This is a genomic window from Sinorhizobium kostiense, from assembly GCF_017874595.1.
GTDB classification, from domain to species: domain Bacteria; phylum Pseudomonadota; class Alphaproteobacteria; order Rhizobiales; family Rhizobiaceae; genus Sinorhizobium; species Sinorhizobium kostiense.
This window is the reverse complement of record NZ_JAGILA010000001.1, coordinates 792,389-848,857: the sequence shown is the minus strand read 5'-3', so window position 1 is coordinate 848,857 and position 56,469 is coordinate 792,389. Positions and strand designations below refer to the sequence as shown.

General features: G+C 62.2%; 55 protein-coding genes (2 of these 55 only partly in view). 17 read left to right on the top strand and 38 right to left on the bottom strand.

The window, feature by feature from the left end:
- The 3 genes from J2Z31_RS03790 to J2Z31_RS03780 all read right to left on the bottom strand — a co-directional run.
- Positions 1-130 carry the 5' portion of a hypothetical protein gene (locus J2Z31_RS03790; RefSeq protein ID WP_209600535.1) on the bottom strand. Its footprint begins 308 nt before the window's first position, so only the first 130 of its 438 coding nucleotides appear in the window; it begins with the start codon at positions 128-130; the stop codon falls past the left edge of the window.
- Positions 131-345: 215 nt separating this feature from the next.
- On the bottom strand, positions 346-1,662 hold the full coding sequence (locus J2Z31_RS03785; RefSeq protein ID WP_209600534.1) for an HlyD family type I secretion periplasmic adaptor subunit: 1,317 nt from the start codon (positions 1,660-1,662) through the stop codon (positions 346-348).
- The gene (locus J2Z31_RS03780) at positions 1,659-3,416 is read right to left on the bottom strand and encodes a type I secretion system permease/ATPase (protein ID WP_328243163.1); all 1,758 of its coding nucleotides are present in this window, start codon (positions 3,414-3,416) and stop codon (positions 1,659-1,661) included. Before J2Z31_RS03780 ends, J2Z31_RS03785 begins: the two co-directional genes overlap by 4 nt.
- A 387-nt stretch (positions 3,417-3,803) precedes the next feature.
- Here J2Z31_RS03780 and J2Z31_RS03775 point away from each other — a divergent pair, with 387 nt between their 5' ends.
- Positions 3,804-4,553, top strand: a complete 750-nt coding sequence (locus tag J2Z31_RS03775) for a YoaK family protein (protein ID WP_209600532.1) — start codon at positions 3,804-3,806, stop codon at positions 4,551-4,553.
- A 97-nt stretch (positions 4,554-4,650) separates the two neighbouring features.
- On the opposite strand, the gene J2Z31_RS03770 is transcribed toward J2Z31_RS03775, so the two are convergent.
- The 3 genes from J2Z31_RS03770 to J2Z31_RS03760 form a co-directional block, all read right to left on the bottom strand.
- Positions 4,651-4,980, bottom strand: coding sequence for a hypothetical protein (locus tag J2Z31_RS03770; RefSeq protein ID WP_234939236.1), 330 nt, complete (start codon positions 4,978-4,980; stop codon positions 4,651-4,653).
- A 212-nt stretch (positions 4,981-5,192) separates the two neighbouring features.
- Positions 5,193-5,636 carry a universal stress protein gene (locus J2Z31_RS03765; RefSeq protein ID WP_209600531.1) on the bottom strand — a complete coding sequence of 148 codons (444 nt, stop codon included), beginning with the start codon at positions 5,634-5,636 and terminating at the stop codon, positions 5,193-5,195.
- A 146-nt stretch (positions 5,637-5,782) separates the two neighbouring features.
- Entirely contained in the window at positions 5,783-6,886 is a 1,104-nt protein-coding gene (locus J2Z31_RS03760) for a DUF475 domain-containing protein (protein WP_209600530.1), read from the bottom strand.
- 381 nt (positions 6,887-7,267) lie between these two features.
- Between J2Z31_RS03760 and J2Z31_RS03755 the strand changes: the two genes are divergently transcribed.
- The 3 genes from J2Z31_RS03755 to J2Z31_RS03745 all read left to right on the top strand — a co-directional run bounded on the left by J2Z31_RS03755 (position 7,268) and on the right by J2Z31_RS03745 (position 8,522).
- Positions 7,268-7,519 (top strand): DUF982 domain-containing protein, encoded by a 252-nt coding sequence (locus tag J2Z31_RS03755; protein WP_209600529.1) that lies wholly within the window; start codon positions 7,268-7,270, stop codon positions 7,517-7,519.
- Between the two features lie 45 nt (positions 7,520-7,564).
- Positions 7,565-7,852 carry a DUF982 domain-containing protein gene (locus J2Z31_RS03750; protein ID WP_209600528.1) on the top strand — a complete coding sequence of 96 codons (288 nt, stop codon included), beginning with the start codon at positions 7,565-7,567 and terminating at the stop codon, positions 7,850-7,852.
- Between the two features lie 361 nt (positions 7,853-8,213).
- Positions 8,214-8,522, top strand: a complete 309-nt coding sequence (locus J2Z31_RS03745; RefSeq protein ID WP_209600527.1) for a DUF6074 family protein — start codon at positions 8,214-8,216, stop codon at positions 8,520-8,522.
- A 21-nt stretch (positions 8,523-8,543) separates the two neighbouring features.
- Here J2Z31_RS03745 and J2Z31_RS03740 read toward each other — a convergent pair whose 3' ends face one another.
- The 5 genes from J2Z31_RS03740 to J2Z31_RS03720 all read right to left on the bottom strand — a co-directional run bounded on the left by J2Z31_RS03740 (position 8,544) and on the right by J2Z31_RS03720 (position 11,230).
- A complete protein-coding gene (locus tag J2Z31_RS03740) occupies positions 8,544-8,810 on the bottom strand; it encodes a hypothetical protein (RefSeq protein ID WP_209600526.1) in 267 nt (88 codons plus the stop codon).
- Positions 8,811-8,963: 153 nt separating this feature from the next.
- Positions 8,964-9,242, bottom strand: coding sequence for a DUF1236 domain-containing protein (locus J2Z31_RS03735; protein ID WP_209600525.1), 279 nt, complete (start codon positions 9,240-9,242; stop codon positions 8,964-8,966).
- Between the two features lie 144 nt (positions 9,243-9,386).
- The gene (locus J2Z31_RS03730) at positions 9,387-9,917 is read right to left on the bottom strand and encodes a DUF992 domain-containing protein (protein WP_209600524.1); all 531 of its coding nucleotides are present in this window, start codon (positions 9,915-9,917) and stop codon (positions 9,387-9,389) included.
- A gap of 216 nt (positions 9,918-10,133) precedes the next feature.
- Positions 10,134-10,724, bottom strand: a complete 591-nt coding sequence (locus J2Z31_RS03725) for a DUF922 domain-containing Zn-dependent protease (RefSeq protein ID WP_234939235.1) — start codon at positions 10,722-10,724, stop codon at positions 10,134-10,136.
- Positions 10,725-10,795: 71 nt separating this feature from the next.
- On the bottom strand, positions 10,796-11,230 hold the full coding sequence (locus J2Z31_RS03720) for an Lrp/AsnC family transcriptional regulator (protein WP_209600523.1): 435 nt from the start codon (positions 11,228-11,230) through the stop codon (positions 10,796-10,798).
- 147 nt (positions 11,231-11,377) lie between these two features.
- Between J2Z31_RS03720 and J2Z31_RS03715 the strand changes: the two genes are divergently transcribed.
- The 4 genes from J2Z31_RS03715 to J2Z31_RS03700 all read left to right on the top strand — a co-directional run bounded on the left by J2Z31_RS03715 (position 11,378) and on the right by J2Z31_RS03700 (position 17,795).
- Positions 11,378-12,427, top strand: a complete 1,050-nt coding sequence (locus J2Z31_RS03715; RefSeq protein WP_209600522.1) for an ornithine cyclodeaminase — start codon at positions 11,378-11,380, stop codon at positions 12,425-12,427.
- Between the two features lie 327 nt (positions 12,428-12,754).
- Entirely contained in the window at positions 12,755-13,339 is a 585-nt protein-coding gene (locus tag J2Z31_RS03710) for a TetR family transcriptional regulator (protein ID WP_209600521.1), read from the top strand.
- A 38-nt stretch (positions 13,340-13,377) separates the two neighbouring features.
- The gene (locus J2Z31_RS03705) at positions 13,378-14,529 is read left to right on the top strand and encodes an efflux RND transporter periplasmic adaptor subunit (RefSeq protein ID WP_209600520.1); all 1,152 of its coding nucleotides are present in this window, start codon (positions 13,378-13,380) and stop codon (positions 14,527-14,529) included.
- 119 nt (positions 14,530-14,648) lie between these two features.
- Positions 14,649-17,795: an efflux RND transporter permease subunit gene (locus tag J2Z31_RS03700; protein WP_209600519.1), complete on the top strand. Its 3,147-nt coding sequence runs from the start codon at positions 14,649-14,651 to the stop codon at positions 17,793-17,795.
- Between the two features lie 218 nt (positions 17,796-18,013).
- On the opposite strand, the gene J2Z31_RS03695 is transcribed toward J2Z31_RS03700, so the two are convergent.
- Entirely contained in the window at positions 18,014-18,451 is a 438-nt protein-coding gene (locus J2Z31_RS03695; RefSeq protein ID WP_209601054.1) for a helix-turn-helix domain-containing protein, read from the bottom strand.
- Between the two features lie 551 nt (positions 18,452-19,002).
- Here J2Z31_RS03695 and J2Z31_RS03690 point away from each other — a divergent pair.
- Positions 19,003-20,016, top strand: a complete 1,014-nt coding sequence (locus J2Z31_RS03690) for an AraC family transcriptional regulator (RefSeq protein WP_209600518.1) — start codon at positions 19,003-19,005, stop codon at positions 20,014-20,016.
- Positions 20,017-20,519: 503 nt separating this feature from the next.
- Here J2Z31_RS03690 and J2Z31_RS03685 read toward each other — a convergent pair.
- From J2Z31_RS03685 to J2Z31_RS03630, 12 genes are all read right to left on the bottom strand, one after another.
- Positions 20,520-22,334, bottom strand: coding sequence for a methyl-accepting chemotaxis protein (locus J2Z31_RS03685; protein ID WP_209600517.1), 1,815 nt, complete (start codon positions 22,332-22,334; stop codon positions 20,520-20,522).
- 280 nt (positions 22,335-22,614) lie between these two features.
- Positions 22,615-23,637 (bottom strand): capsular polysaccharide export protein, LipB/KpsS family, encoded by a 1,023-nt coding sequence (locus tag J2Z31_RS03680; protein ID WP_209601053.1) that lies wholly within the window; start codon positions 23,635-23,637, stop codon positions 22,615-22,617.
- Between the two features lie 136 nt (positions 23,638-23,773).
- Positions 23,774-25,939 carry a glycoside hydrolase family 5 protein gene (locus J2Z31_RS03675; protein WP_209600516.1) on the bottom strand — a complete coding sequence of 722 codons (2,166 nt, stop codon included), beginning with the start codon at positions 25,937-25,939 and terminating at the stop codon, positions 23,774-23,776.
- Positions 25,936-26,934: a glycosyltransferase family 2 protein gene (locus tag J2Z31_RS03670; protein ID WP_209600515.1), complete on the bottom strand. Its 999-nt coding sequence runs from the start codon at positions 26,932-26,934 to the stop codon at positions 25,936-25,938. The genes J2Z31_RS03675 and J2Z31_RS03670 overlap by 4 nt, the downstream gene beginning before the upstream one ends.
- A 105-nt stretch (positions 26,935-27,039) precedes the next feature.
- Positions 27,040-27,402, bottom strand: a complete 363-nt coding sequence (locus tag J2Z31_RS03665; RefSeq protein WP_209600514.1) for a VanZ family protein — start codon at positions 27,400-27,402, stop codon at positions 27,040-27,042.
- A gap of 40 nt (positions 27,403-27,442) precedes the next feature.
- On the bottom strand, positions 27,443-28,537 hold the full coding sequence (locus tag J2Z31_RS03660; RefSeq protein WP_209601052.1) for a glycosyltransferase family 4 protein: 1,095 nt from the start codon (positions 28,535-28,537) through the stop codon (positions 27,443-27,445).
- Between the two features lie 303 nt (positions 28,538-28,840).
- Positions 28,841-30,100: a glycosyltransferase family 4 protein gene (locus J2Z31_RS03655; RefSeq protein WP_234939234.1), complete on the bottom strand. Its 1,260-nt coding sequence runs from the start codon at positions 30,098-30,100 to the stop codon at positions 28,841-28,843.
- Positions 30,094-30,849 carry a polysaccharide deacetylase family protein gene (locus J2Z31_RS03650; RefSeq protein WP_209600513.1) on the bottom strand — a complete coding sequence of 252 codons (756 nt, stop codon included), beginning with the start codon at positions 30,847-30,849 and terminating at the stop codon, positions 30,094-30,096. Before J2Z31_RS03650 ends, J2Z31_RS03655 begins: the two co-directional genes overlap by 7 nt.
- Positions 30,842-32,167: an O-antigen ligase family protein gene (locus J2Z31_RS03645; RefSeq protein WP_209600512.1), complete on the bottom strand. Its 1,326-nt coding sequence runs from the start codon at positions 32,165-32,167 to the stop codon at positions 30,842-30,844. Before J2Z31_RS03645 ends, J2Z31_RS03650 begins: the two co-directional genes overlap by 8 nt.
- A gap of 13 nt (positions 32,168-32,180) precedes the next feature.
- On the bottom strand, positions 32,181-33,752 hold the full coding sequence (locus J2Z31_RS03640; RefSeq protein WP_209600511.1) for a GumC family protein: 1,572 nt from the start codon (positions 33,750-33,752) through the stop codon (positions 32,181-32,183).
- Positions 33,753-33,951: 199 nt separating this feature from the next.
- The gene (locus J2Z31_RS03635; RefSeq protein WP_209600510.1) at positions 33,952-35,100 is read right to left on the bottom strand and encodes a GNAT family N-acetyltransferase; all 1,149 of its coding nucleotides are present in this window, start codon (positions 35,098-35,100) and stop codon (positions 33,952-33,954) included.
- A complete protein-coding gene (locus tag J2Z31_RS03630) occupies positions 35,097-36,419 on the bottom strand; it encodes a lipopolysaccharide biosynthesis protein (protein WP_209600509.1) in 1,323 nt (440 codons plus the stop codon). The genes J2Z31_RS03635 and J2Z31_RS03630 overlap by 4 nt, the downstream gene beginning before the upstream one ends.
- A gap of 200 nt (positions 36,420-36,619) precedes the next feature.
- On the opposite strand from J2Z31_RS03630, the gene J2Z31_RS03625 reads away from it, so the two are divergent.
- From J2Z31_RS03625 to J2Z31_RS03610, 4 genes are all read left to right on the top strand, one after another.
- Positions 36,620-37,336 (top strand): N5-glutamine methyltransferase family protein, encoded by a 717-nt coding sequence (locus J2Z31_RS03625; protein ID WP_328243162.1) that lies wholly within the window; start codon positions 36,620-36,622, stop codon positions 37,334-37,336.
- Positions 37,333-38,451 carry a hypothetical protein gene (locus tag J2Z31_RS03620; protein WP_209600507.1) on the top strand — a complete coding sequence of 373 codons (1,119 nt, stop codon included), beginning with the start codon at positions 37,333-37,335 and terminating at the stop codon, positions 38,449-38,451. Before J2Z31_RS03625 ends, J2Z31_RS03620 begins: the two co-directional genes overlap by 4 nt.
- A gap of 101 nt (positions 38,452-38,552) precedes the next feature.
- Positions 38,553-39,575: an LLM class flavin-dependent oxidoreductase gene (locus J2Z31_RS03615; RefSeq protein WP_209600506.1), complete on the top strand. Its 1,023-nt coding sequence runs from the start codon at positions 38,553-38,555 to the stop codon at positions 39,573-39,575.
- Between the two features lie 59 nt (positions 39,576-39,634).
- Positions 39,635-40,309, top strand: coding sequence for a hypothetical protein (locus J2Z31_RS03610; protein ID WP_209600505.1), 675 nt, complete (start codon positions 39,635-39,637; stop codon positions 40,307-40,309).
- A gap of 147 nt (positions 40,310-40,456) precedes the next feature.
- Here the strand turns inward: J2Z31_RS03610 and minE are convergent, their stop codons facing one another.
- From minE to asnB, 7 genes are all read right to left on the bottom strand, one after another.
- Positions 40,457-40,717: a cell division topological specificity factor MinE gene (gene minE / locus J2Z31_RS03605; RefSeq protein WP_209600504.1), complete on the bottom strand. Its 261-nt coding sequence runs from the start codon at positions 40,715-40,717 to the stop codon at positions 40,457-40,459.
- A complete protein-coding gene (gene minD / locus J2Z31_RS03600; protein ID WP_209600503.1) occupies positions 40,714-41,529 on the bottom strand; it encodes a septum site-determining protein MinD in 816 nt (271 codons plus the stop codon). Before minD ends, minE begins: the two co-directional genes overlap by 4 nt.
- 33 nt (positions 41,530-41,562) lie before the next feature.
- The gene (gene minC, locus J2Z31_RS03595; RefSeq protein WP_209600502.1) at positions 41,563-42,312 is read right to left on the bottom strand and encodes a septum site-determining protein MinC; all 750 of its coding nucleotides are present in this window, start codon (positions 42,310-42,312) and stop codon (positions 41,563-41,565) included.
- Between the two features lie 232 nt (positions 42,313-42,544).
- On the bottom strand, positions 42,545-43,552 hold the full coding sequence (gene nadE / locus J2Z31_RS03590; RefSeq protein WP_209600501.1) for an NAD(+) synthase: 1,008 nt from the start codon (positions 43,550-43,552) through the stop codon (positions 42,545-42,547).
- Positions 43,549-45,096 carry a class I adenylate-forming enzyme family protein gene (locus tag J2Z31_RS03585; protein ID WP_209600500.1) on the bottom strand — a complete coding sequence of 516 codons (1,548 nt, stop codon included), beginning with the start codon at positions 45,094-45,096 and terminating at the stop codon, positions 43,549-43,551. The genes nadE and J2Z31_RS03585 overlap by 4 nt, the downstream gene beginning before the upstream one ends.
- Before the next feature lie 25 nt (positions 45,097-45,121).
- Entirely contained in the window at positions 45,122-45,388 is a 267-nt protein-coding gene (locus J2Z31_RS03580) for an acyl carrier protein (RefSeq protein ID WP_209600499.1), read from the bottom strand.
- 24 nt (positions 45,389-45,412) lie between these two features.
- Positions 45,413-47,347 carry an asparagine synthase (glutamine-hydrolyzing) gene (gene asnB, locus J2Z31_RS03575; protein ID WP_209600498.1) on the bottom strand — a complete coding sequence of 645 codons (1,935 nt, stop codon included), beginning with the start codon at positions 47,345-47,347 and terminating at the stop codon, positions 45,413-45,415.
- A gap of 327 nt (positions 47,348-47,674) precedes the next feature.
- Here asnB and J2Z31_RS29585 point away from each other — a divergent pair, with 327 nt between their 5' ends.
- A complete protein-coding gene (locus tag J2Z31_RS29585) occupies positions 47,675-47,797 on the top strand; it encodes a hypothetical protein (protein ID WP_268828414.1) in 123 nt (40 codons plus the stop codon).
- A 421-nt stretch (positions 47,798-48,218) separates the two neighbouring features.
- On the top strand, positions 48,219-48,386 hold the full coding sequence (locus tag J2Z31_RS03570) for a hypothetical protein (protein WP_209601097.1): 168 nt from the start codon (positions 48,219-48,221) through the stop codon (positions 48,384-48,386).
- A gap of 104 nt (positions 48,387-48,490) precedes the next feature.
- Here the strand turns inward: J2Z31_RS03570 and J2Z31_RS03565 are convergent, their stop codons facing one another.
- Positions 48,491-49,090 carry a YdeI/OmpD-associated family protein gene (locus tag J2Z31_RS03565; RefSeq protein ID WP_209600497.1) on the bottom strand — a complete coding sequence of 200 codons (600 nt, stop codon included), beginning with the start codon at positions 49,088-49,090 and terminating at the stop codon, positions 48,491-48,493.
- A gap of 119 nt (positions 49,091-49,209) precedes the next feature.
- Between J2Z31_RS03565 and J2Z31_RS03560 the strand changes: the two genes are divergently transcribed.
- Both J2Z31_RS03560 and J2Z31_RS03555 read left to right on the top strand, forming a co-directional pair.
- A complete protein-coding gene (locus tag J2Z31_RS03560; RefSeq protein WP_209600496.1) occupies positions 49,210-50,127 on the top strand; it encodes an aldo/keto reductase in 918 nt (305 codons plus the stop codon).
- Positions 50,128-50,135: 8 nt separating this feature from the next.
- Complete coding sequence (locus tag J2Z31_RS03555) at positions 50,136-50,780, top strand: DUF6064 family protein (protein ID WP_209600495.1); 645 nt, start codon at positions 50,136-50,138, stop codon at positions 50,778-50,780.
- Positions 50,781-50,783: 3 nt separating this feature from the next.
- Here J2Z31_RS03555 and J2Z31_RS03550 read toward each other — a convergent pair whose 3' ends face one another.
- From J2Z31_RS03550 to denD, 6 genes are all read right to left on the bottom strand, one after another.
- Positions 50,784-51,686, bottom strand: a complete 903-nt coding sequence (locus tag J2Z31_RS03550; protein WP_209600494.1) for a carbohydrate ABC transporter permease — start codon at positions 51,684-51,686, stop codon at positions 50,784-50,786.
- 14 nt (positions 51,687-51,700) lie between these two features.
- Complete coding sequence (locus tag J2Z31_RS03545) at positions 51,701-52,633, bottom strand: carbohydrate ABC transporter permease (RefSeq protein WP_209600493.1); 933 nt, start codon at positions 52,631-52,633, stop codon at positions 51,701-51,703.
- A 92-nt stretch (positions 52,634-52,725) separates the two neighbouring features.
- The gene (locus tag J2Z31_RS03540; RefSeq protein WP_209600492.1) at positions 52,726-54,036 is read right to left on the bottom strand and encodes an ABC transporter substrate-binding protein; all 1,311 of its coding nucleotides are present in this window, start codon (positions 54,034-54,036) and stop codon (positions 52,726-52,728) included.
- A gap of 253 nt (positions 54,037-54,289) precedes the next feature.
- On the bottom strand, positions 54,290-55,357 hold the full coding sequence (locus J2Z31_RS03535) for an ABC transporter ATP-binding protein (protein ID WP_209600491.1): 1,068 nt from the start codon (positions 55,355-55,357) through the stop codon (positions 54,290-54,292).
- Between the two features lie 83 nt (positions 55,358-55,440).
- Positions 55,441-56,217 (bottom strand): SDR family oxidoreductase, encoded by a 777-nt coding sequence (locus tag J2Z31_RS03530; protein ID WP_209600490.1) that lies wholly within the window; start codon positions 56,215-56,217, stop codon positions 55,441-55,443.
- Between the two features lies 1 nt (position 56,218).
- Positions 56,219-56,469 carry the 3' end of a D-erythronate dehydrogenase gene (gene denD, locus J2Z31_RS03525; RefSeq protein WP_209600489.1) on the bottom strand. The gene runs 730 nt beyond the window's last position, so only the last 251 of its 981 coding nucleotides appear in the window; its start codon lies beyond the right edge, outside the window; the stop codon is at positions 56,219-56,221.

The following is a 56,469-nucleotide window of genomic DNA, read 5'->3' as shown; positions in this document are numbered from 1 at the left end:
GCCTCTGAGGATTCCGTTCCAGGAGCTCCGCCCACCGTTCCAGGCGCTCGCTGCGCGTCAAAGCGCGGCGCGGAAAGTCCTGTTTTACCTCAGCGACGATCTGCAGTTCGTCGATTGCATGGTGCTTCATTGTGACCTCCTACACTGACGATAGTTGGTCCCCCTTCTGCCTCATAGGCCTACCAAGCGTGACTCCAACTGGCCTCGAAGTCCAATCACGAAAGTGGCTCGGCACCCCAAATCTGGCAGGATTCTGCGCGTAACGGCATCAAGACGCCTCCGAACAGGAGCTTCCGGCAGCGGCGATCGCGGCCCGGAGTGCCAGAGTGGCGGCGAACCAGGGTCTCAGTCTTCCCGAAACGCGTGGCGCATCTGATCGGTCAGCGGCTTCGCCAGATAGGAAATGACCGTACGGTCAGCGATCTTGATGAAAACCTCCGCGGGCATCCCTGGATAGAGCGAGAGGCCGGTAAGCTTGGCAAGGCTTTCCGGCTTCGGTCGGATGCGCAACGGATAATAGCTGGTGCCGCTGCGTTCATCGGTGACGAGGTCGGGCGCAACGGTCACCACCTCCGCCTCGACTTCGGGCGTGGTGCGCTGGTTGAAAGCGCTAAAACGGATCTCGACGGGCTGGCCGACATGGATCTGGTCGATGTCGTGTGGGGCAACCCTCGCTTCCACGGTCAGGTCATCCGCCTCAGGAACGACCAGCATCAAGGTCTCGCCGGGATTGATGACGCCGTTCACCGTATGGATAGCGAGCTGGTAGACGCGGCCGGACAATGGCGCGGTGATGTCGAGCCGGCGCAATTGGTCGGTCGTGGCGGTGCGACGCTCCTCATATTCGGCGATCTTCGCCTCGACATCGGTGAGCTCCTTGGAGACCTCGGAGCGCCGGTCTTCGTCGAGCTGCAGGATTTGCAGATCGATTTCGCTGGATTTGCCGCGCGCCTGTGCACGGGCGGCAATATGCCTTCCGCGATCGCCCTCGAGTTCCGCCCGCTGCCGTTTCAAGGTCGTTAGGCGCTGCATCGGAACCAGGCCCCGCCCATAGAGGGAATTGACGCCCGCCAGTTCCTGATCGATCAGCGTCAGCGCATCCTTGATCGCCTTCAACTGCACCGTAAGACCTTCGATCTCGTCGGCAAGCTGGGCCTTTCTCGATGCGAGCTGGCTCTTCATCCCGGTGAGCGCGGAGCGGCGGTTCGCAAAAAGCTTCTTTTCACCGTCAATGAGTTTCGCCGCGGCGGTGCCGGAAACAAAACTCGCGAGATTTTCATCGATCTCCAAGGCGGGCGCGCCGATCCGCTCTGCTTGAAGCCGCGCCCTTCGGGCATAAAGCTGGGCCAGCGTGCTTTCGACGATCGCGAGGTTGGCACGGACGGTGGTGCCGTCGAGCCGGATCAGAACCTGGCCTGCTTCGACCCGGTCACCCTCCTTGACCTTGAGTTCGCCGACGATGCCGCCGGTCAGGTGCTGGACCTTCTTGACGTTGTCATCCACCACGACGACTCCGCCGGCGACGATCGCGCTCGACAGCTCCGTCGTCGCGGCCCAACCGCCGACTCCGGCCACGAGGGCCAAGGCGAGCACTGAGACGCCCATCATGTGGCGGCCGAGCGAACGCCGAGCGCTTGGCTCTTGTTTGCTGCTCTCGGTCATTGTGCCGCCTCCTGCCCCTCCGCTCCGATCGTCAGAGCCGGCGCTCTCACGGGCTGCGGCCGAAGCACTTTGTTCAACACCTCTTCCTTCGGGCCGAAAGCCTGCATGCGTCCCTCATTCATCATCAAGACGAGGTCGGCACTGGCGAGCGCACTCGGCCTATGGGCAATAACGACGACGATGCCGCCGCGAGCGCGCACATTCATGATCGCTTCGCTCAAGGCCTGCTCGCCTTCGGCGTCGAGGTTCGAGTTCGGCTCGTCCAGGACAACGAGGAATGGATCGCCGTAAAGGGCTCGCGCAAGTGCGACACGCTGGCGCTGGCCAGCCGAGAGGGCAGCACCACCCTCTCCGATCTCTGTGTCGTAGCCGCTCGGGAGGCGGAGGATCAGATCGTTGACTTGAGCCGCCTTGGCGGCAGCGACGACCGCTTCCGGCGTCGCGTCCCCGGCAAAGCGGGAGATATTCTGCGCCACCGTTCCGGCGAAAAGCTCGACATCCTGCGGCAGGTAGCCGATATGACTGCCGAGCGCGTCGCTGTCCCATTGGTCGAGCGCCGCGCCATCAAGGCGCACCGAACCGCGATAGGCAGGCCAGACACCGATGAGCGCGCGCGCCAGCGACGACTTGCCGGAACCGCTTGGGCCAATGACGCCGAGCGCGCTCCCGGCTCTCACGGTGAAACTGATGTCCGCGAAGATCAGCCGCTGCGCTGCCGGCGGCCCGCTCGCCAGTCCTTCGACGCTTAAACTTTCGCGGGGACTCGGCAGCGCCAGAGGCGACTCGGCTTCCGGGAGAACCTTGAGCAGCTCCTTGAGGCGCTGCCAGCTCTGACGCGCCGAAACGAAGCCGCGCCAATTGCCGATCGCGAGTTCGACCGGGGCAAGCGCCCGCGCCGTCAGGATTGAACCGGCGATGATGATCCCCGGCGAAGCCTCGCCTTCGATGACGAGGACTGCGCCTGCCGCAAGCACGCCGGATTGCAAAGCCATGCGAAAGACCTTCGATAGGGCACCGTAGCCATTGCCGATGTCTGACGTGCGCCTGTTCTGATCACGAAACTCCGCATTGCGGCTTTCCCAAAGGCGCGTCAGGCGTCCGGTCATGCCCATTGCCTGGACCACCTCCGCATTGCGCTGTGAGGCCTGGGCGAAGGCATTGCGCTGGCCTCCCGCTTCCGATGCCTTCCTGGCAGGCGCCTGGGTGTTGCGATTGGTGAGATAGGTCAGGAGCGACAGCACCAGTCCGCCGCCGATCGCGACGAAGCCGATGACCGGGTGGAACAGAAAGCAGATGGCCACGTAGAATGGCAGCCAGGGCAGATCGAACAGCGCCGTCGGCCCGGCACCCGACAGGAATGACCGAACCTGATCGAAATCGCGGAGCGCCTGAAGGCCGTCGCCCTGCATCCGCAGCTTCAGCGGTGCCTTCACGAGCGCCCGGTAGATGCGTCCGCTGAGGCTCTCGTCGAGCGCGCCGGCAATGCGCACCAGCATGCGGCCGCGGATCAGTTCGAAAGCCCCCTGGAAGGCATAGAGCAGCAAGGCAAGCAGGCTCAGCGCAACCAGCGACGGAATGCTGCGGCTCGGCAGGACCCGGTCGTAAACCTCCAGCATGAAGAACGAGCCGGTGAGATAGAGAATATTGACGAGCGCGCTGGCGATCCCCACGCCGATGAAGGCGGTCCGGCAATCGCGCAGCGCGGAAGCGGGGTCGATGTTCCGCCCGTTCGATGTTCTCGAAAGTTCAGGCACAGGTTGACGTCTCCCCGTCGACATGCATGGCGCTTGCGGGAGGGCTTCGGTACCGGGGCGACTGAGAGTAGGAGTGTTCTTCCATGTTTTCGTGTCTCACTGCTCGAATCTTCACCGCTTATCCTTTTCAAGCGCCGCAAGGAAGAGTTGTTCCCCGGGAAACATTGGTCAATTTGAAATTTCAGCCGTTACCTACCGGAAGCCGCTTCAACTCCCACCTTGACTGTCCCCTCCGTCAGGCCCGCAGTTTTTTCGCAGAGCTTTGCCGTCGGCGGTTGCGAAATTATTACAATCATGCCGAATACACGGTGAACAGCGGGGCGCCCTTTGACCCGTACAATATTTTCCCTTGCCACTCTGTTACTTCCGGACGTCACCGATCGCCCCATGAAACAATATCTGACGAATCTCACATCGAAGGAGCGCAGCGAAGCGACCGACCGGCACCTTGCCTTTTATCTCACATTTGTCGCGGGTGCTGCGAATGCTGGGGGGTTCATGGCCGTCCATCAGTATACGTCGCACATGTCGGGCATCGTCTCAGCGATCGCCGACAACATCGCGCTCGGCAATGTCGCGCTGGTTGCCGCCTGCCTTGGCGCACTTTTCTCTTTTGTTGCCGGCGCGGCCACGTCGGCTATCCTCATCAATTGGGGGCGGCGCCTTGAATTGCTGGCGGAATACGCGCTCCCCCTGCTGGTCGAAGCGCTACTGCTCGCTGGCTTCGCGGCAATCGGCGCCCTCATCGAATTGCGCGAAGAGGTCGCGGTGCCGGCGACCGTGATGCTGCTCTGCTTCATCATGGGTCTCCAGAACGCCATCATCACGAAACTCTCCGGAGCCCGGATCCGAACGACACACGTAACCGGCCTCGTCACCGATGCCGGCATCGAAATCGGCAAACTTCTCTACTGGAACCGCAGCCAAACGGGTAACGACAGGGTGCCCGTGCGCGCCGATCGCAACAAGCTGCGGCTTTTGGCGTCGCTGATTGCGCTCTTTCTCGTGGGTGGGGTTTGTGGCGCGATCGTCTTCGACGCATGTGGCGTCGCCGCGGCACTCTTCCTCGCGGTTCCACTGGTGGCCATCGCCAGCTTGCCGGTGGTCGAGGACGTTCGGGCAGCCTTGCGCCGGTGACTCTTTCGGGAACTACAGCGCCGTGTGTCCGTCAGGACGCATGGCGGAGGCGTGAGCCGTCGATTCTGCGCGGGCTCTCCGAAATCGGTGCGATGCGCTAGTCAGCCGCGGCGTGGGTCCCAAGGAAACCAACCGCGTCGACCGCGGCGACATCCGCGACGTCCGCGACGTCCTCAATATTGCCGCCCCTGCCCCAGCGTGTGGCGAGGCTCATCAACTCATCCATCTCCTTGCGGAGCCGGTGCCACTCGAGGATATCTTCGGCGTGAAGGGCATTCCTTCGTGGGTCGTAGAAGCGGCCGATCTCGTCACCGGCCTCCTTTCGGGCGGCTTCCAGGCGCTCCTTCAGAGCGTTCGCCACGTCCTTCGCCTCGAAATAGCGACGCATGACTGTAATCAACGCAAAGTCGTTTCGGCTGGCGTCCAAAGGCCTTCCTCCGCTTTTTTCCGGTCGGTAAGCATCGATGCTTCCTTCAAGTCGATCTCGGAATCGCGCGAAACTTTGGCCCTTTTCCGGCGGCGGCATGACAATCCTCCCCGGCAGCAGCACCGGTCGCCCGAGGCTCTTTCAGGAAAGGACGAAGCGGTATCCCCATTAGACATGCCGATACCGCAAACCGCTCTTCTGCCCGGCGTCTATTATTTCTTGCGGTAGATGAGCACGGGGATCGTCGAATGCGTCAGAACCTTTGCGGCAACACTGCCGACGACCAGCGCGCCGACGCCGCCGCGCCCGTGCGAAGCCATGACGATGAGATCGGCGTCGATATCGTCTGCCTTCCTGATGATGGCGCGATAGACGTCATGGGTGCGGGCCTGGTCGGTGTCACAGGAAACGCCGGCCGCTTGGGCCTTGCCGTGCGCAGCTGCCAGAACCTCGGAGGCATGTACCTCCGAAAGCGCCTCGTATTGTTCGCGCGTGCTTGCCAGTTGCTCGGCGTCGATCGACAGGAGATGGAATGGCTCCATGACGGTAAACACGGTGATCTTCGCACCGGTTTCCTTGGCGAACGTAATACCGGCGTCCACGGCAAGCGTGGCAAGCGGCGAGCCGTCGGTGGGGATGAGAATGTTGCGGAACATGAAAGCCTCCCGGTTGAACCGTATTCGAGGCTAGCCGCACCGCGCCGACCAGCATTGACGCAGATCAAATAAGATTTAGGAAGTCCAAACAGAGACAAAGAGCCCGGCGGAGTTCGCCGGGCTCATTTGCTGGGGTAGGGTTGGCATCATGCCTTGGCATGCAGATGCTCGTGGGCACCTCGGCTACTATTCTCCTGTTGCGCATGCCGCCTGTTGTAGCGGATCGAGGACCAGAGTGAGAGCCCGATGAGGCCGGCGCCGCCGAGGCCTGTGAAGACTTCCGGAATGTGCACCAGGGTTTGGAAGTACATCACCACAGACAGGACCAGGATCGCATAGAATGCGCCGTGCTCGAGGTAGCGATACGCACTGAGCGTGCCCTTTTCGACCAGCATGATCGTCATGGAGCGGACATACATCGCCCCGATACCGAGACCGATGGCGATGATGAACAGGTTCTGCGTCAACGCAAACGCGCCGATGACGCCGTCGAAGGAGAAGCTGGCATCCAGCACTTCCAGATAAAGGAATGCACCGAAGCCGCCCTTGGCCGCAGCACTCATGGTCTGCTGCGACGCGTCGAGCAGACCGCCGACGATCTCTACCAGCAGGAATGTCAGCAGACCGTAAATCGCCGCATGGACGAAGACGGTCGCCTGCTCGCCTTCGAGCAGAGACGAAAATCCGAGGATAAGGCTCAGCGCGAAGGCAATTTCTATTCCCTTGACCGTCGCAAACCGCGCCATCTTCCGCTCGAGCCAGACGATCCAGTGAACATCCTTTTCGTGGTTGAAGAAGTAGCCGAGCCCGACCATCATCAGGAACGTCCCGCCAAAGGCCGCGATCGGCAGATGCGCCTCGTGCATGATCCGGGCGTATTCCTCGGGCCGCACTGCCGCCAGGACGATCGCCTCGATCGGCCCGATATTTGCCGCGATGACGACGATGAGCAGCGGGAAGATGATACGCATGCCAAAAACGGCAATGATGATGCCCCAGGTCAGGAACCGGTGCTGCCACTCCGGCCTCATGTCCTTGAGCTTGTTGGCGTTGACTATCGCGTTGTCGAAAGAGAGTGAAATTTCGAGAACCGCAAGCACGGCACAGATGAAGAAAACTGTTGCCATGCCGCTGAGAGTACCGGTCGATTGCCAACCGAGCCAGGCGCCCAGGAGAAGGCCGATGGCCGTAACGATGAAGGCCCACTTGAAATAATAAAGCGTACCCTTTTTCGCGTGAGTCTCAAACATGGCGAACCTCCCCTGCGCGCGCGGTTGCTGCAGCGGACGAGAGATTCGTTGCACAGAAAAAACGCACAGCCGAAAGGGCACATGCGTCGAGCATGAGGTTGATTTTCATGGTAGCTATTCCGCCGGCTTGATTGCTGGCGGTACCGACATCACGAGAGCGCCGTAAAACTCTCGCCAGAGGGGCCCGGCACCAAAGTTCCTCCCGCGGTCTGATGTCTGGAGGGCGGGAGCGCCCCCTTTAATTAGCGAAGTCTCGCTCCGCGTCAAGAGGCGGCAGCCCTGCCGCCTAACCGAAGGCCTCCACCGGGGGCGCTCGCACTGGAACCAAAGTAGTTATCGGCGGGTTTTGCCAGCAATTACACAGGGTATGAGGCTAAAACCATGCATTGTTTCTGGTGGGATAAAACGGTCGAGTTGGAACTCGGAGAAGCAGGCGGATACCGCGCCGTGAAGAGCACACGTGAGGCCGTCGAATTTCTGATGCTACGCTGGCCGCAAAAGGACGGGCGTGCTTTTGCCGCCGCCAAGCGGACATGCATCCAGGCCCTGGACGGCAAGGTCAAGACCGAGAAGGCGCGGCGCGCTTTTATCAAGGCGGCCGAAGAGGCGCACATCTCGATCCGCAGCCAGTGAAAGCTTGCTTGACAGCCAACTGGGGAATCATGCGGACCGAATGCGATGGACGAGCTTCCGTGGAGCGAGCCGGTGATCGTCACCCTGCTGAACGGCAGGCGCAGGTGTGTTGTCGGTCCGCTTGACGCCAGAACGTGCTTGCAACGCGAATGGCCTCTACGGCAGGGTGAGTATTACAGCTCCGCATTACGAGCCTGCAATGCCGCACTGAAACACCAGAAGAAGCCTGAGGAGGCACGCGCCGCCTTCCTCGCAGCGGCTCGAGAGGCCTTCCTGGCGATTGCGAGCGAAACGAAGAATCCACAGGGACACATTCTACGCACACCCCGCTGAGGGCCAGAAGCCAAATTCTACCGGTATGGGGTGAGACATGCAGCGACTGAAGGGCGCTGGCGAGGGCCTCGCGCGTTTGCTTGCCCGAGGCGTGGCGCTACCCACAAATGACGATGGGCCCCGCCAGGCTGGCGGAGCCCATCATGTGCACCAGGAGCCGCACGGATCCGTAGGGCTTGCGGAGAGGGAACTGTTCCCGCGCGGGTCCGCTTCTTAAACTTTTATGCTGACCATTTGTTCCCGGTCGGATGAGCCTGAACCGTCACGCCTCGCCACAGGAGGATGCGTCCCGTCAGCCGACGAAGGAATCGTTAACCATCTTGCCCATAGACCTGACTCCAGGCGAATGAGGAGTGATTCGATGGCGATCGACTTGGACGAACGAACGACTGGGCGCGAGGTCGGCGAGATTTTCGCGTTTCCCCTCGCCGCGCGACTCGGCGACGTCGTTCGCTGCGCGCGCGAACTCGACCGTGTCCATGGAAGTGCCGCCGTCCAGTACTGGAAAAGCGAATGCCGCAAGCTTGCCCAGCAACTTTCGACCCTCGGACTCTCGGACGACGAAATCCGTCAGCAGATCCTCGGGTTCCAGTCCGAGGTACAAGCGGCAATCGCACGCCGCTACGAGGTACCCGCCGTCTGCCGCAATCGCTCCGACGGCGGAGCATAACCACTCGGCGCTGAGCGAGCCTCAGCGAGCCTGCATCCCTTCCGGGTCAAGTGCCGCCCGCAAGGCCGCATCCTGTAATATCGACGTTATCTCTGAGGTCATGGCGTTCTGTCTGGAAAAAGCCTCGGATGGGACGATTCCCGGATCTTCTTCATGGTCCTGGACGATTCTCGCCTCATCGAGTGTGCGCTTGATTTCCTCCCAGACGTCCGGGCGGCGGGATAGGGCCGAGAGGATGCCGACGAGGATTTCCCGGTGGGCGGCCAGTCGAAATTCCAGATCTTCCATCTTCGCCTCCAGTTCTCCACGGGGTAGGCGGTAGAGGTCGGCGACGCCCCCTCAGCATGCGAATGGAGGGGGCGAGGCCACCGGGCAAGCTTGGAGCGGTCGCGTTCACACGAGTTCACGCAACCGTCTTCTGCCCTTCTCGTTGACTTTGCGTCATTCCAGCACTTCTACGACCACCCGGGTGGAGGGATTCACGACGACCCGCCGCTCGTTCACGACCGCATATGCAAAGTCAGGCTGATCCGGGATCGTGTGGATCTCTACGGTTTCGGGCAAAGGTTGTCCGACGACGATCTCGCCTTCTACGGCGACGGACGGGGACTTCTGCTCAAGGACATAAGTCCTCACTTCGCCTGGCAGCACGACCGTCGCTTGCGCCATTACCGATGCCGGGAAAAGCAGGGTGGCACAGATCAAAGCTAATCTCTTCATGTGTTTCTCCTTTCCAACGCCCTCCAAACCGAGGTCGGGCGATTTTGGTTCCCGCGCAAGGGTGGCAGAGCAACCGAAACGAGTGAGGAGTTGCGCGGGCGCAATAGGTGGCTTTGCCCGGAACGATGGTGCTGAAGAGCAGTCTCAATTGACGGAATTGAGCGTCATCGACGTGCCGGTGGCGGCGACATTGAGACCAAGCTGGCCGGTCACGCTGACCGTCTGGAGATGGATCGATCCGGACGTGCCGCCGACGAGCACATTGGCGCCGACGCCCGCGCCGACCGTGGCTTCAGCGGTCGCGCCCTTGTAGATGCCGCTCAACGAGCCGTGGTGATAGCCGGCAGTCGGAGCGAACACTGCCCAGAGGAGACGGCTGCGCATGGTGAAACCCACATCGATGCCCAGCTTGCGGATCTCGCCGGTGTAGCGGTCCTCGATCTCATCGCCGCCGAGCGAGCGGAAAACGCAGTCGATTTCCTTGGAAGAGCCAAGCACATAACCGGCACCGCCACCGATGTCGCATTCGAGGTAGCCGATCTTCACGCCATTTTGCTCATCCTGGATCGCCGGCGGAGCGGGCTCCCGATAGACCGTGACATCCGCCGCGTGAGCGGCGGCGGCCGCGAAAATGCTCAAGGCGATGGAAAGCGCGATGGCAGGATTGGTCGTCATTGAGTTTCTCCTTCTCGCATCGTGCCGGCAAAAAAGGAACGCAGCCAAGCGGAAACCGGACACAGCCGAGAGGCGCGCAACAGATTTCCGGCGGTTGTGCCGGCCAAGCGCGCGCACAATTCGAGCGTATTGAGACATTTCGGAGGCGTGGCCTGTGACACGATCTTTTTTTGCGACCGCGTGTTGCTGATCCGTCAAATGCGAGCGGAGCGCGTGTCAGCCGCCATTCACCAGCTGCAGTATGAGCTGATGGACATTCCCGCCATCGCTGAGCTCGGCCCGGTCGAAGGCACGGCTTTGCTGGCGATGAGCATCCGAAATCGCGCCCAGACGCTTGGTCATCTCGCGCTTGATCTTCCGGCATTGAGGGTCCGCCGGGACGGTGAGACCCACGGTGGCCGCCTCGATGTTCTTCACCAGCTCCTTGATGAATTCGCCATGCACCAGTTCGTGCTTGCGTACGCCTTCGATGAAGGTTTCCCAGTGCTCGCTTGTGGTGGCAGGCAGCGGCCCCGCGGGTTTCGGCAGCGTGTAAGTGATTGCAAGCTTCGGCACCGCCGATACCAGCACGCAGGCGTCACCCTGCGTCTCGTATTCTCGCGTCCAGGTGAGCTTGAAGCTCGTATGGGCGATGACGCGCGCAAGGCCGCCGACCTTTGGTCCCCGCTCGCCGATGGAGGCATAGAGTTCGGGCCCCGACTGACCGGTGATGGAGTAGGTTTGGACCGTCTCCCGGGCCTGCCATTCGGCCAGCGCGGCGGCCGGTGCCACAAAGAAACAGACAAGTAGCAGGCGTTGTGCCTTCAAGTTTTGGACCTTCGGTTGGATCGGAGCGGAAAACTAGCGGTGGGTCGCCGCGCATTCAATGCCCCGGCTCATCACACGCTGCTCAGCAACAGGCTGGTCTCGCTATTGGCGACGCCGTCGACCATACGGACTTCCCGCAGTACGCGATCAAACTCCGAGAGATTGGCGGCGCGAATATTGGCGACGAGGTCCCAATTCCCGTTGGTCGTATGCAGCGAATGGATTTCAGGAATGCTCCGCAGCTTGCGGATGACCTGCGTCGTCGATTTCCCGATCACCTCGATCATCATCACCGCATTGACGGTGTTGAGGTCGTAGTCTTCCCTCAGTCGCACGGTGAAGCCGAGAAGCGTGCCGCTCTCAATCAGGCGGTCGAGCCGGTTCTGCACGGTGCCGCGCGCGACACCGAGCGCGTCCGAGAGCTTGGACAGGGAGGCACGCCCATCTGCGCGCAGATGGGCGATGATCCGGCGGTCCAGGTCGTCCGGCGTATATTTGGCGATCATCTGGCTTCTCGAAGCCTTTCTGACAAAAATGTACAATATTCATGAGCAAACTGCCAAATTCGGTGTCGAAAGTAGCACAGCTTTGCACTTTCGACCAGCGGCGCCGACCGCTAGTCTATTCGGTGTCGATCACATGGAGAAAGCCCGATGCTCTCACCGCTTCCGTCCGCAAAGGCCATGGTGCCGTTCGTCAGTGTCGAGAACATGATGCGTCTCGTTCATCACCTTGGCGTGGAGACGGTACTGGCGGAACTTGCGGATGCCGTCGAGGCGGACTTCCGCCGCTGGGAGAGCTTCGACAAGACCCCCCGCGTCGCCAGCCACTCGCGCGACGGCGTCATCGAGCTGATGCCGACCTCCGACGGCAACGTCTACAGCTTCAAATATGTGAACGGCCACCCGAAGAATATCGTTGACGGGCTGCAGACCGTGACCGCCTTCGGCCTACTCGCCGAGGTTTCGACCGGCTACCCGGTACTGCTCACGGAAATGACGCTGTTGACGGCGCTCCGGACGGCTGCCACCTCCGCGATGGCCGCACGCCACCTCGCCCCCAGGGGCGCGCGCACCATGGCCATGATCGGCAACGGTGCCCAGGCCGAATTCCAGGCGCTGGCGATGAAGGCCGTCTGCGGCATCGACACGGTTCGCCTCTACGACATCGATCCGCGCGCGACCGAAAAAACCGTGTTCAACCTCGCCGGTTCCGGCCTCAGGACCGTCGCCTGCACAACCGCGCAGCAGGCGATCGAGAGCGCCGAGATCATCACCACCTGTACGGCCGACAAGCAGTTCGCGACGATCCTCACCGACAACATGGTTGGAGCGGGCGTGCATATCAACGCGATCGGCGGCGACTGTCCCGGCAAGACGGAACTCCACCGCGACATCCTCAAGCGTTCGGAGGTGTTCGTCGAATATCCACCGCAGACCCGTATCGAGGGCGAGATCCAGCAGATGGGGCCGGATTTTCCGGTGACCGAACTCTGGAAAGTGGTAACCGGGGTGGCTCCGGGGCGGCGCGACGCACGCCAGATCACGCTGTTCGACAGCGTCGGCTTCGCGATCGAGGACTTTTCGGCGCTGCGCTACGTACGAGACCGGCTTTCCGGTACGGATTTCTACCACAATCTCGACATGATCGCCGATCCGGACGATCCACGCGATCTCTACGGCATGCTGCAGCGCGCGAAATGACGCGCGCCGGCTAAGCCTTGAGGACGCTCTTCTAGACGAGATCAACGCCGCATTTGGAAGTGCTGCAGCGACAGCTGCGCGTCAAATGATCCGCGCGGGCATCGAGGCTTCATCCACGCCGATCTTGCTGCCGGCGGTGCCGCGGCCTTTGCTACGGCAGTGTGGCGCCCGCCGCATCGTGATGGCCGATGTCGCCGTTCTTCAGGAAAATTCAATCCCAAAGTTGCAATCCGCTTCACATCCATGTTGACACCACCTCGGCTAAACGTTTATGACTGACAAAATTCGCAAAACGTCATTCATCACTTGACAAGGTCAGAGACGAACATGGACGCATCGAGGCAGGAGAACATCACGCGGATTCTCGATGCCGCGGAGCGGCTTTTCCGGCACTACGGCTACACCAAGACGAATGTCGCTGATATCGCGCGCGACCTCGGCATGTCGCCGGCCAACATTTATCGCTTCTTCAGCTCCAAGACGGAAATCCATCAGGCGCTTTGCGCGCGCATGCTGGAGGCGAGCTATCAGCAGGTCTACGAGATTTCCCGCCTCCCCTTGAGCGCTACCGAGCGCTTGCGCCGCTATGTGCTTGCCCAGCACAAGATGACGGTGGAAACCATGCTCGACGAGCAGAAGGTGCACGAGATGGTCATCGTGGCGATCGAGCGGGAATGGCACGTCATCGAAAAACATATCGACCGCATCGACCAGCTTCTTGCCGAGATCATCCGCGACGGCATCGAGGCGGGCGAATTCGCCGACCAAGATCCGGAGATCGCCGCCCGGTGCTTCGACTCGAGTGTCGTGACCCTCTGTCACCCGCAGATGGCCGCCCAGTGTCTCGCGAAAGAAAATCGCCCGACGCCTGGCGAACTGATCGATTTCGCCCTCAGGGCGCTGAAGAAATAGCGACGGCGTTGCCGCGATAGCGAGACGAGGAGTGCCAAATGTCTTCAACTGGAGCTTTCAACCGGCCGTTCATTGCCCGTTTCGTGGGCCTAATCGCCTTGGGCGCGGTGCTGTCCGGCTGCTCGGAGGAGAAAGTAGAAACGAAGGAGATCGTGCGGCCGGTCAAGGTGGTCGAGATCACTGGGAGGGGTGAGGCGCGCCGGCTCGATTATGCCGGCGCCGTCAGGGCTCGCATCGAAATGAATCTTGGTTTCCGCGTCACGGGCAAGATCACCGAGCGTCCCGTCAATATCGGGGACCGCGTTAAGCCCGGCGATCTCCTCGCCCGCATCGATCCGACCGACTACCAACTTGCGGTGAAGAGCGCCGAGGCGAACCTCTTTGCCGCCGAAAAGCAGGTGCAGACGACATCGCTGACGAAGGAGCGGGCTGAACAGCTGTTCAACAGATCGTTCTCCTCGAAGGCCGAGCTCGATCAGGCCAATCTCCTCTACGATCAGGCGGTTTCCTCGCGCGATGCCGCTGCCTCTGCACTGAGCCAGGCGAAGAATCAGGTCGCCTACACGGATTTGAAGTCCGACCAGAGCGGAATCGTGACCGCTATCAATGCCGATATCGGCCAGGTCGTCGGCACCGGCACGCCGGTCGTGACGGTCGCGGTCGACGGCGAGAAGGAGATCGAAGTCGCCGTTCCGGAGCTGGACATTGCCGAATTCAAGCCAGGTAACCCCGTGAAGGCGCACTTCTGGTCCAAGGACATGCTCATCCTCGACGGCCATGTTCGGGAAGTTTCCGGCAGCGCTGACCGGCAATCCCGGACCTTCTCCGTGCGCATCAGCCTCCCAAACGACCCGCGCGTCCTGCTCGGCATGACCGCGTCGGTCGAGACTGTTGCCGCCAGCTCCGAGCCCCTCACCTCCATTCCCCTCAGCGCGCTTGCGCAGGTGGACGGAAAGGACATCGTCTGGGTGGTTGATCGAGGAACCTCGACCGTTCACGCCCGCCCGGTCAGGCTCGCCGACTTCGCCGGCGATAAGGTGCGGGTTGTCGAGGGCCTGCAACCGGGCGACCTCGTCGTTGCTGCCGGCACCCAGTTCATGGCCGAAGCCCTGAAGGTGAAGCTGCTGGCTGCCGAGCAGCAGTCCGCTACAGCGCCGCGCGTCTTATCAGACGCGCAAAGGTCGCTGTAGCACTTTAATTTGCTGCATGTCTTTGTCCTTACATCGAGGTCGATTTAACGAGACATGCAGTAGCGCCGAACCGCGCGAAATCGTCCGCTGATCTCCATCCCAACCACGGAACGAAGCCCATGCACGCCTCCAACGAGGAGAAGAAGTCGTTCAACCTTTCGCGTTGGGCGATCGGTCACCCGAGCATCGCGCGCTTCCTGTTCGCGCTGATCATCATCACCGGCGCGCTCGGGCTCGTGCGTATGGGGCAGCGCGAAGATCCGGAATTCACCTTCCGAACGATGGTCGTCCAGGCAGTTTGGCCCGGCGCATCGATTAAGGAAATGCAGGATCAGGTCGTCAACAAGATCGAGCGCAAGCTGCAGGAAACGCCGCATCTCGACTTCGTCCGCTCCTATACCCGCGCCGGCAGCACCATCATCACCGTGCAGATCGAGGGCGATACCGACGCGGACGACGTCGCCGACGCCTTCTACCAGGTGCGCAAGAAGGTCGGCGACATTGCCAGTGAACTGCCCGAGGGCGTGCTTGGCCCCTACTTCAACGACGAGTTCGGCGACACTTTCATCACCCTTCATGCGATCAGCGGCAAGGGTTACAGCTATCCTGAACTGAAGCGCTTCGCGATCGAAGGTCGCGACATGCTCCTGACGACACCCGGCGTCGATAAGGTCGTCGTCCTCGGGGACCAGCCGCAGAAGATCTATATTGACGTCTCGTCGAAGCTGCTCGCCGCCCGCGGACTGACCTTGAATGATCTTCGCAACGCCATTGCCGGGCAGAATAATGTCGATCCCGCAGGTACTGTCGAGACCGGCACGCGATCAGTGCGCATCTCCGTCGACGGCGACCTTACGCGTGTCGAGGACATCCGGAACCTGAGAGTGCGCGGAGGCAGCGAGACGATCAGGCTCGGCGACATCGCCACCGTAAGCGCGGGGCTTGAGGATCCCTACTCGCGCAAGTTCCGCTTCAATGGGTATGACAGCGTCCAGATCGGCGTGGTGATGGCGAGCGGCCACAAGGTCACCGATGTCGGCAAGGCGGTGGAAGCAACCTATGAGCGCTTCGAATCCTCCCTGCCCTATGGCGTGTCGGTCGAACAGATCTCCAATCAGCCGGAGGTCGTGACCGAGGCGATCAGCGAATTCAGCCACGCGCTCATCGAGGCGTTGGTCATCGTGCTGATCGTCTCGCTACTTTCGATCGGCTGGCGTTCCGGTCTGGTGATTGCAATCGCGATTCCGCTGGTACTCGCCGCCACCTTCGCCATCATGTACGAGCTCGGCATCGACCTGCAGCGCATTTCGCTCGGCGCGCTGATTATCGCGCTCGGTCTGCTCGTCGACGACGCGATGATCGTCGTGGAACTGATGGAGCGGAAGCTCGAGGAGGGGCTGGCGAAGATCGATGCGGCGAGCTTCGCCTACTCCTCGACCGCCTTCCCGATGCTGACCGGTACGCTGATCACCACCGCCGGCTTCATCCCCGTAGGCTTCGCGGACTCGACGGCGGGCGAATATGTCCGCTCCCTCTTTTATGTCGTCGGCATCGCGCTCGTCGTTTCGTGGTTCGTGGCGGTCTATTTCACGCCCTGGCTCGGCTACATGATCCTGAAGCAACGCCACCATGCCGGTACGCATCATGATGCCTTCGACACGCGCTTCTACCGGCGCCTGAGGACAACCGTCGGCTGGGCAGTGCGTCACCGGATCATCGTGCTCGTAATGACGCTCGTCGCCTTCATGACCAGCCTCTGGGCCTTTCAGTTCATTCCGAAGAACTTCTTCCCGCAGTCCTCGCGACCTGAGATTCTCGTTGATCTCTGGCTGCCCGAGGGAACCAGCATCACGGAAGTCGAGAAGCAGGCCAAGGCACTCGAAGCCCGCATGATGGATGACGAGGACAAGCGCTTCATCGCCACCTATATCGGCGAGGGCATACCGCGCTTCTTCCTGCCGCTCGACCAGCAGCTTCGCAATCCGAACTTCGCGCAGCTCCTCGTCATGGCGAAGGACGAACCGGCCCGCGAGCGTCTGATCGTCAAAATGCGCACGATCCTGGCTGAAGACTTCCCATCGGTCCGCGCCAAAGTTGATCGCCTCTTCCTCGGACCGCCGACCGGCTGGCCGGTCCAGATCCGGGTGATGGGGCCGGACCGGGAGGAAGTCCGCCGCATCGCCGATCAAGTGAAGAAGAAGTTCCAGGAAAACCCGTTGCTCGGCGCGATTCATGACGATTGGCTCGAACCAGTGCCGGCGATGAAGCTGGTGATCGATCAGGATCGCGCCCGTGCGCTGGGCGTGACCTCGCAACGCGTCCGCCAGATGCTGCAAGCGGCGATGGCTGGCGTGCCGCTCAATGATTTCCGCGACGGTGAGGAGACGATCTCGATCGTCGCGCGCGAACCGGACGGCAACCGCCAGCTGCTCTCGGCCGTCAACTCGGTCTATGTGCCAACAGATTTCGGCGGTTTCGTTCCGGTCTCCCAGGTTGCCAAGGTCGTGCCGACCATGGAACAGGGGATCGAGTGGCGGCGCGACCGGCTGCCGACGATCACGGTGCGCGCGACCTTGCCGGACGGCGTGCAATCGAACGATATGACGATGCGGATCTATAACGAGCTCCAGGCGCTCCGCGACGGGCTTGCGCCTGGCTACAAGGTGCAGATCCAGGGTGGCGCGGAGGACAGCGCCGAAAGCCAGGCTTCGATTGCCGCCAAGGCGCCGATCATGCTGCTCATGATCGTCATCCTGCTGATGGCGCAGCTGCAGCACTTCGGCAAGTCGATGCTGGTGCTCGCCACCGGTCCGCTTGGCATCATCGGCGCCGCGGCGGCCCTGCTCATCAGCGGCGCCCCCTTCGGCTTCGTCGCGATCCTCGGCGTCATCGCACTGCTCGGCATCATCATTCGCAACTCTATCATCCTGATCGACCAGATCGACCAGGACATCGCGGCTGGCATGGTGCGTTCGGAGGCGATCATCGGCGCGGCGGTGCGTCGATTTCGGCCAATCGTGCTGACGGCGCTAACCGCCGTGCTTGCCCTGATCCCGATCTCGCGCGGCGTATTCTGGGGTCCGCTCGCCTATGCGATGATGGGCGGCATTCTGGTTGCGACCGTCCTGACGATCCTCGTCCTGCCGGCGGGTTATGCCCTCTTCTTCGGCAAGGAGCCAAATGCAGATCGGGGAGAATCGGCGCCTGCGCTTGCGGACTCACAAGGGCAGGATGAGCACTATCCGACGCCGGTCGCGGCTGAGTGACATTAGTCAGGCGATGTGCCGCAGCGTTCTCGGCGTCACGCGGGAACGCGAATGCGCGTCCGGGGGAAGGATGCACTCGAAAACTTCGACTAGCTCGAGCGGCGCTGGCGAAACCGTCGTTGCGTTCTCGCCGTCCAAAGCCAAGTGCTAACGCGACCCTGACGCGTCCGAGAGACGCGCCGTCGCTGTATTCCTACGATGCAGCACGTACCTCAGCGCTACTCCGCTGCTTCGCTGAGGATCGGCTCAGCTGGGGCGAGTGCCTTTACCAGCGCCACTATTCGGCGACGCACCTGCGCGTCCGTCAGCCGCGCAAAAGCGCGATTGAGCGCGACACCTTCTTCCGTCGTCAGGAACTGCAGCAGCTCGTCGCTGGAAACGACTGCCGGATCCTGTTGCGTGTCCTTCGACCCTTCCGCGCCGCCCTCGAAGAAGTAGGACACCGTAACGCCCAAGACCTCGGCCGCTCGCTGCAAACGGCTTGCCCCGACACGGTTAAGCCCCTTCTCGTACTTCTGCACCTGCTGAAAGCTCACATCAAGCGCGTCGCCGAGCCTTGTCTGGCTCCAGTCCAGTGCCAGCCGACGCAAGCGGATGCGGTTGCCGACGTGTATGTCGATAGCGCGCGGTTCTTTCTTGTTGGGTCGCCCCTGCATTATTCCCTCACTCTGGGTTTCAACTTCGATCTGTTCTGCCATTCACGCGCCAGGCCGCGACGATGGAGTAGGGTCGGCCGAGGCAAGACGCGTAAGCGGTTTAATTCGCGCTTTCCTTGAATAAGCAGGTCCGGATCGAAAAGACATACGAAAACAACCAGTAGGTTATCCGATAAGCGCATGGCCTATCCCATCGACGATGCTTTTCCGCCGGCGCCGTCGGGATAAGGCCGTTACCCGTGTTCGAACACTTGCATCGACTCCGCCCGAGGTGTCGGCAGAAGTGTGGTCCGCCGCTGTCAGCGCCAAACTTGAAGAACCCTGAAATGGGGTTGGAAGTCGGCGGCCATTGCCTGGCTTCGGCAGTCCCATTGCCGGCTCAGGCAAGGAGAGGCAGGCCCTCCCGGTTACACCTATGTATAGTTTACCACAACGCTAATACACGCTTATTTATATGACAATTGGGGGGTGACGGATTCAGACCGAGGAGGTGGCGTGACGTTTTTGCTCATACCGGCATCCGGCCTTCCGAAGCGGTTGGCGATACCCGCATGAGGTACGCTCAGATCGGGTTCCAGGTCGTCGAGGCCGATGCCGACGAGATGACTGAACACTATGCAAGAACCCTTTCGCCCGCCAAGGTTGAGCCGTTAAGACCGAATGAGCGCATAGTGGTCGAAGACCGGCACTATGACGCCGGCCCTTTCAGCATCTGGTCCGGCCGATGCCATTCGGGAATGAGCGTCACGTTCTCGCAGCCCGCCGACGTCTTCGTACTTTATATCCCCACCACAAACGCGATGGACGTCGATATCGGCAGACGACGCCTGGTGTCTGTCCCGGGCACTGCGCTGGTCGGCAATATGGGCTGTTTCGACAGACTTACGCTTTACGAGAACCGCGCTCATTTGGGGATTGCCTTCGAGAAAGCGGCGATGGTGAGCCAACTCAGTAGCTTGCTCGATGCCCCCATTCTCAATGACATCGACATATGCGCGACACTGGACACGACGTCGCCCGCCGGATCACGCCTGACATCTCTTAGCAATCTCATCTGGAATTGCTTCGACATCGACAGCGACGATGGTGTTAATGCGACTGCCACCTCTCACCTCTTTCAGGCAGCCATGGTCATGATCCTGGAATCGGTTCCGCACAACTACAGCGAGCGTTTACAAAGGCCAGTCTCGCCGGCCATGCCCCGCAACCTGAAAAAAGCGATCGAATATATGGTCGCCAACATATCGCAGCCCTTGAGTGTCGCCGAAATCGCGCGTGAAGCCGGCACGAGCGTGCGGGCGCTGCAGGCGGGCTTCCAGCAGTTCAAGGATACGACACCCTTGAGCTATTTGCGTCGTATTCGGCTTGAAGGCGTGCGCAAATCCCTTTGCGACGAAGCCAACACGCTCTCGATCGCGCAGATCGCTCGGGCCTGGGGCTTTACCCACATGGGCCGGTTCGCCGCAATCTACTATGATGCGTTCGGCCAAACGCCCTCCGAGACGGTCCGCCTGAATGGCGGGCGCGCCCTTGGCGCCGCTTCGCCGAGATCCCTAAAGGGCTGATCGTCAGCATGGTTCTGCGCCAGCAGCGCCAGCGAGGGTCTGCGGCATCTTACCTCGAAGCCCACATCGACAAGTCGCCCTCGCTCCCCGACCCGCCTTGTGTTTGCTCCTGCCGCATTCGCGGATCCTCCTCACGGCGAATGCTCCATCGCCGCTCCGGCCGAGCACGGGAGAGGTGCTTTCGCAATTATGCGCTTACCGTATATGAACTGCGCAGAGCGGATATGGGTTTGTTCGTCAGGCGCTAGCCCGCGGCCCTCCGAGCAGCTTACAGTCTCATCCGTGGGTGCAGGCAGCCTTGGGCATGATGCCCCGGGCTCAAAGTGCCAGCGGCAGGCGTGCCGCTGGCACTTGCCGCTTCCGGCAACACTCGAATTCGACGCCCGCAGGTGGCGACCAGACGGTCTTTCCCAACCCTGGAATATAGGCTCCCTCCTTAGCGGAGGTCACCGGCAGCCTTGGCAATCGCGCTGGGTGACACCCGACGCTACCTAGAAGGCATGTCACGCCACCAGGCGCTCGCGCGCCGATGTGCTCCGCTTTGTCTGGAACCGTTCGGCGACCTTGCCGAGGTCGAGCACTTCCTCGCTCAAGGTGCGGCAGGCTGCGTTCGTTTCTTCAACCATTGCCGCATTCTGCTGGGTGAAATGATCCATTTGCTGCAGCGCTGCATTGATGTCTGCCAGCGCTGAGGATTGCTCGTCGGCCGCAACCACGATGTCTCCGATCAGCCCGCTGACCCTCACCATATGGTCCTCGATGCCGGTCAGCGCAGTGCCGGTCTGATTGACGAGTTGCACCCCTTCCGCCACTTCTCGCGTCGAGGTTTCGATCAAGGTCTTGATTTCTCTTGCAGCGTTGGCCGAACGGCCAGCGAGTTCGCGAACCTCCTGCGCGACCACGGCGAAGCCCTTGCCCGCGTCGCCCGCGCGCGCTGCCTCGACGCCCGCGTTCAAGGCGAGCAGGTTGGTCTGGAAGGCGATCTGGTCGATGACATCGATGATCTGCTGGATCCGTTCCGACGATCCGGCGATGCGCTCCATCGCAGCTACCGCGTTGCGCACCACATCCGCGGAATGCTGCGCCCCGTCCTTCGCGGTGGTCATGACGAGGCTTGCCTCGCGTGCCCTTTCAAGGGAATTGCGCACTGTCGCGGTGATCTCATCGCAGGCGGAGGCTGTCTGCTCCAGGGAAGCGGCTTGTTGCTCCGTACGCCTTGCGAGATCATCGGTGGCGTCGGCGATCTCTTTCGAACTTGAGCGCAGGCGGGCCGTGGACTGGAGCACGGTGGAAATCGTCTCCGCGAGCCGCTCGACGCTGCCGTTGAATTCCGTTCTGAGCTGGTCGAATTCCTTGGTGAAGGCCGCGTCGATGCGGGTCGAAACGTCCCCGGTCGACAAACGCCCGAGCGCCTGGCTGAGCTGTTCTATAACCTGCACCCGGTTATTTTCCTCGACGGCCTTCTGCTGCCGCAGAACCTCCTCATGATCGTCGCGCCGACGGCGCTCTTCCTCTGTCCGCTCGCGCATGTTGCGGCGCTCTATAGCGGCCTCACGGAAAACGCCGACCGACTTCGCCACCGCCCCGATTTCATCCGTTCGATGCGAGTAGGGCACCGACCGGCTATAATCTCCGGCGGCGAGCGTTTCCATGTAGGACGACATTGCGGCCAATGGCTGGACGGCCCGGCGGCGGAGGTACCAGAGGCCTGCGACGAGAAGCGCAACAGAGATCGCCGAGCTTATCATGGCGGCGGCGGAGAGCTGGCTCGTCTCCTTAGCCGCGCCCGCTTCCTCCTGCCCCTGGAACTGAACAGCCATCGCCACCAGTTCGTTTACGGCGACCTCATGGTGATGGAAGCTCGTCCGCAATTCGCCAAGTGCCTGCTGCGCCGCTGTCACATCGCCCTTACGCATCGATGCGAGGAACTTCCCCTCCATGACCGCCCAATAGAGATTCGCCCTCGCGAGTACCTCGTTCGCGAGCTTGTCCATCAGGAATTCAGGCGCCGTGGAAGCCCTCCAATAATCCCGGCGCTCGTCGTAGGCACCCTTCAACGCGACGATCTTGTCCATGTTTTTGGCGGCGAGTGTCGAATCCGCGATTGCTTCCATCGCCAGCATGTAGGATTCGACCGTGTAGAGGGGCGGCGGAAGGATATCGGCGACGAGATCCTTGCCATAAACGATCTGCGTGTAGACCGGTCCATTCACCCGCAACTTGTTGAAGGCATGTGTCTTGATGCCGATCGAGACCAGGAGGCCTAAGGTGATGATGCCTCCGAACACAATCATGCCGCGCGCAATGTTGAGTTTCATCAGTCGCCTCGATCCATTCTGCCCCGCAGGGTGCTCACGATGAAAAAACTTGGGAAAACAGGATGGTGCCCCGGCTCGTAAATCGAGCTTATGCACCTTTCTCGTGCACCATGCATCGGCGCCTGCAGACAGTACCATTTCTGCTAAATCTATTAGTGCATCCCATGGTTGCTGAATGGTAAAGAAGCCAGGAGATCGCGTGGTGTTTTTTGCGCAACCGGCTAAGCGCCCCGCTTCCTGTCAGGCGCGGCACGTTACTTTTCAGGAAAGGGTAACCGGATCAGCGCTTGTCGAGTGTAGAGACCAGTAGATCCATCGCCGCAAAAACGTCGATCGCGTTCCAGGTTTGCGGATCACGGTAGCACGGATACAGTCCGAGCGCCGCTGCGGTCAGCGCATCGATGGACGGTCGGGCGACCCCACGGCGCGTCAATGCGGCCTGCCCGGCCGGATCGACGCGATCCTCCGTCAGGCCCCATCCCGCATAGAAGGGCACCGCATGACAGCGGACGGGAATTCCCCGCAGAAGCGCATCGAAACCGAGCTGGCTCGATACGGTCCAGACCTCGTCAACAACGTCGAGGATCGAGGCGGCCGAAACCTTGTCGGCAAGGAGGATGACGTCGGGCATCCGTGCGGCGCGCTCGGTCATGTAGCCCTTGCGATAGCCGGCCATCACATCCGGATGCGTCCGCACCACGCATTGGGCGCCGCTTGCGAGCGCGCCATCGAGCATCCGATCGAAGGAGCGGCGGCTGCCGAGCGCGCGCTCGACCGAAACGTCGCCCAGCACCTGGTCGACCAGCAGAATGCGCCGGCGGCGGGTCCGCTCAATCGACGGTTGCCGATGCGGCAGGTTGTTGTATTTCGAAAGCCGGTGGTAAACCATCCGCTCGCGGATATGCCTGCCAAGGTCATCGTGCGTGCCTGCCGCCGCCGCGGCGATCAACCGCTCGAGACGCGAGGCCCGGTCACCGTCGACGGGCAGCGCCAAATCGTCCGCGATGATCGAAACCGGGGCGGCACCATCTTTCCCGAGTCCGACCGAGCGCAGGAAGCCGTCCTCCAGATGCCAGTGCGGCAGCGCTCGCGCCCGGGCAATCGCCATTGCCGTACGCGCGGGGAGGCGCCCTCCCCAGGAGACGACTCCTTCTAACCTCGGCGAGAGCGTCGAGGCGAGATCGCCGTCGCCGAAATAGCGGCCAAGCCACGGAAAGGCGTTTCGCACGAAGAAGGTCGCGCCAAGCCTGCTGCCCTGCCTTGGCCACCAAGCCTTATCGACTACCCCCGGCAAATTGTCCATCGACTGCAATACACCCGTGCATCCCATGGCCGAACTTCTCCATGGATTCCGGCCGACGCCGCTCAGAAATCAGGTTGGGCGGACAAATGCAATCACCATCTGACGAGCGTGGACTTGCAGCCGTGCGCGAAGACCATCAGCGCTCGTCGAACTCGACCAGAAAATAGGTCGTCGGCCCATAGGGCGTATCATTGGAGAGACGGAAGGCGACGCGACCCACGCCCGTCCTCACAGGCGGATAGACCGTGCCATCGAGACCGATCGGCGAGACTTGCCACTTGCCGACTGTCCGGGAGATCGTGAGATCGACATGGCCCTTACGGATCAGGACCGGAAGTGTCCCGAAATCCTCGATGATCCTCTCCTCACTGTCGCGGAATACCATGCCCGAATTCTGGGCGTCCGTCGCAAAGACCAGCAACATTCGCCGGCTTTGCACCAATGACCCCCTTTCCTCGAGCGCCGAAATCGAAACGAGCCCGTTTCCGTCCGCCACCTCGATGCGCAAGACACCGAGATCGATCGGTTCGCGCAGGGAAGCGAATGCCGCCGCCTCGGTCGCTGGCGTCGAGACCCGAAATTGCCCGGTCCTGCGATCAAGCAGGATTTGCCCCGTATCGCTCTGGTAGAGCCCGCTAGCGACGTCAGTGCGGTTGGCTTTGGAAAGGCGGCCGCTGTCACGCAGTGCAGCCAGAATCGCTCGCGCATCCTGAATGCGCGGTTGCTCGACGCCGATCTCGTCGGCAACACGGTCCGTCAGTCCTATACCGCCGACGAGCGCAAGATCGGTCAGGTGCTCCGGCTCCCGTGCCTGCATGTCCTGCGACAGGTCCTCCTCACCGCGAACGAAAAAGGGGATTCTCATGGCTGACACGGCGACATCTCCCCGGCGGTAGAGGAGTGCGGCGACCGTCTCGCCGGCGCGGGCAACCGGATCGAGTGCGATCGCGTATGGCAGCATCGCCCGCTTGTGCGGATAGGGTTCGCCATAGGAAAGCGCGATGGGTCCATGGCCATGGCGGCAAAGCACGTCCCAGCCCTGAAGCGCGGCATAGGCCGGCATAACGAGGCCCGCTTCGTAGCGATACCGGTTCCAGAAGAGGTGATCGTATTCGGTCACGACGAAGGGTTTTCCGAGCCAGCGAGCAGCGGCAATCATCCGCACATAGCTGGCGCTGTCGGCGATGGAACTCACCTGAGTGAGCGCGCTGCCCGGCGCATAGCCGCCGACCCAATCGTGATAGCTGTTCATGCTGATCGCTTCGAGAACGCGTCTGCTGAGACCCGTCTGCACCGTCGGCCAATTATTGTAGCTGCTGATCAGGCCCCTGTAGCCGAAATCGCGCAGCACCTTGCCCATCCGTGCGACCGTCGCCTGCTCCATCTCGACGAAGAAAGCCTGGAGATCGCGCATGCGCGCACTGTCCGCATAGCGGTTGCCAGGAGGCCGGACCTTCCCTGCCTCCAACCGCTCGTCATTGGCGAGGTCCCCCCACGCCTGCGACAGCGCGTCCGTCGATCCGTAGCGCTTCTCAAGCCATCGGTTGAAGGGTGCGGCGAGCGCTTCGTCGTAGTGAGGCTTGCCGGTGCGCTCGTGCACGACACTATCGAATTCGATGCCATTTTCATTGGCGAGCACTATCAGCGCCAGGGCGTCGTCATGGATCGGCGCAATTCCCGTATAGGGATTGACCCGGGCAAGGAACGTCTCCTGGAGCATGCTCCAGTGGGCGAATGCCTCCTCATCCAGGTGCAGCCGGAGCTTGAGGTCGCCATTCGCCTCCCAGCGGTCGTCATACCCCCCATAGGCGCCGCGCGAGGATGTGAGCCCGTCAATGATCCAGTAAATTCCGTTACGCTTGAGCGCTGCGAGCAGGTAATGCACGCGGTCGAGCGTTTCCGGATCGAAATCGAAGTCCTTCTGCCGGCCGGCCATCAGGCTCGCGTCGGTAAAGTGCAATCGAGCGATATTGTAGCCGTGGCGCGCCAATTGCCGTGCATAACGGTCGGCGCCGTCATGATCCGGAAATCCGCCGGATGCCGGGCTCCAGGCAAGCGAAGCGCAAAACATGCGGACCGGCTTCTCCGGCGAGGCCGCCTGGGCCAGTTGTCCCTCCGGTCCGGCGACGAGGCGATGCCCGGCATCGATTGTGCCGTTCGGGAGCAGGGAAGAAAAATCGAGCGGGCTCCCGGCAGCCACTTCGAGCGAGATGTCGCGAACCGGCACCCATTGGTCCAAGGCGCCCGCCTTCAGTGCAGAAAAGCCGAAGGCGATCGCCGCGACGATAACGCCGACTCTCATGCGGGCCTTCCCAAGATGCGGCTCTCGATCGGCGCATCCGGCTTCAGGCGGCTTCGGAGAAATCCGACGGGAAGAGCGGCCGCATGGAAGAACCAGGCGACGACCGTATAAAGGCCCATGGCGAGGCTACGCTTCTTGACGCATGCGAGCAGGACCACACCGGAAAGCATGGCGAGGACCGCTCCGATTGCCAGGACCTTGTCTGGCAGGAACAGGAGAAGACTAAGACAGAACACCCACCAGAGAAGGACGAGAGTCCAGAGCCTGAGTTCCGGCAGTTCCCTCAAAAGCTGGAGGAAATAGGGTCTGCCGAGCGAGGCGCGCAGGAGTTCGCCGATACCATAAAGATATTTGCTCTTCCACCGGCGAACCAGCAGCCGGTAGGAGTTGGCCGTGTGGCCGAAGTGCTGGACGAAACGGCGATCGAGGCGATGAAGCCGCCAACCGGCGCTCCGCAAGCGGATGCCAAGGTCGAATTCCTCGTAGCCGTGCAGGTTGCGGTCGGAGAGATAGCCGACATCCTCGATGGCGCGCCGCCGATAGAGGCCGCCGCCGTTCATGCGATCGATCGCCCCCGTGCGGTTCTCCGGCGCGTTCCGGTTGACCCGTCTGGCGAATTCCAGATTTGCGACGTGCATCTCCTCGACGTGGCCGGTTACCCCGCCGACCGCCGGGTTCTCGGCAAGGAAACGGACGGCGTCGTCGAGGAACCCGGCATCCAGCAGCATGTCCCCGTCGATAAGGCAGATATGATCGCCTCGGGAGTATTGAAAGCCAAGCTGGGGGCCTATCCCGCAGCTTGGTCGTGCGGGCGGCGCGATCTGCGCGATGGTGACGCGATAGCGGGCGGCGATCTCGATCGTGCGGTCGGACGAGCCGCTGTCGGCGACAATCACCTCCCCGTCCTTGCCTTCAAGCGCCGTAAGCGCGCTCTCGATGGTGGCGGCGATGCGCTTTTCTTCGTTCAAGGTCTTGATAATAATCGATATCGTCAAGAAAGCCCCCAGGGTCGACCCGAAATCATTTGCGCCGAGGCATGCAGATGCCGCCGAGGCGTCCGGGCGCGCACCAGTTCTAACCGCGATAATTTGCGTTTTGGTTTATTCGCACCCTTTCGTGGCAAAGCGCCGCGAGAATCGGGCGAAGAACCATGCGGCGCCGATGCCGCATGCCGTGCCCGCCATCTTGACCGCCACGTCGCTGGGCCGGGCATGCCGGTCTGCCGATGGCGCCTGCAGCAGTTCGAGCCCGATCGCGGCCGCCAACAACAGCGACAGTACGAGCCATGGCCGCTTCGGATAGGCGACTGCGTAAAGGAATCCCAGAAGTCCGTAGGCGCCGAACCTCTCGAGCTGTACCCAGTTGCCGATCTGCGGACGCATCCCGATCGGAGAGAGAGTCGAATAGGCGATGAAACCGAACAGGAGCCATGCGAGGATGGAAACAGCACGCCTAAAATTCATCGCCCAACTACATCCCTTCACTGTCGCTGTGCGGAGAAGGCTATCGCACCAGTGCTCCATAAACCGAAAGCGTCTTTTGCGCGACACTCGTCCAGCTATAAGTCGCTTCGGCATGAAGCATACGGGCGAGAATTTCCTCCTCGCTGAGCGGACTTGTTAGCTTTCCGGCGATCGCCGCCGCAAGCGCATCAATATCGCCCAGGGGAAAATAGTCCTGGGCCGGAAGTCCGAGCTCGCGATTGGCGACGATATCGCTCGCGAGCACCGGAAGCCCGTAGGCCATCGCCTCCAGCAGTGCGATCGGCATACCTTCATGGCTGGACGGCAACACGAAGAGCGCGGCATTGGCAAAGAGGTCGGCGAGCCTCTCGCCGGTCTGGAAGCCCGTGAGAACGACACCCGGCACCTTGCTCGCCATTGCCCTCACGTCTTGCGCATAAGGCGTTTCAAACTCCGCACCGCCCGCGAGCACGAGCTTGAACCCGACCCCTTCGAGTCGCGCGAAGGCCTGGATCAGATCGGTCTGGCGCTTTTCCGGCACGAGCCGCGCGGCAACCAAAACATAGCGCCGCCGCTCAAGCCCGAATTCCCGCAATATGCCGCTGTCGCCGCGCCATCTCGTTACCGCAACCCCATTCGGGATCAAGGCGACCGGCACGCGATAAAGCGCTCCCATCGTCTCGACGATGTCCCTCGAGATCGCGATGGCTCGATTTGAGAGCTTCATGCCCAAGCGTTCGCCGAGCTTCAGCATACGCCTGGCGAAGCTGCCCCATTTCTGCCGATCGTAGTCATAGCCGTGGTGGGTGACGACAACCTTCAGACCGAACAGCCGCGCAAGCGGCACGAGAAGGGCCGGACCCACCGCATGGATATGCAGGATGTCCGGACGCCGCAGAGCGGCGAAGCACACGCCGACGAAGGTGTGCACGATCGCTTCAAGCGCCATGATCCGCGGCGCCCAGAGGGGGAAGACACGAATGCCGCCCCAGGAATAGGGTGAGGATTGCGCAAGATAGCGTCGCCGCCCAATGACGTCGACATTCCAGCCCTCTGCCACGAGGCGAGTGGCGAGCATCTCAACATGCTTCTCGACTCCGCCCTGGACGTTCGGAATGCCGCGCAACCCGAGCATCGTCACCCGCCGCCGCGCCCCGGCAGCCGAGCGCCGGCACGGGAACGTGTCGAGGTCTTCGGTATGAAGCACCTTGCCGATCGAATCCGGCACAACCGATGCCGGTTGCAGGTCGTCATCGCGCGAGACTGCAGTCTTACCGCTCATGGTTGTTCCGCCCCGAGGAGATTCGCTGGGCATGCTTTACGTGCGGAACACTTACGATCGCTGCAAAAACCTCGCTAAACTTTTAGCGAACTGACCGGAAATCGGACGTGTCGTCTGATGGCTGTGAGACTCGGCGCCTAAAGAGCGAGTTGCGTTTCAGGCGACACCCAGCGCTTCATAAAGCTCCAGCGTCCTCGCCCGGTAGGCGGCAGCGGAGTATTCGCGGCCAATCCAGGATCGGCCCTCCGCCCCCATCCGCGCGCGCCCCGCCGGCGAAAGTGCCGCCATCTCCTTAAGTGCCCGGGCAAGATCTTCCACGTCAGCCGAAGCCGCCAAGACGCCGGTCTCGCCTTCCCGCACCATCTCCGGAATGCCACCGATCGCTGCACCGATGACCGGCCGCCCGAGCGCATAGGTCTCCAGAACGCTGATCGGCGCATTCTCGTACCACTCCGACGGGAGCACGAGTGCGCGGGACTGACCGATCAGCCGATGCAGCTTCTCACCCGAGAGGTAACCGGCGAAGATGACGTCCGCCCCAAGCTCGGCCGTCAGTTGTCGGAGGCTCGCCTCTTCCGGGCCGGTTCCGGCAATAATCAACCGCTCTCCCGAAAGGGCGATTGCCCTGATCAGGGTCGAAAGTCCTTTTTCGGGAGCGAGCCGGCCGGCAAAGACGAAATAGTTGCCCTCTTGCCAATCGGCACGGAAAACAGAAACGTCCACGAAGTTCGGAATGTGGACCATCCTTTCCCGCGGCCAACCCCATTCGGCGAGCTTCTCAAGGTAGAAGCTGCTCGGCACCACCAGCCGGTCCACCTTATCGCGATAGAGCCCGAGCAGGCGGTGCAGCATGGTTTCCGCGAAGACAACGGCACTGAGCGGCAGCGAGCCCTTGATGCAGCGATGGCGAAGGACGTTGTAGATCCTGCCGCCGCGACAGTCCTCGCAGACCCTGCCGTCGCGCAGCATCTTGTAAGATGGGCAGGCGAGCTTGAGGTCATGCACCGTCATGACCACCGGGATCCTCCAGGACTTCAGGGTCGAGAAGATTGCCGGCGACAGATGGTGGTAGACGTTGTGGGCATGCGCGATCGATGGCTGCACCCGCTCAACGAGCCGGCGGATGTTGCGTTGTGCTTCGAGCGAGTAGATGACGCTGGCGGCCTGCCTCATTTTGCGCATCGTGCCCGCCTGCCGGCCATACTCGATCTCGGAAACGAAGTAGTCCGACCAGGGCGAGGCCTCGTTCAAGTCGTGTTGCATGGCAAAGGGCACGACGTCCCAACCGATCTCGCCGAACATGTGCATATGGTCGAAGAAGACCGCCTCCGCGCCGCCGCGGCGATAGAAGTAATTGTTGATCGCCAGCAGGCGCTTTCCGGTGTTGTCGAGCGCGGGCACGGTGTTCCCTACCAATTGATCTCGTCCAGCGCTCGATCGACTGGAAGCACCCTGCACCCCTTGTCGACCGCGTAGCGGACGAGATGATCGAAGGTCTCCGGCGTGCAGCCATAGGCTGTGGGCCGAGGGGCGATATCGTGGGTGAAGAAGATGAGCCAGCCGGGCCGGTCGACCACGTCATCGACCCAGCGGGTCAAATCCCGTGCATGCCGCTCCGGCTGGCGGATCTCCACGGCCTTGAGCATCAGCGGATCTACCAAACCACGGTTGATCGCCTCGCCGGCCGCGCGGCAGGTTCGGTAGCGACGGGCGAGTTCTGTGCGCGCACGCGGCCATGCGGCGTTGTAGGGAAATGCGAAATTTCGAACCCGCTTTGCAGCGCCGGCACTCTTGAGATATTCCGCGTTGCGGTCGAGATCTTCAGCGAGGCGGCGCATGTCGCGTACTCTGCGATGCGCGAAGGTGTGGCAGCCGACTTCATGGCCGCGCGCCAGCAACTCGCCGCATCCTTCGGGCGTGATCAAGGTCCGCTCGGGCTCGACCCGTCCGCCGAGTCCGCCAGCAATATAGAAGGTGCCGCTAAGACCGTGCCGCTCCAGGATGGTCGCGCCCTCGGTGAGCGCACTGTCCGGCACGTCGTCGAAGGTGAAGGAGACGATTGGCACGTCCGTCTCGACCGCTCGCCGGCCGCTCGCCAACTGCCAGATCAGTCGATTTGCCACCCTGTCGACGAGCGCGCCGACCCGTCCTTGCCAGTCAAGCATGGGCAATGTGCCTCCTTCTTGAGGGCGCGGGCGCGGTGCTGAGCACGGCGTTCGACTGCAGATGCAATCCGTAGAGGGCAAACATGAAGGTGAACCAGAGAAGACTGCCGCCCTCGAAAAAGAGGCTCTCGAGGCCGGCGTGGAAGATCGTATAGAGCCAAATACGGATGAAAAGCCGCGTCAGATGCGCGTGTTCGCGATCAGGGCCGATGCGGGAGATGTTGCGCAGCGGCAGGACGATCAGCCAGAGCAGCGTGAGGAGCAGACCCGGAAAACCGGTCGTCAGGGCAATGTCCAGGTAAGAATTGTGCCCATTGGCGGCTGCGACCGCCCAAGTCTCGACCGTGCCGCCGCTATAGACGAGTTCCTCGGTCTGCCAGAATGCCTTGAAGCCATGACCGGTCAACGGCCGCTCCGCCAGCGCGGAAAAGGCGAAACGCCAGATGTCGGAGCGATTGGTGAAGGTCGCATCGATGCCAAGCCCGGCGATGAACTCTCCGAACGGTCTGATGACAGCGGAGCCGACGGCGAACAGATTGAAGAGCCCGACGCCGCCGATCACGATCGGAACCCGGAGAAAGCGGAACTTTTCAAAGATCCAGGCGAGCATCAGGATCGCCGGCAGCATGGCCGTCGACGTCTTGCCCCCCGTATTGACGAGGAAAAGGAATGAGAGGACCACGATCGAAAGGCCCACCAGACGCGACCAGCCGTTCATGACGAAGAGCCCGAAAAAGGCTGCGAGCACCATCGCCGCCGCCGCGCTGTTCTTGTGGGGAAAGTGGCCGCGCCACAGGCCGGCATTCATCGGCTCGCGCAATTCCGCCGCTTGGTGGATGGCGAGCGTCGGCTTGAACAATACCCCATAATAGGCAAAGCCAAGCATGATCAGCGTGCCGATGCCGAGCATCTTGGCAAAGTGACGCTCCGTTGCCGGCAGCAGCAGGTAGATGCTGGCATTGAGCGTCATCATCGTCGAAAGAATGATGCCCTTGATACCGAGCGTCGGATGGGCGGAGATCACCGAGACGAAGAAGAACCATGAATAAAGCAGCGCCATCAGCACGCGCGGCTGCAGAATGATGCCGCGCATCGGATGCAAGAGACCATAGCCGAGCATGCTCGCCGTCAGCAGCAGCGCCAGGATCTGGTTCAGCCGGTTGGAATTCCCTGCGGAAGGGTCCAGCACCGCCTCGCCCGTGAGATCAACGAAGGGGTCGATCGACACCCACAGGAACAGGAAGAGCGCCATGAACAGGAAGGTGCCGACGCGCAGCCTCGAATTAGGCTCACTCGTCTCCTGAAACCCCGTGCCCATCCGGCCGCCACTCCTATCCGGCCGCAGGCTGATGGCCGCGGACATATCTCCACAGGCCAAGGGCAAGCGCCATCGAGACGCCCCCGACGAGGCCGAAGACGGCGCCGGCGATCAACAGGATGATCGTTCGGGGCGGCCAACTCCGGGATTCCGGCGGCATGGCGCTGGAGATGACGCGGATATTGCTCGTATCGATCTGCTGGCGTTCGGTGATCTGCTGGGCGCGCGCCAGATGCGTCTCGTAGACCGCGGCCTTTGTGCGCGCCTCTCGCTCAAGATCGCGAAGGTGCACCTGCGCTTCATTGTCGGTGAAGACATTCGATTTCTCGTCGCTCGCCTTCGCTCGCAGGGCATTGAGGGCCGACCGCTCGCGATCGAAATCGCCCTTGGCGCGTTCGGCTATGCGTTGGGCCTCCCCTCTGATGGCCGCCTCCAGCGTCGTCCGTTCCGAACGGGCTGCCGCCAGGCGCGGGTGCCTTTCGCCATAGGTGAGCTGCATCGAGCCGATCTGCTGCTGCAGGGCGTTGTACTGCTGGCGAAGGTTGGTCATGTCTGCCGACTCGAAGATCGAGGCGCTGGCGGTCTGTCCTTGCGCAATCGCCGCGCTCATCTGCTTGTAGCGCGTCTCGGCCTGGATGAACCGTTGCTGTGCTTGAAGCACCTGCGTATTGAGTTCGCTCGACAATTGATTGCTGACGAGTTCGCCGTTTGCCGAGAGCAGGCCATTAGCGCGCCTGAACTCCTCCACCTTCTTTTCGGCCTCGGTCACGCTCTGGCGCAGTTCGTCCAGCCGGCCGTTCAGGTTCTGCGCGACCCGGCCGGCACTTTCGGCAGCCGATTGGAAGAGCTCCGCCTCGAAGGCACTGACGATGGCGTCCGCAAGCATGACCGCTTTTGCCGGCTCCTCGCTCCAGACCTTTAGGACCACGACGAATGAGCGTTCCTCGCGCCGAGCCTCAACCCTTTCGGAGAGCGCCCGCATCGCTGCAAGCTCTTTCCCGGCCTTCGCGTCCTCGGAGGAAAACAGCGCGAAGAGCGCCGAGAGCGGCGTCGGTTTGACGAATTCCGCGTCCTCGGTCAGCCGCAGCTTGTCGATGACGCGCTTCAGCACGTTGCGCGAGGTGAGCGTTCTGAGCCTGCTTTCGACCTCCAGCAATTGCGCGTCGCGCTGGGGGTTGCTCATGAACACGTCGTCGCTGACGACGTTCAGGTTGGCGGGGTCGACGACGATGTCGGTATAAACCGTATATCGCGGCGTCGCCATCATCGCGTAGCCGAGTGCGCCGCCGATGCAAAGGACGAGCGCCATGACGATCCAGCGCCGGCCGTCACGCAGCCAGGCAACGATATCGTCGACGCCGAGATCGCCAAGCAATGAAAGGCCAGGGAAATACTCGCTGAGCCGCAATCGGCCGGGTTCCACGGGAGCGACTGGAGCCGGCGATGCGGCCGAGGGTTTCTCGGGATCCGTTTCCGGCTCTGCTGCGGGCAGGAAGTCGAGCAGCGACCCTCCACGCGAGCGCGGCCGCTCAAAGCGCGTTTCGAGGCGCAATGCTTGTCTATCGGGCTCGCTCGGCCGGTACATCCGTTTTCCCCACGCATGCTCCTGATCTCACAGGAGCTTGCCTGCCACGCGCAGTGATCGTTAAGAAGTAGGGCGGCACGGTGAACAATCCGTTAAGCCAAGCCGGTGCTCGGTAACCTTTGTCACGGCGCGGCTTCACGCGCTTGCGTCTCGCGCTTCCGCCCTTAGCGTTGGTTCTGAACGCCCGGGCAGACGCGAGTTAGAAATCCGTCAGGAGCCGGCTCCAACTTTCCGACGCGAGCCCGCCGATATAGATGTCGTTTCGCAATGCTGCCTCCCTGAGGTCGGTGTGGCGGGTCACCATGCAGAAGTAGCCCCGATGCCGGAAGGAGAGCCAGCGCTGACGTGAGATTGCGTTCATCAGGAATGGCTGGCCCATCCCCCGGGCAACGGCGTAACCCTCTTCGTCGAGGCTGGCGAACATTGCGGCCGTAACGTCGAGTTCCCGCCCCTCCTCACAGAGAATGTTGAGCACATTGGCTGTCCTGTTCGCCTTTCCGAAAAAGAGAAAGGCGCCGATCGTCCTGCCCTCCGCGGTGCGCACGACCCTTGACTGCAGCACCCCCAGGCTCCGGTTCAGTGACGCGACCTGAACCAGCCAGTCGAATTCACTTTTGGACCAGGTCGGGCGGATCGAAAATCGCTCAAGCATCGGCGCTGCGCATTGGAAGAAGGCGTCCAGGCTCGCGGCTTCGGTCCGCAATCCGGCTGCAGCACTGGCCTTGAGGGAAGGCCGCCATCGACGAAGCGCCCGATCGGCCAGCCCGAGGATGCGGATCATGGGACGAGATACCAGGGCAGGAATCTGACGCCCGGCAAGCAGCGCGGCGGCGACAAGTGGGCGGAAGGAACGCCGCCACTCAAGGCTGTGGATCGGCAGAATTATCCCGCCACCGGCAGTACAATGGTCGGCGCTCACTGGCGAGGAGCTGTCGGAGAAGCACATCTCCTGGCGCGCTGCCCGCACGGTGCGTGCAAGCCGTGCTGCTCCCGCAGCGCCCAACTTGCCGTCGACCATGAAGGCGCAGAGAAGGCGCGCGACGATCTGCCGGCCGTGCACCGTGAACTGCATAGGCACCGAGAGAATAGCGCTGTCGATTCCGCCATCGCCGTTCTCATGCAACACGCTTCCATGTTCCGGCCTGAAATGCGGGCTGCCGAAGAAGACGGTTTCCAGGTAATGCTTCAGATCGTCGCCGGGCTCGCAGTTCCGCTGGCGAAATACCTTGCTGAACAATTCCGCGACCGCCGGAAGGTCGGCTTTCTCCAAAGCACGGACCGATGACTTGCGCGGACCATAGCCTTCGGCCGCCGCGAAGGATCGCGCCGTCAAGAGATCGACGGTCATGCGCCGGCCTCGCTGGCCGCGAGCGCCGGCCCGGCGGCGGCGCTCTCGCGGTCGCGCCGTACGAAGTGCAGGAAGACGCCCCAGGCGCCGGCGACCATCGCAATTTCGATGACGTAGAATGAAAGGAATGTTCCGGCGGGCGGCGCATACCAACTCGACCAAGCGGCAAGGCAAGCACCGGCGACGCTACCAAGACCCATCACCGTTGCCCGCGGCGCGTGATAGCCCGAGGCGCCAAGCGCCTCCATCGCCACGGACCAGATGGCGAGCGGCACGACGACCCAGCAAAGGGTTTTCACGAATCCGACCAGGGAGACATAGTCCTCCCCGAAAAGATAGGGCAGGATCGGCGCGAGCAGGAAGACTGTCACCGCGGCCGCAAAGCCGATGACCGTTGCTGCGGCAAGCACCCGCAGCACACGCTCGAAGGCGTGATGCAATCCGGCGGCGGACACCCTGGCGGAACCGGGATAGACGAGCCGATTGAGCGCGTCTACCGAAAGGTAGCTGCTCTCCAGCATCCGGCGGGCGACGCTGTAGCTCGAGACGATCTCTGCGGTGGTGACAAGGCTCAGAACCAGAAGGTCGGCATTCTGCCTCAGCGCACGCAAGATGAAGGGAACGGCAAAGTAAAGGCCCTGTGGAATCTCCTCCCGCACGATGCGATAGCGCGGCTTGCCCAGGCGCTTGAGTGCCGAGAGGCAGGCAAACGCAACGAGGACGTGGCACACGAACTGCGAGACGGCCCAGGCGGCCACCGTCGAGACGCCGAAGGCGATACAGGCGAGCGCAGCCGCTATCGTCCGCGCCATGGCAAAGCCGACGACCACCTTGTTGGCGGAGGCGAAATCGGAGTGAGCGATGAATATCTGCTCGGCCAGCACGATCACCCGAACGAGCGCGATGTTGGTGACGAGCATCAGCATCACCACCGCAATATTTATGACGGTACCGTCCGCCAGAGTGAAGAAGAACGGCAGGATCACGGCTCCAATGACGACGAGAAGCAATCCGCTGCCAGCCGTCAGGAGGATGTTGTGACCGAGCATGTCCGGATACACGCCTCTGTCGCGGGCGACACGGCGCACCAGGCTTTCCATCGCGCCCAGTCCGCACAAGTGAACGGCGATGTTGGCGACGGCGGTAATCGCGACGAAGACACCGAATTCGTGGACGCCAAGCCAGCGCGCCAGTATGGCGAAGGTGAGGAGTTGGGCGGCCGAACTGATGACGAGACTGCCGCCGGATGCCGCATAGGAAAGCAGCATCGGCAGAAGGGCCTTTACCCCTCTCGCTTCCGTAATGCCCTCCGATGCCATCCAATCCGCCTTGCTTGGTATTCAGGGTCTCAGCTTGGGCAGGCTTCACTGCCAGCCTGCTCTCGTGGCTGCGGCGCAACTTAGCGCCGAGAGATGATTGGCCGGTTAACATGGCCGGTCAATTGCATTTCAGCTTCCGTTTACCTCAGTGCGCTAGTGTCCGCGGCACCAAGGCACCACCGACAACCGAAGGAGCACTCGTGCTGCGGGACGATAAGCATCAGGACCGGGCCGACGGCTATTCGCCCCACCTTGTCCGCTTCATGGGCATAGAACTCGAACTTGCACCGGACGTGCTGGTGCCCCGCGAAGAGACCGAGCTACTCGGTCGAAGCGCGGTTGCGATCCTCCGCGAATTGGCGGAGACGCCAACCGTCGTCGACATGTGCTGCGGTTCCGGGAATCTTGCACTCGGGATCGCGGCGGAGATCCCCAGGGCTGAGGTCTGGGGCGCGGACCTGACCGACAGCACAGTTGCGCTCGCTCGCCGCAACGCGGCGTGCCTCTCGCTTCAGGATCGCGTCCTGATCAAGCAGGGCGATCTCTTTGGGGCCCTGAGCGGCGAGGGGCTCGAAGGCGCGGTGGACATGATCGTCTGCAACCCTCCCTATATTTCGACGGCCCGCCTCGAAAGCGATAGTGCGCACCTGCTCGAGCATGAGCCGCGTGAGGCCTTCGACGGCGGGCCCTACGGCATCTCCATCCACCAGCGGCTGGCCCGCGAAGCGGCTCCTTTCCTGAAGCCGGGCGGCTGGCTGCTCTTCGAGTTCGGGGAAGGGCAGGATCGGCAGGCAGCCGCGTTGCTTGCCCGCGCGAAATGTTACGAACCGGTCCATTTTGCCGAAGACGCGGTCGGCAGGCCGCGCGTGGCGATCACCCGCAAGCTCGGCGGGGGCGGGGAAGGTCATGTGAGATGAGCGACATCCGTCCGCTCGCGGCGCAAGACATCCCCGCCATCGCAACTCTTTTTCAAAAGGTCTTCCGGCACAGCGACGCGGCGCCTCCGCCGCCCCTTACCGAATATCTGCGGCACCACTACCTCGAAGCGCCTGGTTGCGATCCGCAGATCACGCCGCTCGTTCACGTCAACGACGCCGGGCGGATCTCAGGCTTCGTCGGCGTCAATGTATTGCCTATGTCCTATGAGGGCCGGCGACTGCGCGCGGCGATTTGCGGTTCACTGATGGTCGAGGATCGCGAGAGCGACCCGCTGGCCGGTGCGCGGCTCCTGAAGGCCTTTCTCGCCGGTCCGCAGGATCTTTCCTTCAGCGAGACCGCCAGCGAAGTCTCCATGCAGATGTGGACGCGGCTGCGCGGTATCGTTCTGCCGCAATACAGCCTCGACTGGGTGCGCGTCGTCCGGCCCGCCTCTTTCGCGCTCGATCTCGTCGCTCGGCGACTCCGCCCCGCGCGCGTCCTGGCGCCGCTGGCGCGCGCCTTCGACGGGCGGCATCGCGGCAAGATGAACCGGGGAGAGCTTCGCTGGTCCGGCGTTCCTGCAGAGGCCGGCACGCCGGGGGCGCTCCAGGTGACCGACATCGGCCGGGAGAGCTTCGCGGAGCTCTTCCAACTCCTGATCAGGCAATTTGCCCTGCAGCCGGCGTGGGCCGACGGCCAGTTCGAGCACATTCTCAGGGAAGCGGTGGAGAAGCCGGTCTATGGCGAGCCGGTGCTTGCAGCGATCAAAACCCGCACCGGCGCACCCGTTGGCGCCTTCTTCTACCATGTGCGGCCCGGCGGCATCGCCCACGTTCTTCAAATCCTTGCGCTGCCGGGGCAAGCCGGGCCCGTCCTCGACTGCCTGATCGACCACGCCGCCGCTCGCGGCGCGGCGGGAGTGCGTGGTCGAACCCAGCCGGCGCTGCTCGAAGCCATGATGGGCCGCCGCATCGGCTTCGTCCACGCCGCCTCGACCGTGGTCCATTCACGCGACGAACAACTCCTCGCCGCCTTCCGCCGCTCACAAGCCTTCCTCAACGGCCTCGCCGGAGAACATTGGAGCCGGCTTATTGGCGGCCGCTTTGAAGGATAGCGCCAAGACACGTCGACAGCAGGGACGAGTCTCACGGTGACATCTTTGTCCCCGGCGCTATTTGTGCCATGAAGTCCGGCAAACCAACGAGCACCATAATCATGAAGAAGATCGGTTTCCTTTCGTTCGGGCACTGGACGCCCTCACCGCAGTCGCAAACGCGTTCCGCCTCCGATGCCATCCTGCAGTCGATCGAGCTTGCCGTTGCGGCAGAGGAACTCGGGGCGGACGGGGCCTATTTCCGCGTGCACCACTTTGCCCGTCAGCTCGCTTCACCGTTTCCGCTGCTCGCCGCCGTGGGGGCCAAGACGAGCCGCATCGAGATCGGCACGGCGGTGATCGACATGCGATATGAAAACCCGCTTTACATGGTCGAAGACGCAGGCGCGGCCGACATAATCGCGGGCGGTCGCCTGCAACTCGGCATCAGCCGCGGATCTCCCGAACAGGTGATCGACGGATGGCGTTATTTCGGCTACGCGCCTGCCGAGGGTGAGAGCGACAGCGACATGGCCCGTCGGCGCACGGAGGTGCTGCTCGAGGTGCTGCGCGGCAAAGGATTTGCTGAGCCCAATCCTCGGCCGATGTTCCCCAATCCGCCAGGACTCCTGCGCCTGGAGCCCCATTCCGAGGGCCTTCGCGAGCGTATCTGGTGGGGCGCCGGCTCGAACGCCACCGCGGTCTGGGCGGCCGGGCTCGGCATGAACCTGCAGAGTTCCACGCTCAAGGACGACGAAAGTGGTCTTCCCTTCCACATTCAGCAGGCCGATCAGATCCGGGCGTTCCGCGAGGCATGGACGGCGGCGGGCCATGAACGCGAGCCGCGGGTGTCCGTCAGCCGCAGCATCTTCGCGCTCGTCAACGACCGCGACCGCGCTTATTTCGGTTACGGCGACGAGAATGAGGATAAGATCGGCTTCATAGACGAGAAGACGCGGGCAATCTTTGGTAGAAGCTACGCCGCCGAGCCGGACGTCCTTGTCGAGCAGTTGGCGAAAGATGAGGCCATTGCCGAGGCCGACACGCTGCTTCTGACGGTGCCCAACCAGCTAGGCGTCGACTATAACGCTCATGTGATCGAAGCAATACTGACCCATGTCGCCCCGGCCCTTGGTTGGCGGTAAAGGCGCGCTTGGGCGCACAAACGCTTTGCGACGGCAACAACCATCAGCTGGGGATCGGAATGCCAGCCGTGTCGGACCTGAGTTATGATGCCTGGCTACAGCACGCCTTTGGCCCGCCCGTCCGGCCGCACGGCTATCCCTGGTTCTTCGACGAAGACCCTCCTTGGTGGGATCCCCAGCCGCCTATGGCGATCGAACACTTCACCCGGCTCTTTTCGACAATCGAGCGGTCTCTCGCCGGCTTTTCCGATGCGCAGATCGCTCAAGGGCTCACCTATCTGCTGAGCACCAGTGCATCAGGCGACAACGGTTGGTTCTACAGCAGAGCCACGCCGATGGCTGCGCGCCTGCACTGCATCGAAGCGATCGAGGGCGTCTTCGCGGAGCTCTTCGCTCCGCGCTGTGCCCCTATCCTGGGTCACATCGACGAAGCCGGCGCGGCGCCGTTGAACGGCGTCTGCTACATGTGGTGGGATGAGTTTCCGTGCCTGGCGCTACCCGACGATCCGGACTGCGACCTCCTGCAGCGGACAGCGATCGATGTGATGAGCCGAACGCTGCGGCTTGAGTCGGTTGCATGTCAGGAGGCTGCCCTCCACGGCCTCGGCCATTGGGCGCGCCATCGGCCCGACGTGGTGGCGGCGGCAATCGACGAGTTCCTCACCGACGGACGCAGCCGGCGAGCCGAACTCATCACCTATGCCCGTTCGGCGCGGTGCGGCTGCGTTCTCTGACGCAGCCTTCAAACGACGGCCGGTACTGCCGGCCGCTGGTCTTGCGCATCGACCCGAGAACCGAAACCGAAATATCGGAAAGCTCGACGCGCAGATTCAAAGATCACTGTGCCGCGCGTCTGAAAAGACGCGCGACGCTCTAGTGTCTCAGGCCGCACGCACGGCCTTCAGCGGGATCTCGATATCCACTTCCAGAGTCGAGACGTTCTCCCCGCGGTCCATCTTGACGCTCACCTTGTCGCCGTCAACCTGAACATGCTTGGCGATGACGGCTAGAATTTCCTCGCGCAACAGCGCCACGAGATCGGAGTGGCCGACGGAGGCGCGCTCATGGGCGAGCAGCACCTGCAGGCGCTCCCGCGCCGTCGGCGCAGACGTCTGTTTGTTGAAGAAACGGAATATGCTCATGCTGCCCTCCGTCCGAATATTTTGCCAAACAGTCCGCGCTTTTCGCCCGGAATAGTCATCGGGACCGTCTCACCTGTCAGCCGGCGGGCGGCGTCGAGATAGGCGAGCGCCGGGGCGCTGCGGCTGTCTGCGAGCGTCACCGGAGCGCCGATGTTGGAGGCGCGCAGCACGTCCGTGCTTTCCGGAACGATGCCGATGAGCGGGATCGACAGGATCTCGAGCACGTCGTCGACCTTGAGCATGTCGCCGCGCTCGGCACGGGCTGCGTCGTAGCGGGTAAGGAGCAGGTGCTTCTCCACCCGATCGCCGCGCTCGGCCCGTTCGGTCTTGGAATCGAGCAGGCCGATGATGCGGTCCGAATCGCGGACGGAAGAGACCTCCGGATTGGTCACGATGACGGCGATGTCGGCATGCCGCATGGCGAGCGTCGCGCCGCGTTCGATGCCGGCGGGGCTATCGCAGATGACCCAGTCGAAATGCTTCTTGAGTTCAGCCATCACCCGCTCGACGCCTTCGGGCGTCAGGGCGTCCTTGTCGCGTGTTTGCGAGGCCGGGAGCAGGAACAGCGTGTCCAGCCGCTTGTCGCGGATCAGCGCCTGCGGCAGCTTGGCATCGCCCTGAATGACGTTGACGAGGTCGTAGACCACCCGCCGCTCGGCGCCCATCACGAGATCGAGGTTGCGCAGGCCGACGTCGAAATCGACGACGACGGTCTTCTCGTTTCTCTGCGCCAGCGCCGCACCGAGCGCGGCGGTCGACGTCGTCTTGCCGACGCCACCCTTACCTGATGTAACAACGATTACTTTCGCCATCTTCCCGCTCCTGTCTGCTGGCCGGACATCGGCTCAGTTAAGTCTTTCCGCCATGATCGAATCGCCTTCGAGCCAGAGCTGCACGGCCTGGCCACGAAGATTGGGGGCCATGTCTTCCGCTGTCTTGTAGACGCCGTCGATTGCCAGCAGTTCTGCTTCCAGCCGGCGGCAGAAAATGCGCGCCGAAGAATTGCCGACGGACCCTGCCAGCGCCCTCCCCCTGAGTGTCCCGTAGATGTGAACCGAACCGCCGGCGATGATCTCCGCACCGGAGGCGACGGAGCCGATGACGGTGACGTCGCCCTCCGGAAAGATCACCGACTGTCCCGAGCGCACAGGTTCCCGGATGACGATCGACGAGATCGCCCGTGCTGATTGCTGCTCAAGTTGCGGGACCGCTGCCGCTTCGTTGTTCCCCGCCGCCTTCGCGTCGGCGCCTGCCTCAAGGGTCGGAACTTCGACGTCGGGAGCCGGTCGCCCGCCCCGCATTGCCGGCGGCATGCCGGGCTCGAAAAGCGATGGGCGACCGCCCTCGATGCCCATGATGCGCACGTTGCGCTTGCCAAGTTCATCGATCAGGTTCTTGAGTTGCGCCCGGTCGATCTCGATGTCCGCAACATCGAGCACCACCGGCCGCCCCAGGAAAAACCCCGCGGAACGCGAGGCTAGATCGTCGAGCCGGGCGAGCCAACCGTCGAGCGGAGGCTCCGGCGAAAGCACCAGCGCCAGGAACGAGCGGCCCTTGATGCGGATGGAGCGGGTGTCAGTTAGCACTTTGGTCATCTACGTTAATTTTCCGTTGCCAAGATGTAGGCGAGTCACGGTTAACAAATGGTTAACCCGCCTAGCCTGCTTGGGGCTGGAGAGCGGACGTCCGACCCTGCGGAAATTGCGGCCGGACAGCCTCAACGAAGATGATAACGAGGGTGCGAGATGACAGAAGCAGCGAGCGCTTTGGCGGAGGCAGCGCAAATGCAGCTGCCGTAGTTACTCCATTCCGCCTATCGAGCTCAGATCAATCGCCAATCTCTTCAACCGCCTGCACGAGTTGCGGCCCGAGATGCAGGTAACGGGTGGCCTTGCGCTTTGCGGCAATGTCGGCCCAGACGCGCTCGACCTGAACTGCGGTCAAATCTGTCGCGCGGCCGACATCTTCTGCGCTCAAGCCGTTGTTCAGGCCAAAGAGGCAGATATCCATTCGATCGTAGGGGAGCGAAAAATAGAACTCCTCCTGCGTCTGCTCGAGCGAATAGGTGTCGGTGGTGGGCGGGCGGCGCCGGATTTCCTCGGGCACGCCGAGATGGGCGGCAAGCGCATAGACCTGCGACTTGTAGAGGTGCGCGATCGGCTTGACGTCCGCCGCACCATCGCCGTTCTTGACGAAGAAACCCTGGTCGTATTCGAGTCGGTTCGGGGTCCCGAGCACCGCGAAGTTCAGCCGGTCGGCGTGGTAGTATTCGATCTGCTTGCGGGTGCGCTGCTTCATGTTCGTCGCGGCGACGATGCCGAGATAGACCGAGGGCGGCATGCGCAGCTTCGTGCGATTGCCTTCCGGGTCCTGCACCACGAGCGAGGAGATGTTGTAGCCGTCGCCTTCGAGCGCATTGGCGATGACGATCTTCGACGCCCAGCCCGGCCCATAGTGCGGCACCAGTTCGCGTATGAAGGCATCGCGGCGTTGATAGCAGCCCATTGCTGCAAGCGTCGGGCCTATATCCTCGACGATCGCCTCGACACCGAACGTATCCGCCACCAGCCGCCCGAGCCGCAAGCTCTCAGGATCGGAATCGTTTTCCGGCATGAACAGGCAGAAGACGTTCCTGGCGCCGACGGCGCGCACGGCAAGCGCCACCGAGACGCTGGAATCGATGCCGCCCGAAAGGCCCAGCACGAGTCCGCGCTTGCGCATTGCGCGCAATTGCGCACGCAGGCCCGCGACGATCCGCTCAGTCTCCGCCGCCTCGTCGATTTTCAGGATATCGGCGGAGGAAACGAAACTTTCCTGATCCGGGCGGATGTTCATTCGGCGGGCTCCAATGTCTCGGCAGCAAGTCTGCGGCTTACCTTGCCCGTATCCGTCTTCGGCAACTCGGTGCGAAATTCGACGATCTTCGGCACCATGAAGTCTTCGAGATGACGGGCGCAGTGGCGGATGATTTCCTTTTCGGTGAGCGTCGGGTCGGAGAGGACAACCAGCGCGCCGACCGCAGCTCCAAGCACCGGATCGGGAATGCCGATGACCACGGCTTCAGCAATGCCCGGATGGGCATGCAAAACGGTCTCGACCTCTTTCGGAGCCACCTTCTCGCCGCGTGTCTTGATGATGTCGTCCTTGCGACCGACGAAATAGAGGAAACCTTCCTCGTCGGTCCTGAACAGGTCGCCGGTGTAGAGCACTTTTTCCCACGGGTTCGGCCCGGGGCGCAGCATGCGTTCGGTCGCCGCATCGTTGCGCCAATAGCCCTGCATAACGTGCGGTCCACGGATGACGAGCTCGCCGGCAACGCCCGGCGGCACACGCCTGCCTTCGTCGTCAACGACAAAGGCTTCCGTGTTGGGAATGGCGATCCCTACCGATCCCGGCCGGCGATCGAGCTCTTCCGGCGGCAGATAGGTGCAGCGTTTGCACTCCGTCAGCCCGTACATCGAATAGAGCCGCGCTGATGGAAACAGCTCGCGAAGGCGAGCGATGTGCGGCGGCGGCAGCGCGGCGGCGGTGTTGGAAATGTAGCGCAGGCTCGGCAGAAAACCGGGCTCGAGATCGCGCATCTGCAGGATCATCGCGGCCATGGTCGGCACCAGCGGGAAACCGGTGACGCCCTCGGCGCGAATGCGTTCGAAGATCGCCTGCGGGAAGGCGAAGGATTTTTCGAGTACCAGGGTGGCGCCGATGCGGATCGCCATCAGCAGTTGATAAAGGCCGTAATCGAAGGCGAGCGGCAGGACGTTTAGGATCACGTCGTCCGGCCGGTTGCAGAGATAGGTGGTGATCGACTCTGATGCCGCATCGATATTGCGGTGAGTCATCATCACGCCCTTGGGGCGACCGGTCGAGCCGGACGTATAGATCAGCATGGCGAGATCGACGTCGATGCCGGCATGAGCAACAGGAGCGGCTGCAGCGCTCAGGCATTCCTCGAAGGAGGCGGCCCCCTCAGGCGTGCGCCCGGTGGGTGCTGCGGTCGAGGCAACGAAAGGCGCGTCGTCGCGTGGAAGGGCATGCGCCTCCGTAACGATCGGCATCAGCTTCGCCTGCGTCAGGATCGCCGCTGCCTCACAGTCGCCGATGATATAGGCAAGCTTGTCGGCCTTGGTGGAGGCGTTGATCGGGCTAAAGGTCGCGCCGGCTTTAAGGATCGCGAAGATTGAGACCGCCGCCTCCCAGCAATTGTCCATGAAGACCAGAACGCGGTCGTTCCGCTTGACTCCGTTCGCGGCAAGCGATGCGGCAAGCCTGGCCGAAAGCTCATCCAGTTCCGCGTAGCTCAGCCGTTTCCGCTCGGTGATGAGCGCCGTCTTCGCACCATGTGCTGCGGCGTTCTTCATAAGGAATTGCTCGAACCTCATGCCCGAAAGCCCCCGCTGCGCTGCTTCAAGCCGTGACCGGGACGGCGGCCTTTGCCTCGATGAAGGCCGAGATACGCGCAAGCGAATCGAGGTTTGCCGGAACGATATCGGCGTCGGCCATCGCGATCCCGAACTGGTCCTCGATAAAGGCGACGAGTTCGAGGACGCCGGTCGAATCGATGATGTCGTTTTCGATGAGCGATGCCGTGTCGGCGAGCTCATAGGACGCATCGCCGAACAGGAAGTTCTCGATGATGAAGGCTTTGAGCTTGTCGTTGATCGTCTGTGTCATGTCCAATCCTTTTCTTGATTGCTTTCAAGCGGCCGCCGCCTTGCGGCCGGCGCCGGTAAATGTCTTCAGCCATAGCTCAGTCGAGAGGATGCCGACGAAAGCCGCGTTGTCGCGGAAGCCCGAAGCTGGGCGGGTGCGGCACTTCTCGTGGAGCTTCGCCACGGCCTTGGCATTGAAGAGACCGCTGGCGGCGATTGCCTCCTCGCTCAGCGCATCTCGGACGTAATCGAACGCACCGGCACCGCTGAAGGCATGGCTGTCGGGTGCGCGGTAGGGCTGCTTCGTCCGCTTGCCGATCGCCGGCGGCAGGAGATCCCTGGTCGCCTGGCGCAGGATATGCTTTTCGGTCAGTCCCTGGAGTTTCATCTCCGGCGGCAGCTGGGCGGCGAATTCGACCAGGCGATGGTCGAGGAAGGGAAAGCGGCCCTCGATTCCGTGCGCCATGGCCATGCGGTCGCCCTGGCTCGAAAGGATGTAGCCGGGGAGCAGGAACCGGCTTTCGAGATATTGTCCTTGATGAAGCGGATGCCAGCGGCCGAATTCCGCAGGCAGACGGCCGATCAGTTCTTCCGTCGCGTCATAGTTGTTGAGTTCCGCACGCAGCTCGGCAGAGAAAAAGAGCTTCGTCGCCGCCGTGCCCTTGAAGCGCGGCCGATGCGAGAAAAGCGGATCGTCAAGCGGATCGTCACCGGCGCCGAAGAAGGCCGCGAGATATTCCGGCGACTGCTGCTTGAGCCCCGGCAGATAGGGATAGAGCTTGCGGAAGAGATGCGGCCTTATGCGCGAGCCCGGCTGGCGGCCGCAGAAGCGGCGCACGCGCGCTTCCTTGAAGATGTCATAGCCGGCGAACACCTCGTCGGCGCCCTCGCCCGTCAACACCACCTTCAGCCCCGCCTCGCGCACCAGGCCAGACAATTGGAAAAGCGGCGCGGGCGCGGTGCGGATGATCGGCCTCTCCGTGAAGCGGATGACCTCCGGGAAGACCCTGGCGATATCGCCTGCCTCGCAGGCGACCGAGCTGTGCTCCGTGCCGAGGGCTGTGGCCATTTCCAGCTGGAATGCACTTTCGTCGTGTTCCGCACTGTCGAAAGTGACCGAGAAGGTTCGAAGGCGCCGCGGCGTCATACCGGCTGCGAGCGCAGAGACGATGGAGGAGTCGAGCCCGCCGGAGAGGTAAGCCCCGACCGGGACGTCGGCGCGCATGCGGATGCGGGTGGCGTCATCAAGCAAGGCGCGCAGTTCCTCGGCGGCGCGTCCTTCGTTGGTGTATGCCGGCGCCTCGCTCCGATCCGGAAATTCAAGCTGCCAGTAGGCCCGGCTCGTGGCGCCGCGCTCATCGGCGATCATCAGATGCGCCGGTTCTAGTTCTAGGATGTTGCGGAAGGCTGTGCGGGGCGCGATCGGCGCCCAGAGGGTAAAGATCTGGTCGAGCGCAATCGGGTCGATCTCGGCGGACACGCCCGGCACCTGAAGCAGCGCCTTCACCTCCGAGGCGAAGTAGAGCGTGCTGCCCTGCATCGTATAGAACAGCGGCCGCACGCCCATGCGATCGCGCGCCAGCATCATCCGGCGGCGCCGCGCATCGAAGATCGCGAAAGCGAAATCGCCATTGAGCACGGAGACGCAGTCCTCCCCCATCTCGTCATAGAGATGGAGGATGACCTCGGTGTCGCTCGCGGTGCGGAATCGGCGGCCACGGGCACGCAGTTCGTCGCGCAACTCGACATAGTTGAAGATCTCGCCGTTGAAGGCGATCGTCAGCTCGCCGCTTGCATCCGACATCGGCTGCTGTCCATCGCCAAGTCCGACGATCGACAGCCGCACGTGGCCGAGTCCCGCCTGCGGTGCGGTGAAAGTGCCATGCTCATCCGGGCCGCGATGCGCAATCGCGGCCGTCATCCTTCCGAGAAGGGCATTTCCGTCTCGTATTGAACCAAAATAGCCGCTGAACCCGCACATGCCAGAACTGCTTCCCACGCCCCATTTCGGCCGGGACTATAGAGCAAATGAACCCTGCAAGAGTTAACTGCAAAATGATTCTGGAAAAATGGTAAATTGAAAAGCCAATGAATACGGAAACAGTGAAGTTTAAATCTCGTTTGAAATATCGTATGGCGAATTTATTAAAGTTTTACATTCGCGCTTCCAATGACCGTACTTGATCGGCCGTGCCATTGCCCGCGTAGACCGCCTTCCTCGGCATGCGCGTTTTGAGCAAGGTTTCCGGTTTGTTAAGAAAAACCATCCAATCTTCACGATCGAAGGCTATATCGCTCGGAGCACATGATGAGCTACGATTGGACTGGTGTTCGCACACGCCGGATGAAAATGATGAGATACGGCATTGCCGTCGCGTTGAGCCTTTGCCTGATCCTCGCCGTCGCATCGCTGACGATGGCCGCGACCTGAATAAGATGTGTCCGCAGGAAGACCCGCGCTCGCATGTTTTGGTCGACAATAACTCATTCGTCCAAGCAAGTCCGAAACCCGGGGGAGTTGCCAGTACTCCGGAGTAAGCGGCAGAACGAATTGACTACAAGGCTAAACCTTGACGAGTAGCGGCCCCCTGGAGTGGAATCCACGATGAGGCGCAAAGCCTGAGGCTGCCGACGTGCAGTGACTGCCGCGGCGGCCTCACCATATCGGCGACGCGAGTTGGCGGCTGTTGCAGAACGAGACTACTGCGTGTCTCCCTGAATCGACCTTGAGTTAAGACGCGCTACGACAAAGCGGCCGGAATTCTTCGCGCCTCGGAAATCGCAGGGACCCCACGTAGGGAACTTAGAATGCGCTTGCGTGTTTCTGACGCAGCCGCGATGGAGGGTTCATAATGCAGTCGAAGTTCATGTCGACAGACGCGTTCTTGCGCCTTGAGAAGGAATGGCAGCACGTGCGCAAAGCACAGCGCCATCTGGAACTCGAAGTCGAACGGCCGCGCCCCGACAGTCCGGCGGAACTGGAGCCAAGCGAAACAGCACACAGCCACGCTCGAACTTAGAGCCTACAGCGCCGCGTCTTTTCAGAGGCGCAAAGATCGCTGTAACTCTTCGAATTCGCGCATCGAGCTTTCCGAAAATCGGGATCGATTTTCGGGCCAATGCGCTAGGTCTTGCCCTGCGGGTAGATCGTCTCTCCGCGCTTGAGCATGCCGACGAAGGCGTCGATCTTCTTTTTCCGCCCTGCCTCGGTCTTCATCTGGTGCAGGCGAAAGGCGAGCGCATAGCGGTTCTGGGCGCTCAGTGTCTCCAGCATCGCCCTTGCCATCGGCTCGGCGTCGATCGCGGCTTGCAAATCATCGGGAATCTTCATCTCCTTGCCGCTTTCATAGGCGCGATCCCAACGTCCGTCAGCCCTCGCCGCCTGCACCTGTTTCAGCCCGTGCTCGGTCATCCGGCCCTCGTCGATCAGGCGGGCGACGTTGTCGACATTGATCCGGCTCCAGATGCTCTTGCGGGTGCGCGGCGTGTAGCGCTGAAGATAGCTCTTATCATCAAGTGCCTTGCGGACGCCATCGATCCATCCCCAGCAGAGCACGACATCGATAGCCTCCTTCGGCGTTATCGACCTGAGCCCGGAACCGACTTTGTGGATCTTGATCCAGACCTCGTCCTCCTCGCCGTGGTGCTCTGCGAGCCACGCATAAAAGCTCTCCCCGTCCTCGAAGGTACGCACCTTCTCCGGGTTGACGTAAACAGGCGCCATAGCCGGCCCTCATGTTTCGCTTCACGACTTCGTGGCTTCGTTCCCATGCAAGCATTCATGCTCTCGCCCGACGAAGGAGATAGGCTAACGAAACCCATCGCAGGCAAAGGAGCGGTCCCATGATAATCACCCGGCGGGCGACCGTTCAAGGCCTTGGCCTTGGCGCCTTGCTTCCCCTGATGCCGCGCCTGGCCCTCGGCCAGCCGGCCAACCTCGTCAGCCGGCCGATCCCCTCCAGCGGCGAACTGATGCCGGTGGTCGGCCTCGGCACCTGGATCACCTTCAATGTCGGCGACGATCCGGTACTGAAGGACGAATGCGCCGCCGTGCTGGCGGCCTTCTTCGAAAGCGGCGGCCGCATGGTCGATTCCTCGCCGATGTACGGCTCTTCCCAGCCGACGATCGGCTACGGGCTTCGCAAGCTCCGCTATCCCGAGCGCCTGTTTTCCGCCGAGAAGGTCTGGATTTCCGATCCGACACGCGGCACCGCTCAGATAGAGGCGTCGCGCGCCTATTGGGGTGTCGAGACCTTCGATCTCATGCAGGTCCACAACCTCGTTTCCTGGGAAGAGCACCTGCCGGCGCTTTTCGAGATGAAGGCTTCCGGGCAGATCCGCTATGTCGGCATCACGACCTCGGAAGGTCGCCGGCACCGCGAGATCGAGCGCGTCATGGCGAGCGAGCCGATCGATTTTGTTCAGATCACTTACAATATCCTCGACCGCGAGGTGGAGGAACGAATCCTGCCGCTGGCTAAGGAGAAAGGAATTGGCGTCATCGTTAACCGTCCGTTCCGTCAGAAACGACTCATCCGCCAGTTCGAAGACGAACCCCTGCCGGCATGGCTCGACGAGACGGGCGCACTGAGCTGGGCGCAGTTCCTGCTCAAATTCATCATCTCCCATCCGGCAGTAACCTGCGCCATTCCGGCAACCACCCGCGTCGACCATGTGCGCGAGAATCTCGAGGCGGCAACGGGTATTCTGCCCGACGAACGATCGCGTCGGCGCATGGTCGATTATGTGGAAGCCCTCTGAGGCATTCGATGTCCGACTGGATCACCTATCGCCTCGTGGACTTCCTGATGTTCTCGCCGCGCGTCTATTATCGCCTGGTCGAACGCTACAACCATGACGTCTGGCCGCTGCAGATCATCTTCATCGCCGGCGGGCTTTTTGTGCTGATGCTGGCGGTCCGGCGCAAGAATCGCGCCATCGCCTTTCCGGCACTGGCAATTGCCTGGGCTTTCTGTGCCTGGCAGTTCCTGTGGATGCGGTACGCCGTCATCAACTGGCCGGTATCCTACGCGGCAGCCGCTTTCCTTTTGCAGGCAGGCCTGATCGTCGTGAGCATCCGGCCAGCGGGTGCGCCACCGCCGGCAGTGCGGCTTTATGGCGGCATCGGTCTGATGCTCCTCGGGCTCATCGCCTATCCCTTGCTTGCTCCTTTTGCCGGCCGCTCCATCGCCTCAGCGGAAAGCTTCGGCCTGATGCCCGATCCGACGGCGACGACCACGCTTGGTGCCGTGCTGGCACTCTCACCAAAACCGCCCTGGCTTCTGCTGCCGATTCCGCTCCTCTGGTGCGCCGTCAGCGGACTCACGCTCTGGGCTCTGCAGGATCCCGGCGCCTGGGTGCCGTTCGCCTCCATCGTCGCAACACTCGCGCTGGTGCTGCTGTCTCGCCGGTAGCCATCACTCCTTCACCGCGCCCGTCATCGACGAGACGTAGTAATCGACGAAGAACGAATAGAGGAGGACGACCGGCAGCGAGCCGAAGAGCGCGCCCGCCATCAGCGCACCCCATTCGAACACATCGCCGCGCACGAGTTCCGTCAGCACGCCGACCGGCACTGTCTTGTTCTCCGAGGACTGGATGAAGGTCAGCGCATAGATGAACTCGTTCCAGGAAAGCGTGAAGGCGAAGATGCCGGCGGATATCAGCCCGGGAACGGCGAGCGGCAGGATGATCCTGACGAGGATCTGCCAGCGCGTCGCCCCGTCCACCAGTGCGCTCTCTTCGAGTTCGAAGGGAATCGAGCGGAAGTAGCCCATCAGCAGCCAGGTGCAGAACGGAATGAGGAAGGTCGGATAGGTGAAGATCAGCGCCAATTTGGAATCGTAGATGCCGAATTTGAAGACGATGAAGGCGAGCGGGATGAAGAGGATCGACGGCGGCACCAGATAGGCAAGGAAGATCATCAGCCCGACGGGCCGCGCTCCGGTGAAGCGCACCCGCTCGATCGCATAGGCCGCAAAGATCGAGGCCGCAAGAGAAAGGATCGTCGAACCGACGGCAACAAGCATCGTGTTCCAAAGCCAGCCGGGATAGGAGGTCTCGAAGAGCAGATATTTGATGTGGTCGAGCGTCGGGCGGACCACCCAGAAGGGGCTGTAATTGTTGTAGTCGGTCAACTGCGCATTCGGCTTGATGGCGGTGATCGCCATCCAGTAGAACGGGAAGAGCAGCACGAAGACGAAGACCGCGATCGGCAGGTAAAGCACGACTATTCTCCGCGGCAGGCGGTTCAGATAGCTCATGCCCTCGGCGGTATCGGTGAGGACTTCGTCTTCGATTTTCGTCGCAGTGGTGTTCATTCGATCCTCCCGATTTAATCTTGGCCGCCCTGCTGCCACTTGCGGCGCTGCAGCCCGAAGAAGCTGAACATGATGGCGGCCAGCAGGAAGGGAATCATGGCGACGGCAATCGCCGCCCCCTCGCCGAGTTGCCCGCCCGGAATGCCGCGCTGGAAGGACAGCGTCGCCATCAGATGCGTCGCGTTCACCGGTCCGCCCTTGGTCAGGACGTAGATGAGCTGGAAATCGGTGAAGGTGAAGAGCACCGAGAAGGTCATCACCACGGCGATGATCGGCGTCAGCATCGGGAGCGTGACATAACGGAAGCGCTGCCAGCTGGTGGCACCGTCGAGCGAAGCCGCCTCCTGCAGCGACGGCGGAATTGTCTGGAGACCGGCAAGCAGCGATATCGCTACGAAGGGGATGCCGCGCCAGACATTGGCGGCGATAACGGAAGCGCGTGCGTTCGTCGGGTCGCCGAGGAAATTGATCGGTCCGTCGATGAGGCCGAGCTGCATCAGCGACCAGGAGAGAATCGAAAACTGCGAATCGTAGATCCACCAGAAGGCAAGCGCCGAAAGCACCGTCGGCACGACCCAGGGCAGAAGCACGATCGCGCGGAAGAAGGACTTGAACGGCAGGTTTTCGTTGAGCAAGAGCGCCAGCCAAAGGCCGAGCACAAACTTCAGGATCGACGCCACGAAGGTATAGAGAAGGGTGTTGAACACCGAGAGCCAGAAGACCGAGTCCCGCGCCAGAAACACATAGTTCTCGAGGCCGATGAAGATGCCGTCGCGGCCAATGCGCGTATCGGTAAACCCGAGCCAGACGCCGAGGCCCAAGGGGTAGGTCAAAAAGCAGATGAGGAACACGGCGGCCGGCAGCATAAAGAGCAGGCCGAGCACGTTGTTGTTCTGCATCAGCGAAGCCATCGCACTTGGCGGCTTTTCGGACGACGTGAGAGACATCGAGTTTCTCCGGCTGGACTGGACTGCGCCGGCGGCGGTGACCGCCGACGCCTTGCGTGTCGCGGCGGTCTTGGCCGCCGGCGCCAAAAAGGTCAGAGGCGATAGTAGCGGTTGGCCCGCCGTTCCGCCTCGACCATCGCATCCTCGGGCGTCATCTGCCCCGTCACGGCGGCGGCGAACATGTCGACCAGCACATAATCGGCCATGACGCCCGCCGAGGCGTAACCGAGCGGACCGGCATAGCCGTTCGGCCGCAGCGTCTCGGAAGCCTTCGCATAGGGCGCGTGGATCGGGTCGGCCGTCCAGATCGGATTGTCGGCAAAGGCCTTCAGCGGCTGGCAGCAATAGGCGCTGGAGCCTTCGATCCACGCGTTCATCTGATCGCCCTCCATCATGAACTTGATGTAGGCCTTGGCCGCTTCCGGATACTTGCTGTGGTTGAAGAGGAGGATCGAGCTCGTCTGGTGCAGCTCGACACTCTGCCCGACCGGACCGATCGGGAAGTTTGTCGTGCGGAGATCGGTCGCGATCTCCGCGAGCGCCGGATCCTTCTTGGCCGCGTAGTAGAGTGAGACGCCATTCGCGGTGAGCGATATCTGGCCGGCGAGGAAAGCGCGGTTGTTGTTGATGTCGAGCCAGCTTTCGGTCCCCGGAATGAACGTCTCGTAGAGCTGCTTGGCATAGTTGATCGCGGCCAACGTCTCGGGGCTGTTGATGGTGACCTTGCCGGCCTCGTCGACCATTTTGCCGCCATGGCTCCAGAGCAGCCAGTGGGCATAGTTGTTGCCGTCGCCGACGGCCTTGCCATGCGGGAAGCCGGCCGGGGTGCCCTTGGCCTTCATCGCCTTGCAGAGCTCGAGGAAGCCCGCGGTGTCCTTGGGGAACTCGCTGAAGCCCGCGGCTTTCACGTGGCTGTCGCGGTAGCAGACGGCGTTGCCGATTGCTGTGAGCGGCATGGCGATGAACTTGCCGTCGCGGGTCGCATAGCCCTTCAGGCCGTCGTACCAGCCGCCATATTTCTCGCCGAGGTAGTTGGCGAGCTCAGTCAGCTCTACGAGCTTGTCCGGGTATTGATGGGCATCGTCGAACCAGCACAGCACCATGTCGGGACCGGAGCCGACATTGGCGGCGACGGCTGCCTTCGGGCGGATGTCCTCCCAGCTCTCCTTGTCGATACGGACCTCGACGCCGGTCGCCTCGGTGAACTTCTTGGTGTTGGCGAGCCACGCATCCTCGTCACCCTGGACGAAGGGCGTCCAACGCAGTAGCCGAAGGCTTGCGCCCTCTTCTGGCTTGTAGCTCGGCTCCGCTTGCGCGAAGGTCGGACGAACGCCGAGCGGAAGGCCGGCCATGCCCGCGAGTGCCGCGGAACCTGCAAGGAAATCACGTCTCTTTATCGGCATTTTGCTACTCCTCCTTTGTATAGCGGGAGCATCTCCGACCGGCATTCGCCGTCCCGCTTGGCGAATGCGGCGCACCGACGCCCGGCGGACCTGGCATCAGTCGTGCGGCACGGGGTGAAGACTCCTCCCACTCCCAGTTCGCCGCTACTGCATGTCTCCTTAAATCGACCTCGATTTAAGGAGAGAGACATGCAGCAAGTCAAAGTGCTACAGCGACCCTTGCGCGTCTGATAAGACGCGCGGAGCTGTAGGCTCAATCGAACAGTCGTCGTCCTGTCTCGGTGTCGAACAGGTGAACATGCTGGCTGTCGATCGACAGACGGATCGTCTCGCCGGGCCTAGCATTCACGCGTTCGCGGAAAACACCGGTCACGTCCGCGCCGCCGAGCTTCACGATCATCTGCGTCTCGTAACCGGTCGGCTCGATCACCACGACCTCGGCAGGCAATCCGTTCGGATCGAGCGACAGGTATTCGGGTCTGAGGCCGTAGATGAGATTACGCCCCCGTGCCGCGGCGGCAGGGCGCGCCACAGGCAGAGCCGTGCCGTCCACCGTCAAGAAGGCATTGGGATTGCTCGGATCGAGGTGACCATTGAGCATGTTCATCGCCGGCGAGCCGATAAATCCGGCGACGAAAAGGTTGGCCGGTTGATCGTAGAGCTCGAGTGGCGCGCCGATCTGCTCGACGATGCCGTCATGCATGACGACGATCTTGTCGGCCATGGTCATCGCCTCGATCTGATCGTGGGTGACGTAAACGGTGGTGGTCTTCAGGCGCTGGTGCAGTTCCTTGATTTCGGCGCGCATCGCGACACGCAGCTTCGCGTCGAGATTCGACAGCGGCTCGTCGAAGAGGAACACCTGCGGATCGCGCACGATCGCGCGCCCCATGGCGACTCGCTGGCGCTGACCGCCGGATAGCTGGCGCGGATATCGGTCGAGCAGCCTCGACAGGCCGAGGATATCGGCAGCTACACCGACCCGCTTGTCGACCTCGGTCTTCGGCCGACCCGCGAGCATCAACGAGAAGGCCATGTTGTCGGCAACCGTCATGTGCGGATAGAGCGCGTAGTTCTGGAACACCATGGCGATGTCGCGGTCCTTCGGCGGCAGCCGGTTGACGATGCGGTTGCCGATGCGGATCTCGCCGGCCGTGATGTTCTCAAGACCCGCGAGCATGCGGAGCAGGGTCGACTTCCCGCAACCGGACGGACCGACAAGAATGACGAACTCGCCATCCTCGATTTCGATGTTCACGCCCTTGATGACCGGAAAAGAACCGAAGGACTTCCTGACATCGACAAAATCCACGCCTGCCATATGCGTTCCTCCCAGAACCGTATCCTGTCTCCGCGATCGCCCTTTCCCGCAGCGGGATATAGGGCAGACGGAGGCTTTGACCTCTATCCGCGGCCGACCAGCGGCATTTTTGTCGCCATCACCGTCATCGTCAGCACGTTGGCCGACAGCGGCAGGCTCGCCATGTAGACGACGGCCTCCGCGACGTGCTCGACGGGTATGGTCGGCTCGGGTGCAATCTCGCCATTTGCCTGCAGCACGCCGCTACTCATCTTCTGCGTCATGTCGGTCGCGGCATTGCCGATGTCGATCTGGCCGCAAGCGATGTCGAACGGCCGCCCGTCGAGCGCGGCCGACTTGGTGAGCCCGGTGATCGCGTGCTTCGTCGCCGTGTAAGGCGCGGAATTGGGCCTCGGCGTCGTCGCCGAGATCGAGCCATTGTTGATGATGCGGCCACCGCGAGGCTCCTGCGCCTTCATCAGCCGGAAGGCAGCCTGCGTGCAAAGGAAGGCGCCAGTCAGGTTCGCGGCGAGAATCCCGCTCCACTCATCGAAGGTCACTTCCTCGAGCGGCACCGGCGGCACGTTGGAGCCGGCATTGTTGACGAGCAGGTCGAGCCGGCCGAATTCGGTGCGGATGGTGTCGAAGAGCGTTGCGACCTGGCCCGGATCGCCGACATCACAGGAAACCGCGTGTACGGCGCCTCCGGTCTCTGCTGCCATCTCAGCGGCAGCAGCCTCGAGCACGTCCGCACGGCGCCCGGTGATGACCAGCGTGAAGCCCTCGGCGCTCAACGCCCTGGCGATGCCGCGGCCGACGCCCGTGCCGCCCCCCGTAACCAGCGCGATCTTGCCCGCCCCTGATTTCTTGCCCTCTGCCATGTCAGATCCTGCCTCCGAGTTCGTCCTCGATATGGATGCGGATGATCTCGTCGAAGTTCGTCTCGGCGGTGAAGCCGAGTTTACGGGCGCGACGCGCGTCAAAATTGGTCGGCCAGCCGGCGACGATCGCGCGAATGACGGGGTCCGGCTCGCGGCGGATGAGGCTGACGGCCTTCGGGCCTGCAACGCGCCCGAGCGCCTCGATCTCCTCGCCGACGAGCGCCGAAAGGCCGGGCATGGTGAGGTTGCGCC

Coding starts and splice junctions, on each gene's coding strand:
- J2Z31_RS03785 (WP_209600534.1), bottom strand. CDS start 1,662: ATGACCGAGAGCAGCAAACAAGAGCCAAGCGCTCGGCGTTCGCTCGGC.
- J2Z31_RS03775 (WP_209600532.1), top strand. CDS start 3,804: ATGAAACAATATCTGACGAATCTCACATCGAAGGAGCGCAGCGAAGCG.
- J2Z31_RS03765 (WP_209600531.1), bottom strand. CDS start 5,636: ATGTTCCGCAACATTCTCATCCCCACCGACGGCTCGCCGCTTGCCACG.
- J2Z31_RS03760 (WP_209600530.1), bottom strand. CDS start 6,886: ATGTTTGAGACTCACGCGAAAAAGGGTACGCTTTATTATTTCAAGTGG.
- J2Z31_RS03755 (WP_209600529.1), top strand. CDS start 7,268: ATGCATTGTTTCTGGTGGGATAAAACGGTCGAGTTGGAACTCGGAGAA.
- J2Z31_RS03750 (WP_209600528.1), top strand. CDS start 7,565: ATGGACGAGCTTCCGTGGAGCGAGCCGGTGATCGTCACCCTGCTGAAC.
- J2Z31_RS03745 (WP_209600527.1), top strand. CDS start 8,214: ATGGCGATCGACTTGGACGAACGAACGACTGGGCGCGAGGTCGGCGAG.
- J2Z31_RS03740 (WP_209600526.1), bottom strand. CDS start 8,810: ATGGAAGATCTGGAATTTCGACTGGCCGCCCACCGGGAAATCCTCGTC.
- J2Z31_RS03735 (WP_209600525.1), bottom strand. CDS start 9,242: ATGAAGAGATTAGCTTTGATCTGTGCCACCCTGCTTTTCCCGGCATCG.
- J2Z31_RS03730 (WP_209600524.1), bottom strand. CDS start 9,917: ATGACGACCAATCCTGCCATCGCGCTTTCCATCGCCTTGAGCATTTTC.
- J2Z31_RS03720 (WP_209600523.1), bottom strand. CDS start 11,230: ATGATCGCCAAATATACGCCGGACGACCTGGACCGCCGGATCATCGCC.
- J2Z31_RS03715 (WP_209600522.1), top strand. CDS start 11,378: ATGCTCTCACCGCTTCCGTCCGCAAAGGCCATGGTGCCGTTCGTCAGT.
- J2Z31_RS03710 (WP_209600521.1), top strand. CDS start 12,755: ATGGACGCATCGAGGCAGGAGAACATCACGCGGATTCTCGATGCCGCG.
- J2Z31_RS03705 (WP_209600520.1), top strand. CDS start 13,378: ATGTCTTCAACTGGAGCTTTCAACCGGCCGTTCATTGCCCGTTTCGTG.
- J2Z31_RS03700 (WP_209600519.1), top strand. CDS start 14,649: ATGCACGCCTCCAACGAGGAGAAGAAGTCGTTCAACCTTTCGCGTTGG.
- J2Z31_RS03695 (WP_209601054.1), bottom strand. CDS start 18,451: ATGCAGGGGCGACCCAACAAGAAAGAACCGCGCGCTATCGACATACAC.
- J2Z31_RS03690 (WP_209600518.1), top strand. CDS start 19,003: ATGAGGTACGCTCAGATCGGGTTCCAGGTCGTCGAGGCCGATGCCGAC.
- J2Z31_RS03685 (WP_209600517.1), bottom strand. CDS start 22,334: ATGAAACTCAACATTGCGCGCGGCATGATTGTGTTCGGAGGCATCATC.
- J2Z31_RS03680 (WP_209601053.1), bottom strand. CDS start 23,637: ATGGACAATTTGCCGGGGGTAGTCGATAAGGCTTGGTGGCCAAGGCAG.
- J2Z31_RS03675 (WP_209600516.1), bottom strand. CDS start 25,939: ATGAGAGTCGGCGTTATCGTCGCGGCGATCGCCTTCGGCTTTTCTGCA.
- J2Z31_RS03665 (WP_209600514.1), bottom strand. CDS start 27,402: ATGAATTTTAGGCGTGCTGTTTCCATCCTCGCATGGCTCCTGTTCGGT.
- J2Z31_RS03660 (WP_209601052.1), bottom strand. CDS start 28,537: ATGCTCGGGTTGCGCGGCATTCCGAACGTCCAGGGCGGAGTCGAGAAG.
- J2Z31_RS03650 (WP_209600513.1), bottom strand. CDS start 30,849: ATGCTTGACTGGCAAGGACGGGTCGGCGCGCTCGTCGACAGGGTGGCA.
- J2Z31_RS03645 (WP_209600512.1), bottom strand. CDS start 32,167: ATGGGCACGGGGTTTCAGGAGACGAGTGAGCCTAATTCGAGGCTGCGC.
- J2Z31_RS03640 (WP_209600511.1), bottom strand. CDS start 33,752: ATGTACCGGCCGAGCGAGCCCGATAGACAAGCATTGCGCCTCGAAACG.
- J2Z31_RS03635 (WP_209600510.1), bottom strand. CDS start 35,100: ATGACCGTCGATCTCTTGACGGCGCGATCCTTCGCGGCGGCCGAAGGC.
- J2Z31_RS03630 (WP_209600509.1), bottom strand. CDS start 36,419: ATGGCATCGGAGGGCATTACGGAAGCGAGAGGGGTAAAGGCCCTTCTG.
- J2Z31_RS03620 (WP_209600507.1), top strand. CDS start 37,333: ATGAGCGACATCCGTCCGCTCGCGGCGCAAGACATCCCCGCCATCGCA.
- J2Z31_RS03615 (WP_209600506.1), top strand. CDS start 38,553: ATGAAGAAGATCGGTTTCCTTTCGTTCGGGCACTGGACGCCCTCACCG.
- J2Z31_RS03610 (WP_209600505.1), top strand. CDS start 39,635: ATGCCAGCCGTGTCGGACCTGAGTTATGATGCCTGGCTACAGCACGCC.
- minE (WP_209600504.1), bottom strand. CDS start 40,717: ATGAGCATATTCCGTTTCTTCAACAAACAGACGTCTGCGCCGACGGCG.
- minD (WP_209600503.1), bottom strand. CDS start 41,529: ATGGCGAAAGTAATCGTTGTTACATCAGGTAAGGGTGGCGTCGGCAAG.
- minC (WP_209600502.1), bottom strand. CDS start 42,312: ATGACCAAAGTGCTAACTGACACCCGCTCCATCCGCATCAAGGGCCGC.
- nadE (WP_209600501.1), bottom strand. CDS start 43,552: ATGAACATCCGCCCGGATCAGGAAAGTTTCGTTTCCTCCGCCGATATC.
- J2Z31_RS03585 (WP_209600500.1), bottom strand. CDS start 45,096: ATGAGGTTCGAGCAATTCCTTATGAAGAACGCCGCAGCACATGGTGCG.
- J2Z31_RS03580 (WP_209600499.1), bottom strand. CDS start 45,388: ATGACACAGACGATCAACGACAAGCTCAAAGCCTTCATCATCGAGAAC.
- asnB (WP_209600498.1), bottom strand. CDS start 47,347: ATGTGCGGGTTCAGCGGCTATTTTGGTTCAATACGAGACGGAAATGCC.
- J2Z31_RS29585 (WP_268828414.1), top strand. CDS start 47,675: ATGAGCTACGATTGGACTGGTGTTCGCACACGCCGGATGAAAATGATG.
- J2Z31_RS03570 (WP_209601097.1), top strand. CDS start 48,219: ATGCAGTCGAAGTTCATGTCGACAGACGCGTTCTTGCGCCTTGAGAAG.
- J2Z31_RS03565 (WP_209600497.1), bottom strand. CDS start 49,090: ATGGCGCCTGTTTACGTCAACCCGGAGAAGGTGCGTACCTTCGAGGAC.
- J2Z31_RS03560 (WP_209600496.1), top strand. CDS start 49,210: ATGATAATCACCCGGCGGGCGACCGTTCAAGGCCTTGGCCTTGGCGCC.
- J2Z31_RS03555 (WP_209600495.1), top strand. CDS start 50,136: ATGTCCGACTGGATCACCTATCGCCTCGTGGACTTCCTGATGTTCTCG.
- J2Z31_RS03550 (WP_209600494.1), bottom strand. CDS start 51,686: ATGAACACCACTGCGACGAAAATCGAAGACGAAGTCCTCACCGATACC.
- J2Z31_RS03545 (WP_209600493.1), bottom strand. CDS start 52,633: ATGTCTCTCACGTCGTCCGAAAAGCCGCCAAGTGCGATGGCTTCGCTG.
- J2Z31_RS03540 (WP_209600492.1), bottom strand. CDS start 54,036: ATGCCGATAAAGAGACGTGATTTCCTTGCAGGTTCCGCGGCACTCGCG.
- J2Z31_RS03535 (WP_209600491.1), bottom strand. CDS start 55,357: ATGGCAGGCGTGGATTTTGTCGATGTCAGGAAGTCCTTCGGTTCTTTT.
- J2Z31_RS03530 (WP_209600490.1), bottom strand. CDS start 56,217: ATGGCAGAGGGCAAGAAATCAGGGGCGGGCAAGATCGCGCTGGTTACG.